The organism is Nostoc sp. DSM 114160, from assembly GCF_053470305.1.
The window spans coordinates 2,277,001-2,334,671 of sequence record NZ_JBPFGO010000001.1 but is presented as its reverse complement, the minus strand read 5'-3'; the positions used below and the strand labels follow the sequence as shown (position 1 = coordinate 2,334,671).

The following is a 57,671-nucleotide window of genomic DNA, read 5'->3' as shown; positions in this document are numbered from 1 at the left end:
GTAATTTAGAAACAACAATACTCTGACGAGATCGCCGCTGAGGGGGAGGCGAAATACAAGGGTGCATCAATTAACGGTTATTGCGTTCTCCCCGGTTTTGAACTGCTTCTTGATTATGAGGTTGGGGACGTTGGGGAGTACGCTTTTTCTGATGTGGACGGGGTTTAGAATGTCTGATTTGTGGTTTTTTATCAGATATTTGCCGTTTGTTGGGCTGTTCTGAAATCTCAGCGTTCCGATGAGGTGGATTAGCGGCATTTGCCTGATTGGGTGCAACAAGACCGAATGTACCAATCAAAAAAGGAATCGCTGCTACGGCTAAGACTCGACGAATATTCATAAAAATCAACTTTCAAAAGCTGCGGTGTTCATATTTCTAATTGAGCCACCTCAAAATTACAGCTTTCCTATTTTCTAAATTACAGTTTTGTAATTTGAATAAAAAATAATGAATTTAGAATAGAAGAATATATGAATTAATAAATGCTGTGAACGTTCTGTTTGTTGAAGATGAAGCGAAAATTGCTAACTTTGTCCGGGCTGGATTAAAGGAGCAGGGATTTGTTGTAGACTACTGCGATAACGGTGATGACGGATATCTGCGGGCATTAGACAACGAATACGATGCGATCGTACTCGATATTATGATGCCGGGAAAAGATGGACTATCGATTCTAAAATTATTGCGGCGGCAAGGTCGGAATGCTCCGGTGATTTTGTTGACGGCTCGGAATGAACTAGACGATCGCTTGCAAGGGCTAAATTTAGGAGCAGATGACTATATCGCTAAACCGTTTTTTGTGGAAGAGTTAGCGGCTAGAATTCATGCAGTTGTGCGCCGGAGTGTAAGCGATGTCTCCGACGGGCTACGCCTACGCCAAAATCTACTTTGCGTTGGGCCGATCAAACTCGATCGCATTACTAGAGAAATCACTTGTAATCAACAGGCCATAGAACTCACCAGCCGCGAATTTAATCTTCTGGAATATCTCATGCGCTCTCCCGGACGGGTTTTCACTCGTACCCAAATTTTGGAACACGTTTGGGGCTACGACTTTAACCCCAACACCAATGTTGTGGATGTTTGTATCCAGCGAATTCGTAAAAAAATTGATCCCCTTGATGAAGCAGTCTGGATTGAAAGCATTCGAGGGGTTGGATATCGATTTCGCAAGCCGGATTCTCGATCGTGAAACTTCCTTCGTTTCGACTCCGCATTGCTCTGTTGTCTGCGGCTCTAGCTGGCAGCACATTAGTCGGATTTGGCGCGGTTTCCTGGTTTCAGATTTACAATGCTAAGATTAGCCGCCTGGATGCAGAACTATTAAATCACTTGATGCGGGCAACTCCGAACTTCCCTCCACCAGAGGAACCTCCCGCTGGCGCAGCCTTTCCTAAAAGAGAAAACTCACGCGATCGTCCCTCCCGATGGCAGTTTTACGAAGATTCCTTATCTTATGCTTTCGGAACCAATACAAAAACCCCTGTCGCCCTGGTGGTGCTGGACGCAAACAATAATATACTTTATCAATCCAACTCCCTATCTGCCGACCTTGAGGTAAATCGTCTGTTGCTGAAGCGTCTTGAGTTGACACCTCTACCACCGCCCCCGAACAGAGAACCACCACCTTTACCCTCTAATACAAATCCATCCTTCGAGCGGCCACCACTGATTCGTCCACGCCCACCTCAATTTGTCACAGAGCGGACAACAACAGCAGTCTGGCGGATTGGAGCAACTAAATTACCCAATGCTCAGGTTGCCATTGCCGTTAGCTTGCAAGCCGTGGATCGAGATATGGCTACCATTCGCAATATCTTCCTGGTTTCAATTCCGGGAGCGCTGCTGTTGGTTGCGGTGGGGGCATGGTTGGTTTCTGGCGGTGCTTTGCGTCCCATCCGGCAATTAACGAGCGTAATTCAACAGGTAACTGTCAAAGGACTAGATCAACGAATTCCCATTGGGACAACTGATGTTGAATTTGTCGAGCTGATTCAAGTGTTCAACCTGATGTTGTCACGCTTAGAACGTAGTTTTACCCAAGCTTCCCGCTTTAGTGGTGACGCGGCTCACGAACTGAAAACCCCACTGACTATTTTGCAAGGCGAACTAGAGCGAACACTCCAACAGGTCGATCCCGGTAGTGAAGTACAACAGCGCTTAAGCAATTTGTTAGATGAGGTGCGCCGCCTGAGTGGAATTATGCGAAAACTCTTGCTGCTATCTCTGGCAGATGCCGGAAAAATGAGCTTGTATCTGGTTGAAGTGGATATGTCTGAGTTGCTGATGGAGATGCTAGAAGATGTGGAAATGCTAGCTCCCCATTTGACTGTGGAAACTGACTTTACTGATGGGTTGCGGGTAAAAGGCGATCGCGATCTTTTAATTCAAGTTTTGCAAAACCTATTTAGTAATGCAATTAAATACAATCTCGCCAACGGCTGGATACAGATTCGCGCTCATCAAACTCCCATAACTCTTCACGTCACCATTGTCAATGCATCAAAAGATATTCCCCTAAGCGATCGCGATCGCATTTTTGATCGATTTTATCGCAGCGATCCCTCACGTAACCGCAAGGTAGAAGGAATCGGACTAGGACTGAGCCTAGCCCGAGAAATTGCCAGGGCACATCGTGGCGACCCTTACCCTTGATTTAACACCTTCTGGTCAAACAGCATTCACCCTTACCTTACCGATGAAGTAATCCCTCTTTTGTTACTACAGGAAGCCGGAAAAAGTAATACCAATTTGAAAAAAAAATGCGACAAATAGACCATTTGTAGAGACGCGATTCATCGCGTCTTTACCCAAGAATGTGTTGCAATCATTAATTGAATTGGTATAATTACTACACAAACCCTCTTGAAACGTTTTTCAGGAGGGTTTTTTTAATTTATTTAGAGCGATCGCGCAAGCTCATTGCATTGGTTAATTCAAAGCATCAGCGATCTTAATCCCAAGGTGCTGCAATGCTTTTTCTTTGACAAATTCAGCTGCACTACGAGCCGATTCCGCCAAAATAGTATCGGTGTTTGGAGTCAGCTTCAGCGCTCCTCCCAGATATCCCAAAGCTTTGCAATAATAATCATTCAAGTTGGTAGATGCCAGTCTCTTTACAGTTTGATGATCGCCACTCTGAAAAGCTGTTAACGCTTTGTGGTGTAAATCATTTTCTGGCTTTCCTAGTACTTCAAGAATTGCGCTCACAGCTTTATCGACTTTTTCTTGTGTAAGTTCTGTGAATACTGTTGCTTGCATATTTATCTCCTTTTGTTCATGAATTTGCAAGTTGTCGGTAGCGTTCTTGAACTTCCTGAATCGAAAACAAAGTTTCAAACTTCAACCCCGCTGACTGGTACAACTCACCTCCCCCTTGTTGTCGATCTACCAGTGAAATTACTTGATTTACGGTATAACCCGCATCCTTAAGACGCTCAACCGCTTTTAGAGCAGATTGCCCAGTTGTGACTACATCTTCCAAAACTACTACTTTTGCCCCTTCTGGTAAACTGGGGCCTTCTATATAAGCTCTTGTCCCATAACCCTTGGCTTCCTTGCGAATAATCAGCGCTGGTATTGGGCGGTTTTCATAAACAGAAACTATACTCACTGCTGTCACAATTGGATCGGCTCCCATTGTTAAACCACCTACAGCCTGTGTATCTACAGGTAATAAAGGAAATAGTAACCGTCCGACTGCTAAAGCGCCTTGAGGATGGAGTGTTACCTGTGTCTTATTGACGTAATAAGAACTACGTAGCCCAGAAGATAGGAGAAAATCACCCTCTTGATAAGCAAGTTGGCAAAATAAATCTAGTAGCTTGTGGCGTAAAGTGGTCAAATCAGAAGTGGTTGCCCAAATATCTGAGTGCGTAAGAGTTTCAGTAGGATACGTCATTACAAAACATTAAAAGTTGTGCTACACCAAAGGTTGAACTCATCAGAGTTCTGAACTTCAGCATAAATTAAGATTCGCCTAAAGCAAAAGTTGAGGAGTCAGAAACGTGCGTATAAAATTTAAAACCTTTGGTGGTTTACTGGTGCTACTTGCTGCTGGTATTGCTTTTCCCTCTATTGCATCTGCCCAAACGGCAACACCCAATTCTGAAACGATGAATGATGTATTTGAACGAGCTTATTTTCGTCACGATCGCAATTTCTACGAAAATAGTAGCAGCCTCAGGCGTCAGCTAGACTCATTTTTTGGATCTGGTTCTGGTTTCGGTGGTTCCTTCCCAGAAAATGAAATTGCCCGCGATGCTAATTTGGTTAATACTTTATATCATGATGCCCTGACTCAGCAAGTAGGCAACGATCCTTATATTCGTACTCCTGATTTACCAAATCCTTATGACACATCGTTGCTCGTGTCTCCTCGCTATAGCAACAAACTCAAAGTAGGAACTGAATTCAGGTTTGAAACATTACCATCTCGGTAAAATTGGGGATTGGGGAGTAGGGGGCAGGGGAGCAGGGTGCAGGGGGGCAGGGTGCAGGGGGGCAGGGGGGCAGGGAGATGAGGGAGACAAGGAGACAAGGGAGACAAGGAGATAAATAAAACTCCTAACTCCTAACTCAGCACTCCTAATGCCCTTCTATTACTAGTAGTTTTTGATGATTCAGTGCGCCCTGCTGGAATCGAACCAGCCTGAAGACGAATTATGAGTTCGTTGCCTCCCCAATCGGCCAAAGGCGCTTGTTTTTGGGTTGTGAGTTGCTACGAGAAAATTACTTTAACTCTTAGGTCAACCTTATTTGCTAATTTTAGAGCGAGCAAAATACCTCACGCACTGAGTTTAGCCAATTCTATGAATATAGCACAAATTTACCACGTGTGAATACTGGACAATAGTTTATTAGATTTTTATACTACATAATTTGATCATAGATATAGTGCAAACTAATATTGATTAAGTTCCTTTAAGGATTGAGGTCAAAAGCTTCACTATTCTTAAATAGACCAGCATTCTTATTGTGATAGCTTGTCAGCGATGAAAATAAATTCTACTGTACTTCTTACTTTGATTTTGTTAATTCTGATGATGGGAGCAGGTTCTGTGAGCGCGTTTTTGGGCTTTGAACTGGGGAGTTCAGCACTTAAAGGCGTGACTACACCAGATGGGCGTCCTACAACCAAATTTGCCAGCAATAAGGCAAATAGCTCTCAACAGGGAGGGCTAGTGCTATTAAAAGAGGAAGAAATTCTGAAAATAGTTAAGGCGCGAATTGAGGGTAAGACCAAAGCCGCTAAATCGGAAAAGCCCGAAGAAGATGATGAAGAAACCAATAGCAGCAAGCAGAAGCCAGAGGAAAAACCCCCAGAAGTAGTTGAAGAAAAGCCCCTACCAGGTTTTCCGGTTACTGCCCAAAGTCAGGGTGTAACAATGACTGTGCAATCTGCTCGCTACTCTGGTGGTGATTTACTACTGAAAGTGAAAATGCAGAACAAAGGTAAGGATTCTGTGCGCTTCTTGTATAGTTTTTTAGATGTTACCGATGACAAAGGACGAACCCTGAGTGCAAGTACAGAGGGTTTACCAACAGAATTGCCTGTAAATGGGCCAGCATTTTCAGGTACAGTGAGCATTCCTACAGCTTTACTTGATGATGTCAAGAAAATATCACTTGCTCTGACTGATTATCCCGCTCAACAATTGAAGCTAGAGGCATCGAATATTCCTGTAGAAAGGTAGAAGAGGCAATTTTAGATTTTAGATTTTAGATTTTAGATTGGAGATTTGGTACTAAGTAATTTAGCTAATCCCTAATACCCAAAACTTAATCCAAAATCCAAAATCCAAAATCCAAAATCCCTAAATGGAGGGCGTGAGTTTTACACGAGCTTTGGTGGTGAGTGGTTTTCCTAATTTAAGTTTGATAGAAGTGGCGCTGCGGTTGTTGTCAGTGTTACTACTGATTGCCATAAATGCCTTTTTTGTAACGGCGGAGTTTTCGATGGTGAGCGTGCGGCGATCGCGTATTCACCAGCTAGTTAAAGCTGGGGATATTCCCGCGATCGCTGTAGAAATGTTACAACGCAGTATTGACCGACTGCTATCTACCACCCAGTTAGGCATTACCCTCTCTAGTTTGGCACTGGGATGGATTGGCGAAAGTACGATTGTTGTGCTGGTGAATGCCTGGTTAAGATCCTGGCCTTTACCCAGTGGGATGACTAACTTCCTCGCCCATTCCCTATCAATTCCGATCGCCTTTTTCTTAATTGCCTATTTGCAAATTGTGATCGGAGAATTATGTCCCAAATCTTTAGCCATGCTGTACTCAGAACAGCTAGCGAGATTTTTGGGGCCATTGGTAAAAGCGATCGTGCGTTTTTTTGGCCCCTTCATCTGGATTCTTAACCAATCAACTCGTTTTTTATTACGGATTTTTGGTATCCAATACACAGGCCAAGGCTGGCGACCCGCCTGTAACTCCCGAAGAATTGCAACTGATCATCTCTACAGAATGGGGGTCTACTGGGTTACAGCGTGCAGAGCGAGAATTGCTCAATAATGTCTTCGAGTTTGGGGATGTCATGGCGCAAGATGTGATGATCCCGCGCACCAGTATTATCACACTGCCAAAAGATGCTAGCTTTCAGACATTACTCAGGGAAATGGCTTCTACTGGTTACTCTCGCTATCCGGTGATTGGTGAATCTTTAGACGATGTTCGCGGTATTGTTTATTTTAAAGATTTGGCACAACCTTTGGCAGTCGGAAACCTCAGTTTAGAGACACAGATCCAACCTTGGATGCGTCCCGCCCGGTTTGTTCCAGAACACACGCCCTTGAGTGAACTTTTGCCCATGATGCAGCAAGAGAAACCCGCTATGGTAATGGTAGTGAATGAATTTGGCTCTACTGTGGGACTAGTGACAATCAAAGATGTGATTGCCGAAATTATTGGCGATCCCAGCGAACCTGAGAGCAATGACGACTTGCTGATTCAGATGTTAGATGAGCATAAATTTTTAGTGCAAGCACAAATCAACCTTGAAGACCTCAATGAAGTTTTACATCTCAATTTGCCCCTGACCAGAGAATACCAAACACTAGGGGGCTTTTTGCTGTATGAGTTACAGAAAATTCCGGCCAAAGGCGAAATCTTTTCTTATCAAAATCTCGAATTCACTGTGATATCAATTGTTGGCCCACGCCTGCATCAAATTCAACTACGACGGTTAGAAGAAGAGGGGAGCAGGGGAGCATAAGAGCAGAGGGGCAGGGGAGCAGGGGATAATAACTAATGACAAATGACAAATGATAAATGACAAATGCCTCTACTGTGCATACGTTACTGGATCGACAAGTCCCAATTCGGCAAAAGCTGCTAGCCGTAAGCGACAAGAATCACACACACCACAGGCGACATTTCCACCTGTATAGCAAGACCAAGTTAGTTCCCAAGGAACTCCCAATTGATTCCCCAGTTGGATGATTTCGGTTTTTTTCAGGTTGATTAGGGGTGCAACAATCTTAATTGGTTGTCCCTCACGCCCTTGTTTGGTTCCCAGGCGAAAAACTTCTTGCATTGCTTGGATATAGTCGGGGCGACAATCAGGATATCCTGAGTAATCTAGGGCATTAACGCCGATATAGACGCGCTCTGCGGCGATCGCTTCGGCGTAACTAAGAGCAAAGCTTAAAAAGATGGTATTACGAGCTGGAACATAAGTGACAGGAATATTTTGAGACATTTCATGCAGCGATCGCTCCTGGGGTAAATCAATGGCATTATCGGTAAGGGCCGAACCGCCCCATTGTCGTAAGTCAAAGTTAACTACCTGATGTTTTGCGATCGCAGCTTTTTGAGCCACACTGAACGCTGACTGTAACTCTCGTCGATGTCGCTGCTGGTAATCAAAGGAAATAGCATGACATTCACAGCCATCAGCTTGAGCTTTGTACAGAATTGTGGAAGAGTCCAATCCCCCAGATAACAAAATTACAGCTTTCATCTCGGTTGTAAATTTTGGATTTCAAATCACTCCATCAAACCTTAACAAGACGCCAGAAAGCGATGCCAAGGAGAATTTATACTTAAGTCTTACTGAAACGTTTAAAGTTAATAAAAATACATATATTTTTGTAGAAAGTGCAAAATCCAAAGCAAACTCGAAATATCTATACAAAAGATATTTAGATTACGGGAACCGATCGCAAACTTTGAAATTCTTCATAAACATAGGCTCTATGTTACCATCTGGATGGTTTTAGACGGATCGTAACCGGCTTTCGAGTATAAACGCCAACGGCCGTAGCGTCTCTAAATTTGGTGGTTGAGGAGAGAATAATAGTGCAAAATAGCATGTCAGTGGCAGAACCGAATCCATATACACAGCGCAACCAGCCACGACCAATCCGCATAGGCGTGATTGGAGTGGGTAACATGGGACAACACCACGCTCGCGTGCTGAGTTCAATGAAAGATGTTGAACTAGTCGGAGTGGCAGATATTAACGTCGAGCGAGGATTAGAAACTGCCAGCAAGTACAAGGTGCGTTTTTTTGAAGATTACTGCGATCTGCTACCCCTTGTGGAAGCAGTTTGTGTAGCTGTTCCCACCCGTCTGCACTATGCCGTGGGCATTAACTGTCTGTTAGCGGGAATTCATGTTTTGATTGAAAAACCGATTGCAGCCAGTATTTCCGAGGCAGAGTCTTTAGTAAATGCCGCAGCTGAGTCTGGGTGTATCCTGCAAGTAGGTCATATTGAGCGTTTTAACCCAGCTTTTAAAGAACTGAGCCAAGTTCTAAAAACAGAGGAATTGCTGGCGCTAGAAGCCCACAGAATGAGTCCTTACTCAGATCGAGCAAACGATGTTTCAGTTGTGCTGGATTTAATGATCCATGACATCGACCTACTTTTGGAATTAGCTGCTTCCCCAGTCACAAAATTGACTGCTAGTGGTACTCGCTCCCTAGACTCTGGTTATTTAGATTACGTAACCGCCACCTTGGGGTTTGCCAATGGTATTGTTGCTACTCTGACTGCTAGTAAAGTTACTCACCGCAAAATTCGCCGAATTGTCGCCCATTGCAAAAATTCATTTACTGAGGCAGATTTTCTCAAGAATGAAATTTTGATTCACCGACAAACGGCTACCAATTCTCTCACCGACCACCGACAAGTACTTTACAGGCAAGATGGTGTAATTGAAAAAGTCTACACCAGCAATATTCAACCCCTAAGTGCAGAATTAGAACATTTTGTCAACTGCGTACACGGTGGCAATCAACCTTCAGTAGGTGGCGAACAAGCTCTCAAAGCCTTGAGACTTGCAAGTTTAATTGAGCAGATGGCGCTGGAAGATCGAGTTTGGAATCCCTTAGACTGGCAATCGGAACCAAGGGTACAATCTTTGACCCCCACAGTCTAGAAGAACAGGGGATGAGGGGGATGAGGGGGACAAGGTGAAATTTTCTCCCTTCTCTCTTTGTGCTACCCCACAGCCCCAACTTCAGCAGAAAACCTAGAATATGTTTTTAAATTTGCCATCAAATCTTTAGATCCTTCCTAGTCCCTTTAAAAAAGCAGGCTAAGGGGGATCTAAAAAATTAGAAAACAAAACCTAATGGTTTCAGATCCCCGACTTCTTAAAGAAGTCGGGGATCTGATCGCCCCGCAAGATTAATGAAACAAACCTTAGCTTCCACCTGTCTGACTCTATTTTTCAGTTACGATCCCAATTTTTAGTGCAACCAAATTCCCTTGACCCTGCGAATTTTAGATTTTAAATTTTGGATTTTGGATTGTTTTTGGTTCAAGCCCCGCCCCGCTTCAATTTTAGATTGAAGATTGAGGATTTTTTAATCCAAAATCGCTCGACTGAGCGACTTGTGCCGACTTGTGCCGAGCGAAGTCGAGGTAGCAAAGCCGAGGTAAGCGAAGTCCAAAATTTCTTGTCCCTTGTGGGCGGAATCAATCTAAAATCTAAAATCCAAAATCCAAAATCGGATTGACTCTAGCAAGCGGGAATAATTACCCTTTAAAAAAGCTAAAGCTGAATTTAGCACCAAGACTAGTCCAGCAATTTTAGGAATTGACTCAATGCTTGAATGGATAACTAATACTATCAACTATTTTGGCTATTGGGGAATCGCCTTACTAATGTTTTTAGAGAACCTTTTTCCCCCCATTCCTTCAGAATTGATTATGCCACTGGCTGGATTTACAGCAAGTCCATATCAACCAGGAGGGGCAAAGCTGAATATTATTGGTGTATTTTTCGCAGGACTTTTGGGTTCTGTATTAGGCGCACTTATTTGGTACTATCCAGGTAAGTTTTTGGGTGAAATCCGTTTGAAAGCTTGGGCTGACAAGTATGGGAAATGGCTAGCTATATCCAGTAAAGATATTACCAAGGCCAAAGAGTGGTTTGACCGACAAGGTAGAACAGCAGTATTAATTGGTCGTCTTGTGCCAGGAATCCGCACCTTGATTTCTGTTCCCGCAGGTATTAGCAATATGCCTTTGCTACCATTTTTGGTTTATACAACTTTGGGTAGCGCTGCTTGGGTGGGTTTGTTAACATACTCAGGATACATATTGGGTAGTCAGTATGAACTTGTGGACAAGTACCTTGCTCCTGTATCTAAAATCGTACTTGGCGGTTTGGTTCTAGCATTTGTTTTCTGGATATTCAAGCGCCAGTTAAGACGCACTAGACGCACTAGAAGATGAAACACGGACGCTTTTGGTTTGAAAGCAGTGAAAGCAGGGGTTACATCTGGCCAAAATTCGCCTACACTATGCCAAATAATACTAGATGTGCGTTGGCAGAGCTTACCAGAGGTATTGCCGGAATTAATTTTTGGCGTATTTCTAGCTACACTTGACGCAACCTAGAATTTCTGGTTGCTCGCATTTTTGTAAGATGAGCATGACAACTTTTTACAGTTAAGTTTGAACTAGGAGCTTTCATGACAGACCAACCTTCCGCCGCTACCCCGATCAATGCTGCTGCTATACCTATGAATAGGCAGCCGTTAGCATCGACTCCTCTCAACGCTGTTAATAATAATCCTCCTTCCACTAGCAAACCAGTCGGTGGTTCTGGGAAAACCATTCTCAGTGTTGATTTAGGTAGAACTTCCACAAAAACTTGTGTGAGTCGCGAACCTGGCAGTGTGGTGTTCGTACCTGCCAACGTCAAGCAGATGTCAATCGAACAAGTACGCGGTGGTGTTTTTGAAGCCAGGGCTACTGACCCCTTAATGGATTTGTGGCTGGAGTATCAAGGAAATGGATATGCTGTTGGTCAACTAGCAGCCGATTTTGGGGCAAATCTAGGAGTCGGACAATCTAAGGTAGAAGCTGCACTGGTAAAAGTTTTAGCAAGTGCTGGCTACTTCAAACTCAGAGACGATATCTCAGTTGTACTGGGTCTACCTTTTCTTTCCTTAGAGCAATTTGAAAAAGAAAAAGCACAGCTAATTAGCCAAGTCGGTGGGCCTCACGTGTTGAACTTCCGAGGCGAATCTGTATCGCTGAACGTCAGTAAGGTATGGGTAATGCCAGAAGGCTACGGTAGCCTGTTATGGTCTGAAGCTCAACCCAAGAAAAACCCTGGTAGTCCCGATTTTACAAAAATATCGGTGGCGATCGTCGATATTGGTCATCAAACCGTCGATCTTTTGATGGTAGATAACTTCCGTTTTGCCAGAGGTGCTTCTAAGAGTGAAGACTTCGGAATGAATAAGTTTTATGAATTGGTGTCTGCCGAAATCGAGGGAGCAGATAGTCAATCTCTAGCACTGATTTCCGCTGTCAACAAACCCAGAGGTGAACGCTTTTACCGTCCTAAAGGCGCTAGCAAGCCCACCAACCTAGATGATTTTCTTCCCAACCTCACAGAGATGTTTTCGCGCGAAATTTGCAGCCGTGTGCTAGCCTGGTTGCCAGAACGCGTCACCGATGTGATTCTTACTGGTGGGGGTGGTGAGTTTTTCTGGGACGACGTTCAACGTTTGCTCAAAGAAGCAAAGATTAATGCTCATTTAGCAGCACCTTCCCGTCAGGCGAATGCTTTGGGGCAGTATATTTATGGAGAGGCACAATTATCCTCCAATCGCGCTGCTAGGGCATAAAGCTGATGTTCCAATGGTCAAAAAAGGTAGTTAAATCCGTCACGTTCAACCCAGAGCTTGCTGATGAAAGCTTGTTAGCGCAAGTAGAAAGTTATTTGGAAAAACAACCAGACAAGACTTTCAGCGATCTCTGTAAAGAAGCCTTGTGGCAATCTTTATGTGTACCGGAAACTGTACAACCTGCTCCACAAACGGCAGTAAACACACCGATAGATCAACAAATCGGTGAACTGCAACGTCAAGTGGCTGGACTTGAGGAACGTTTTTTTGCCAAGGGATCTAATCGTTTGGAGGCGATGGAACATCATCTACTGCAACTTTCTCAACAAGTTGCACAACTGGCGCTCATAGTCAACGATCGCTCGTTTGTTCCGTCTCCAACTCAATTAGAAGTAGTAAATAATACTTCTTATACTGTTGCTACCCCTCCTCAAGAGGTTGACCCCGTAATCAGTCGCCTTAGTCAGTTTCTCGATGATTTTTAAAGAAAAATCAGGTTTGTGAGCAGTTTTTGCTCATGTTAACAATCCTTAATAGTGTTAACTATTAAGGATTATTAATGTTTATATATGGAAAGAGATTTGTGTAGATGGTGCGATCGCTCATAATAGTGAATCATCATAAAAATCTCAGTTTATCTGTTCTGGTATTCTTGTTATGTGATGCCAAAGCCTAATTTACAAACAAATTTTGGCTAACTCTTACTTAAATAACATTATGGCTAATTCTTACACTAATATTATTGTCAAAGGGCAAAATCAAGAAGTTTTACTTAATTATCTTGAGAGCTTAAGAATAAATGCTTATGTTTCTCCTTTTATTAAGGATATCGCAATTGTCTATGCTGAAATAGCAGAGAATGATTCTAAGGAACTTTTTAGTTTAGCTTCTCTAATATCAAGTCAGTTTAATAACTATACTTTAGCAGTATTAAATCATGATGAAACTGTTTTTCATTATGAGCTATATGAATGTGGTAAGTTAGTAGACCAATATATCTCTAATCCAAGATTTCACGATTTGGAAGCTGAAGATATTCCAAAAGGAGGAAATGCACAAAAACTTTGTAGCGCTTTCGAGGTAACAAAAGCTGTTAAGAAGGTTAAAGCAATTCTAGAAGAACATGGAGAAGGAATTTATCTATTTTCCTCAGAACGCCATAAGAAATTAATCAAGGCACTTAAAATTCCTTTTTTCTGGGCAACCGAGAGCGTAGGAGGATATATTTATATTCAGAAAGGCGCTATTACCCCCATGAGAGAGAAAGAGCCTACACCAGAATTTGCCCTCTCTATGTTGAAAAAAACTAAAAGTGTGAATAGTCAAAATATTTTTCAGATCGAAGCCAAATCTCCCTTAGAAACTCTCTTAAAAGGTAAACAATACAATTCCCCACTGCCCAAGCTTCACCAGTAGCTATAAATACGCAAATTTGCTCGCCTTTTTGTTGAATATTATTTAGTACATATTTTTACTAGATTCTTTTTTTACTCTGCACACTGTATAAATGCTAGAATCCTCAAGTAGACAGTTAGGATACCTAGATGCCAGTTGTAGCTAACTCAATCAAGTTTGGTACAGACGGCTGGCGGGGCGTTATTGGTGACGAGTTCACCTTTGAACGTCTAGCCCTGGTCGCGCCAGTTGCCGCAAAAGTATTATATGATACGTATTTTTCTACGGTAGGTAGCCGGACAATAATTGTCGGTTACGATCGCCGATTCATGGCCGAAGACTTTGCTCGTGCTGTCGCCGATTCTGTCACCGCTGTCGGCTTTGATGTGCTGTTGAGCGAAACTTATGCCCCAACCCCAGCTTTTAGTTGGGCAGCAAAACAACTCAACGCTTTAGGGGCGCTGGTAATTACAGCCAGTCATAACCCTGGTTCATATTTGGGTTTAAAAGTCAAGGGCTATTTTGGTGGATCGGTACCGCCAGAAGTCACCAAAGAAATAGAAGCGCAGTTGTCGGTTGGAGTACCACTAGCAGCAACTCCAGGCAAGCAAGAGAAATTCGATGCTTGGCCTAGTTATACCCAAGCCCTAGAAGGTAAAGTTGATATCGCCAAACTTCGAGAAGCGATCGCCTCTGGCAAATTGACGTTATTTGCCGATGTGATGCATGGCGCTGCGGCTGGCGGATTGGCGAGACTACTAGGCGATCGAGTCAAAGAAATCAACAGCGATCGCGATCCCCTATTTGGTGGCGGTGCGCCGGAACCATTGCCTAAATACCTTTCAAAGTTATTTGAAGTCATCAAGACTCACCGAGAAACCGATAAATCAGGTTTAACAGTGGGGTTGGTATTTGATGGAGACTGCGATCGCATTGCAGCAGTAGATGGAGAAGCTAACTTCCTAAGTTCCCAAGTATTAATCCCGATATTAATCGACCATTTAACCCTGCGGCGCGACTTTAAGGGTGAAATAGTTAAAACTGTTAGTGGTTCAGACTTGATGCCCCTTGTAGCAGCACTACATAACCTATCAGTCTTTGAGACAGCGGTTGGTTATAAATATATCGCTGACAGAATGTTAGTAGCAAAAGTGTTACTGGGTGGTGAAGAGTCAGGAGGAATTGGCTATGGCAGCCATATTCCCGAACGTGATGCCCTATTGTCAGCATTGTACGTATTAGAGGCGATTGTAGAATCTGGTTTGGATTTAGGTGAGTATTATCGCTACTTGCAAAAACAAACAGGGTTTACCTCAGCATACGATCGCATTGATTTACCCTTAGCAAATATGGAAGTGCGATCGCGTCTTTTGCAACAACTGCAAACCCAACCGTTAACGGAAATTGCAGGGAAAGCAGTGATTGATTGCCAAACAATTGACGGCTACAAGTATCGTTTAGCTGATAAAAGCTGGTTAATGATTCGTTTTAGCGGGACTGAGCCAGTTTTACGCTTATACTGCGAAGCCTCAACAATTGAGCAAGTGCATCAAACTCTTGCTTGGGCGAAACAGTGGGCAGAGTAAAATTAGTGAGGAGTTGAGAGTTAGGAGTTAAGAATTAATAACTCATAACTTATCACTCCTAACTCCTAACTGATAACTTTTTATGACATTACTTGTAGTAGCCACAGGAAATCCTGGTAAGTTGCGGGAAATGCAAGCTTACCTAGAAAATTCCGGTTGGGAATTAACCCTTAAACCTGAAGAGTTGGAAATTGAAGAGACGGGCGAAACTTTTGCCGCTAACGCTTGTCTAAAAGCGTCACAAATTGCTAAAGCTACAGGAAACTGGGCAATTGCTGATGATTCAGGCTTACAAGTAGATGCCTTAAATGGCGCACCAGGGGTGTATTCTGCACGTTACGCCAAAACGGACTCAGAACGGATTGCTAGGTTATTGAAAGAATTAGGCAATGAGGTAAATCGACAAGCTCAATTTGTTTGTGCAGTAGCGATCGCTCGTCCCGATGGTGGGATCGTATTAGAATCTGAAGGTGTTTGTCGCGGCGAAATTCTCCACGCACCTCGTGGTGATAGTGGTTTCGGCTACGATCCAATTTTTTATGTGCAAGAGTTGCAACTAACTTTTGCTGAAATGACACGGGAGTTGAAGAGGTCAATTAGCCATCGAGGCAAGGCTTTTACAGCTTTACTTCCGCAACTGGAGAGAATTAAGAGACGCGATTAATCGCGTCTGTACAAAAGTTAAGAGTAGAGACGCGATTAATCGCGTCTGTACAAGAGTTGGGAGTTATGAATTCTGCTAAATCTTCATTCATTAGTCCAGACTCACAACTCATAACTTTTAACTCTTAACTCATAACTTTTTAAACTGCTTCTGTGTTCTTTTCGCCAGTGCGAATCCGAATCACTTGCTCAACAGGCGAGATGAAAATTTTACCATCGCCGATTTCACCAGTTCGGGCAGCAGCAATAATTTTGTCTACCACCATATCAACCTGATTGTCGTCAACTACGATTTCCACTTTGAGTTTTTGGAGAAACTCAACGGTGTACTCAGAACCACGATACCGTTCAGTTTGACCTTTTTGCCGTCCGAACCCCCGGACTTCAGAAACAGTCATGCCAACAATACCAGCGTTAACTAAAGCAATTTTCACCTCATCTAGCTTAAATGGGCGGATAATAGCTTCTACTTTTTTCATCTTCTTGACTCCTGACTTCTACTAGCTTCGTTTATATATCTAACCAGATCCGCTGTCCGAAGCTGTAACTAGCAGTGCTTTTCCTAAAAAATATGTAATAATTACAACTTTTTTTAAGTGTAAGTGCTTTACTTGAGGGTTTATGACATAACAAGCGGCAAGGATTTATTAATTGGATAATCTTTGAGGTTCTAACATCAAGAAGTTGCTGTCAATTTAGCATTTTATGTAGCTTTTATAACCTAAAAATAGATTGTTTCCACCATTTAGCAGATTTGTTTGGATATTTAGAGAACGATCGCAGCCAAATTATTATACGCTAGCCCGAAAGCCTGCTACTGCTGCTGACTGTGGGAATGTCAACTAACGTTTCTGGTGTTCAAACAAGGGGCGCACAACGAAATATCCAGCACTAAAAGCAGTCAACATGATTAACAAGATGGTAATAATTAACCACCAGCCATTGAGTCCCTTGACATCTGGCTCAGTAGTGGAATAATAACTGACTTGTTGCTCTTCGATAAAAACTGGTTCTGATATCGGAAAATTCATTGCCATTACAGGTGCAGAAAAGTCTTGGCGGCTTTTTTTAGCTGGTTGTTTGGACACAACAGATGGACGCGAACGAGAAACCTGCTGAGGTGAACGCGCTTGTGTTACTGGCTGTTTGGCGGTACTTTTAACGTCACCAGAAGCTTGATTAGCTTGGGGATAATTAGCTGTAGTATGGGCGACAAAATTTTGCAAACGAGAAAATGACTCAACTACTTTGGTAATTTCTTGGCGTAATAGTTGATTTTCTTGTACTAGTTGCTGGTTTTGGGTAGTGAGTGCGTTTAGCCTCGCCTGTGCTGCTTGCAACTCTGTTGACAATTCCCTGTATACAGATAGTGGTACAGAGGGAGAATAGGCTTGAGTTGTCGGTGTTGGCGAATTTCTGTGAACAGAACCTATGGTTGTTCGCATCGGGGGCTTGGTATTAAAAATTAAAGTAATTAGATCGTACAGAGATGCTAACAGAGATAGTCACCCCTGAAACTATGCCCAAGAATAATAGAAAAATACCGAAAGGGCAAAGATTTTTTATTTGGGCATTGGAGATGAGGTACTGAGAAAACTTTTCTCTAGTCCCCATCCCCAATGCCCAGTCTTCAATCCCTAATCCCTAGTCTCTAGTCTCTAGTCCGCACAATGGGAAGAAGTGTCCCACAGGGCCTTGTCCTTCGCCAATATCTAGGGCGTAAGTGAGTGCGGTAGTCACATATTCTTTTGCCTGTTGCACTGCCTGCCACAAATCTTTTCCTTTAGCTAGATTAGCAGCGATCGCAGCCGATAGTGTACAACCAGTACCGTGGGTATTTTTTGTCTCTACTTGCTGGCAAGTCAAAACTTCCAACTTGTCCCCATCAAACCAGATATCAACGCCACGCAAATCCCCCTGCATACCTCCGCCTTTGACTAAAACAACCTTTGTCTTTAAAGTCTTGTAAATAATTTCAGCAGCAGCTTGCATATCCTCTAAAGAATTAATTTGTAAACCGCTCAAAATCTGAGCTTCATAGCGATTGGGCGTAATCATAACCGCTTTGGGAATCAAGGTATGGCATAAAGTCTTTACAGCATCATCATCAATCAATTGTGCTCCCGTGCGTGACACCATTACTGGATCGACTACTAAATTATTGATTTGTAAAGCTTCCACTTGCTGGGCAACAGCAAAGATAATTTCCTGATTGAGCAACATTCCAGTTTTGGCAGCTTGTACGCCAATATCCTCAACTACTGCCTGAATTTGCGCCACAACAGCCTCTGTTGGCATAGCATCAACCCTCTTCACTCCTAGAGTGTTTTGTGCCGTGACGCAGGTTATAGCACTAGTACCGTGGACACAGTGAAAAGCAAAGGTACGTAAATCAGCTTGAATTCCGGCACCGCCACCGCTATCTGAACCAGCAATGGTTAAAGCAACAGGTATTCTGGAGTTTATTTCAGCGTTCATATTATGAAGATTAAGTAAGTTGGTGTCATCACAAACTATCTCAAAGATTGATGAACTAGGCTAAAATCCTCTTTCTTCCTGTGCGATCGCCACCACAACCTAACTTGAGAGTTCTGAATTATTTAGAGAAACTTCATCAAATCCTTGCACAAAGCGCTTTTTATGCTTATATCATTCTGGAAATTAATGGAACTCTACCAGACATATCCATAATTTTTTTAATATTGTTGTAAAAAAATTTACTATATTACGGGCTTTCACTGATATCAAGTGCTATTTGTAAAGGTTAGTTTTAATTAAGTTCACAACGCTCAGTTACACCGCTTAAAACAGGTTCAACTAAGTTGTTACATTAGTCCCCTTAAGTTAAAGGGTCAACCTAACTAAAGTTTCAACCAATTTAACTTCGATCGCTTTAACTTTAAGTCCCCAGTTATCAGCTTAGGGTGAATTTTACCATGCAAATTTGGCAACCTTCTGACCTAAAACAACGCATAAAGTTCAGAGGAATTACTATGCCAAATACGATCGTTTTATTGAAAAAAACAGATGCTAAAGCTGGTTTACAAAGAGCAGCAATGTCTACGATGGGCTACGCCTACGCAGCTGCTAAAGATGAAGTCTGGAGTAGAAGTATCTACGCGCTAATCGTCCAATTAATCTCAACAAAACTCTGACGATTGACGGTATTGATATTCCTGATTTAACCGTTAACGGTTGACAGGAGAAAAGTTTTTCAGGTTTATAACAGCGTTTCTACAATCGACGCGATTTGAAGTCGCGATCGGATAACTGCGACTGTCCTTAACAGTGCAGATAGATGACTCATTCAAATCACTACTTAACAACTGAAGAAAGTTGCTGAGATTGTACTACCAATTTCCCTTACACATATTCGGAGTAAACAGATGGCTGGCAATACATATTATGTTTCTGCAACAGGCAGTGATAAAAATAATGGCTTAGACAAAGAATCTGCATTTCTTAGCTTGGGTAGAGCCGTGTATGAGATGAAAGCAGGCGACACTCTCTACGTCATGAATGGAAATTATCAAATGAAAGGGATTACGCTTTTTAACTTGAATGGCTCACCAGATAACTGGACAACAATAAAACCTTATCCAGGGGCTAAACCTACCATAACAACAACGGGAAGTGGCATTAATATATTCAGTTCATCCTACGTGCGGATTGAAGGACTTAATATAAAAGGCAATCGGGAAAACGTCACTCTCGAATATGCCTTGCAAGAGAAGGATAACCTGAATAACCCCTTGACCAATAGTAATGGTATTGCTGTTAATGCATGGAAAAACGCTGATGGTGTAGGTGGTACTAATCCCCATCATATTGTCATCACTGGTAACACAATCCGTAACTTTCCAGGTGGAGGCATAGCATTCAGTAATTCAGACTATATAACTGTTGAGAAAAACATTGTGTCTGGAAACGCTTGGTATTCACCTCACGGCAATCAGGGAATAACCTCTCTTAACAGTTTTAATTTTGATAACAATACCACTGACTACAGAATGATTTTTCGAGACAACATTGTCTACGATAACCAAAGTTTAATTCCGTGGAAAAATGGAGGCACTGACAAAATCACTGAGGGACATGGGATCATGCTTGATACTACCGATATCAGCAAAGATAATGTGGCCTATACAGGTAAGGCATTAATTGCAAATAACATCACTTACAACAATGGAGGTGCAGGTATTAATGTTTTCAAAGCTAACAATGTTGATGTAATCAATAACACAGCTTACAAAAATGCCCAAGTCCTTCCAGATTCTGGAGAGATTGGTGTTACTTACTCGGAAAATGTACGTGTCTACAACAACATTTTATATGCAAACGACAATCAATATGCTAACAGAATTAAGTATGACACAAATGTCACCTTCGATCGCAATCTTGTTTATAACTCGAACCTCTTCCAAGCTTCAGATAATTTAAACGCTACAGGGTTACAGAATCTTTTGGGTCAAGATCCTCAATTTGTTGATGCAGACAATGGGAATTTTGCACTCAAACCTGGAAGTGTTGCGATTGATGGTGGTTCTAATGCCTTCAATAGTATCACTAAGAGGACTCCTCAAGATGGTGATGGGAATGGCAGTACAGTCATTGATATTGGTGCATACGAAGCTCCCCGCAGCTCCACCAAAACCCCAGAAATTCAAGTTCTCAATGGCAATGTTGACATTATAGATGGCAACACCGCCATTAACTTTGGCGAGACTCTTGTTGGTGAACCGTTGATTAAAACCTTTACTATCAAGAATACCGGTATAGCTGCACTCAACCTAAGTAATCTTAAACTTCCCGACGGATTTAGTTTGGTTGGAACTCTGCCAACGAGTGTGGCTGTTAATGCTTCCACCACCATATCGGTGGCACTCAATCCCACTGCACCCGGCATCTATAGTGGCAGCCTCAGTTTAAACAACAACGACATTAATGAAAACCCCTTTGACTTTGCCATTAGTGGCACAGTTTATACCCCGGAAATTCAAGTTCTCAATGGCACTGTTGACATTACAGATGGTGACACCACCGCCATTAACTTTGGTGAAACGACTGTTGGTGACACCTTAACCAAAACCTTTACTATCAAGAACACCGGTACAGGCGCACTCAAGCTGAGTAAACTTGAACTTCCAGATGGATTTAGTTTGGTCGGAACTCTTCCAACAAGCGTGGCAGTTAATGCTTCTACTACCATATCGGTGGCACTCAATCCCACTACATCCGGTAGCTATAGTGGCAACTTCAGTTTAAAAAACAACGATATTGATGAAAGCTCCTTTGACTTTGCCATTAGTGGCACAGTCAGACCCGCTCCTGTCCAGGGAATTCAAGTTCTCAATGGCACTAACTCCAATGACACCTTTACTATCCGACGAGGCGATGGCAATTACAGCATCACCGACTTTGGCGGTGTAGGTACTAGTTCAAACCCTTCGGCTGCGGTAATTGCCAAAGTAGATACCCTGCAATTTATTGGGACTGAATTAACTGCAAGGAATCTGCAATTAACTCAAAATGGCAGCAATTTAGAAGTCAGCTTTGGAAATGTGGCTAATACTAAAGTCACTCTGCAAAACTTTAAGTTAGAAAACTTAGACAACTTAGCCGCATCGACAACAAAACCTGCCATTGGCAATATTATCTTTGACGGAGAAGACAGTGTTACCAAAAGCTTTGATGTAATTAATGCCAACTCCACTCAACCGTATATTTCTACAGCAAACACTGTTACTTTCCTCAATGACTTGGACAATAACATCAGCGGCTTTTACGCTTCCAACGATGTGATTAATGGTCAAGGGGGTAATGATACCATCAATGGCAGCGGTGGTGACGACCTACTGCGGGGTGGTACTGGCAACGATCTTCTCATTGGTGGACAAGGTAACGATACTCTTGTAGGTGGTATCGGTGCTGACTCTTTCCTCTACGATACCAATTCCATCTTTAATAGTGCGGTTGTGGGTATTGATACTATCGCTGACTTCAATCGCTCTCAAGGTGATAAGATTATCCTTGATAAGACTACCTTTACTGCTATTACTTCTGTTGTGGGAACGGGTTTTAGTAACGCCAGTGATTTTCAAATCACCAGTTCAGGGGCACTTAGCAATGCTGTAATTGTTTACGACCCTATGACTGGACAGTTATTTTACAATCAAAATGGTAGCGCTGCTGGTTTCGGCAGTGGTGGTCAATTTGCACAACTTACTGGTGCGCCCAATCTTACTGCCTCTGACTTTATCATTCAAGCATAGCTAGGTCGGGTCAACTGAGTAAAAGTGTAATCCAAATATGAATCGAGTTTTAAGGCGGCTTTCAATTAGATAGACCACAGCCATAGGGGCACAATAAACATAGGAGTGAAAAAGAATGTAGAGATGTAGCACGGCTACGTCTCTATAAGGATTTTGGATTACGTATATTGAATTTATGAAGATGTTTAATAAATGGTAGTCAAGTAAAAGCCATTCAAAAAAACATCTTTCCAATAAAAATGTCGTTGTCCATGAATAATATCACCACTAGCGATCTAACTTTTTGACCATAAATAGCCGTATTATTTGGAACTTATAGTTTTAATATAACTACTGCTATGGTTGCGATCGCAAGTCTTGTAATACTCCCTGCAAAAATTTCCCCCATTCTGCTGCCAAAGGAATTTCTGTAAACGGAACCCGCACTGAGTTAGTAGATTCAGAAAATAGAAATTCTAATTCTATAGAACGACCTTTCTCCGGCGGATTGTTTACATCTACTGGTTTTTCATCTACTAAAACCTGGATTTGTTTGATATCAAGCAAAGAGAATGTTTCTAGTTTAATAGGCCCTTGAGGCGTGGGTTTTCCCCAAGTTATATTGTTGTCTTTTTGACCTAATACAGCATAAATATCATACTTGGCTCGTTCAAATTGCTCTGCCCAAGTGCGATAGGCTTCGACTTTTTGATACTCCTTCGAGCCTTGCCAAGCCAACCAGAAAAACATTACTAACAGCGGCAACCACAAAAGACCACGTTCCATCGTTAAAAAAATCCTCAGTTTTGAGTGAAACTTGTAACTAAAAGTGCAAAATCTACCAACAAGGGGTGCAGATAAGTTATGGTATGAGCAAACTGGCAAAAAGCGGTGATGAGTTAATATGAGAAAACTTATATTATGGTGCTTGTTTGTCATTGGGCTGGGAGCTGCCATATTTGGTTTCCTGAATTTCCAGGGATTGGCAGCTAAAGGAGAGTTTGAGACGATTTTGCTTGATTTCCGCGAAGATATTCCATCACTTGTAGTGGAACAGGATTTGCAAGCGATCGCCAAACAATACAACGTTACACCCCAATTAGACAACAAGTTTTCCAAAAAAGATAATGTGTATATTATCAAGGGCGATCGCCAACGGCTCCAAGAACTGAAAAAATCTCAGTTTGCCCAAGCGACAGAATTCATTGAACCAAACTATATCTACAACAAGATTCCCCAACCAGGTAAAACCGCTTGGCTAGGTGAATTTTTAACACCCCAAGAAGATGAAGAAGCAAGTCCTTCATTAACTGGCCCTAATGACCAATATTACAGCAAGCAGTGGAACTTGCACAAAATCGGTATTGAAGGCGCATGGAGTCAAACCAAAGGCAGTGGCATCACAGTCGCAGTGATTGACACTGGAATTACCAAGGTTCGCGACTTGTATGAGACAAAATTTGTCAAGGGCTATGATTTTGTTAACGACCGAGAAGAAGCCACAGACGATAATGGTCACGGTACCCATGTTGCTGGAACTATTGCCCAAGCCACAAATAATAAATATGGCGTCGCTGGAATTGCCTACGAAGCCACTCTGATGCCCCTGAAGGTGCTTAGTTCTTATGGCGGTGGTACCGTTGCCGATATTGCCGAAGCGATTAAATTTGCTGCTGATAAAGGCGCAGATGTGATTAATATGAGCTTGGGTGGTGGCGGTGAAAGCCAGTTGATGAAACAAGCGATCGAGTATGCTCATAGAAAAGGTGTAGTTATCATCGCCGCAGCCGGGAATGAAAACGCCAATGGAGCAAGCTATCCAGCCCGTTATCCTTACGTCATCGGCGTTTCGGCAATTGGCCCAGATGGCGAAAGAGCGCCCTATTCTAACTTTGGTGCAGGGGTAGATATCTCTGCTCCTGGTGGGAGTGAAGCTGGTAAAATTCTCCAAGAAACCATCGATGAAAAGGGCGAAGGCGTATTTCTCGGTTTTCAGGGTACAAGCATGGCTGCTCCCCACGTTGCTGGTGTTGCGGCATTAATCAAAGCTGCTGGCATCAAAGAACCAGATGAAGTTTTAAAAGTCCTCAAGCAGTCTGCACGAGTTATTCAGGATGATGGTTTGAACTATTATGGCGCTGGACAACTCAATGCAGAAGCAGCAGTCAAACTAGCCTTTAGCGGACAAATTAGTTTCCCAGATTTCTTTCGGTGGTTACGGGATAGCGGCTATCTTAACCCCGGCTTTTGGATTGATGGTGGTGCGGTTGCACTGTTACCCAAGATTTTAATGGTAGTTGGTTCCTATCTGCTGGCTTGGTTTTTACGTGTTTACTTCCCCTTCACTTGGAGCTGGTCTTTATCGAGTGGACTAATTGCCGGTAGTTCTGGGTTATTCTTCCTCAAAGGAATCTATATTTTTGATCTTCCCCAATGGCCTTTCCGGGTTTTGGGCAGTTCAATTCCTGAGTTAGGCAATACTCTCCAGGGAACTGATGCATTAAATCCCTTATTTGCTAGCGTACTAATTCCCATTGCGTTAATGGCATTGCTGCTGGGGGGGGGGGACATCCTAGTTGGAAATGGTTTGCCATTGGTTCAACTTTAGGTGTAGCAGCGTGCTTAACTACAAGTGCGTTTTTCGAGCCGACAGTTTGGGGATTGGGAAGTGGTAACTTAGCACGTCTATTCCTCATTGCTAATGCCCTAGTCTGTTATGGTCTTGTTCGTTTAGCATTGAAAAACGAAGAGAAAATTGCGTAAACGAAAAGTGGGGAGTGGGAAAGAATTCTTAATAACTCCCTACTCCTAACTCTTGTACAGACGCGATTAATCGCGTCTCTACTCTTAACTCAGCACTCAGAAACTTTTATGAGCATTACACTTACAGGTACAGTCGAACGTCGTGATATTGGTACAGGCGCATGGGCGTTAGTTACAGAAGAGGGCGTTACTTACGAAATCCTCAGGGGGGCTGACAAAGACCTACTCAAAGCCGGACAAAAAGCAAAAGTTAAAGGACAGGTGCGTGAAGATATCATGACAACTGCCATGATTGGCCCTGCCTTAGAGGTCAAATCTTTTGAGGTAATTAGTTCTGATTAGCTGTGGAATCTAGAACTTCTTGCAGACGACTTCTAAACTCCCCTTTGGGATGACCTCCTTTCACTTCACCAACAATCTGAAATTCCCCCTCGGGAGAATTGCAGATAATGTAAGTAGGCCATCCCATTTCTGATTTATCGGGATATTGAGTCAACAAAATCTTGCGATACTTGCGGTAAGCAGTCGTATCTTGCATTTTTACATCGATAAATTCTAAACCCAGTTCTTCAGCCACCTTTTTGTCATAAAAAGACATTTTGTGGCAGATGCCGCACTCTTCTGAAGAGAACTTAATTACAGCTAAACTCATGGGTTGGCTACTCTTTGATTATAAACAAAGTTTTTGAGCATAATGCCATGAAAATATTACCATATAGCTGGTCATTAATGTCAATCTAAGGCTGAAACCCCGATCTAGTATTTTTTCCTTATCCAAATCTCGATAAAAATAAGGTGCGTTAGCTTTCTTTGTAACGCACCATCTATTAGCAATTGCAGATTAATAAATCCGCATTCTTTATTCTTCTGGCTCTAAATCGACTTCTTCCTCTTCATCTTCGTCACTGGCTTTAGCTACGGAGTTAGCAGAAACAACAGCGCCTTTATCTAGCTTTTCACGCACCAGTTTCTTAATTTCTTCAGCAAATTCAGGCTTTTCTTCTAGATACTTAATGGCGTTGTCTCGTCCTTGAGAGATATTATCGCCGTTGTAACTATACCAAGCTCCTTTGCGAACAATGATGCCAGTTTCTTCTGCTAAGTCAACAAGACAACCCAAGGTAGAAATGCCTTTACCAAAAATAATGTCAAATTCCGCTATTCTAAAAGGCGGCGCTACTTTATTTTTGGCGACTTTGACTTTAACGCGATTACCAAATTCATCAGTACCTTTTTTCAAGGTTTGAATTCGGCGAATATCCAAGCGCACCGAAGCGTAAAATTTCAATGCGTTACCGCCAGTAGTCGTTTCTGGGCTACCGTAAGTAACACCGATTTTTTGCCGTAACTGGTTGATGAAAATTACTGTACAACCAGATTTACCAATATTGCCAGTAATTTTACGTAGGGCTTGGCTCATTAACCGCGCTTGCAGACCAACGTGAGCATCGCCCATATCGCCTTCAATTTCAGCACGGGGAACCAGCGCTGCTACTGAGTCTATGACTACAATATCAACCGCAGCAGAGCGAACAAGTTGATCGACAATTTCTAAAGCTGATTCGCCAGTGTCAGGTTGGGAAATCAACAAATTGTCAATATCTACACCCAATGCAGCAGCATAAGTAGGGGTCTAGGGCGTGTTCAGCATCAACAAAGGCAGCAATACCGCCATTTCTTTGCACTTCGGCGAGCGCGTGTAGCGCTACTGTAGTTTTACCAGAACTTTCCGGCCCATAAATTTCAATTACCCGCCCCTTGGGTAAACCACCACCCAATGCTAAATCTAGGGTAAGCGCTCCACTGGAAATTGTTTCCACCCGCATCCGGGTAGCATCGCCCAAGCGCATGATTGCTCCTTTACCAAAGCTGCGCTCAATCTGGTTTAGCACCATAGTCAGTGCTTTTTGCTTGCCAGAAGTATCGGTGTTGATAGCCATTCCTGCCTCTAATGCCTCTTAATATATGGTTTTAAGGAGTGTTGGTGTCGGAGTTTGAGTAGAACAGATATACTATTTTAACCAGAAAATTCTGGAATAGGACTTCTCAAATCAAAAAAGGGGTGTGACAAGATCGTAACTCGATCGCTACCAAATTAGGGTAGCTCTGCACAATGATACCAACTTACATTCAGAGATAGCTTCTTTTTGGCTGGGTAAGCAAGGGTTTTCAAAGAAAAATTATTTAAGCAACACAGGCAATGGTATTCAGCATATCATCGATAGGATATAAGCATCATCGGGTAAGGGACTTCCAACTAAAAAAATACCCATCGCTTTGGTAAGCAGAGGAGGAAAAATCTAAGAGCTAATTTGTAAACTCAAGTAAAGTACTTGTCTTGCAAGGATTTCAGGAATTTGAGTCAAAAAAATACTTATTCGCTGAAACTCAGACCTAGTAACGACTTGAGTATCCTTCAGATTTTCTTTACGAATCAGCTCTAACGATCGTCTTCGCTCTTAAAAATTGAATAATTTAATTTCTGGAATTCCCTAAAAAGAAGATATAAATGGCTTCTAGGGTGGTGGCAACAAAGTCAAGTGAGAGTTAGTGATGAAGATTGTTCAAGAAGTTTCTTTAATTAGTGTTGGAAGTTTTGAAGAATCAAACGATTGGTGTATCATTCGCACTGAAATTCGTGATGCTATCTCTCTAATTGTCTATCCTCCCGGTACATCCAGCTTTACAATCAATCCAACAAGACATGGGAATGGTGTCAAGCCAATTAAAGAAGCTTGCATGATTGCGTTAAGAGATCGGTTTGGATGGAGTCTTGAAACTCGAATTAAATATGCAACTAAATCACCAGGAAAGGTTGATGCAACAAAGATCATTGACAATTATCTTTTCGCTCTTGAGTGGGAAACTGGTAATATTTCCTCAAGCCATCGAGCAGTCAATAAAATGATTCTCGGATTACTACGTGGTATTTTTCTAGGTGCTGCCTTAGTACTCCCTAGCAGAAAACTTTACCCTTACCTGACGGATCGAATTGGGAACTACGAAGAGTTAGAGCCATACTTTGATGTTTGGCGGGCAGTTCAAATCCAAGAGGGTTTTCTTGTAATCTTTGTAATTGAACACGATCGCTTAGATACCAATGTACCAACACTTACTAAAGGTACTGATGGTCGTGCCTTGGTCTAAAGTTTCCTGCATACATTCTACGTAGAATAAGGAATTGGAAGTTGTAACGCAGTTGTGTTGCTTTGTTTTAATTTCTTGCTTCCTCTTGCCGATTCCCATTGTTCTATGATGCCATTAGCTAGATCGGTTAATCGTTCTAGCGCTGGATGTGTATCCCCTATTTCTGAGCCAATCCAGTAACGTTGTAGTTTTTCTGCTGCGTAAAATGTAGTGCCAGAGCCTCCAAATGGATCAACCACAATTTGACTCGGATTAGATGCCATTGCAATAATTCGTTCTAGCATAATGGGGGCAAGTTCGTTGGGAACTCGTTTTTTGTGCCGACGATGCCGAACTGGTGGAATGTCAGTCCATATTTCCTCTGTCAATGTCCATAAAACCTCATTAAATTCGGTTTCAGAAGCATCTTTCCAAACGTCTTCTGGCGCATCCCAAACATCCATTAAGTTGATACCTTTCTCATTAAGTTTTTTGCGATGCCCACCATAGTCACGAATTTCTCCACCACAATGTCGGCAAACTTGAATGGGTGTGTAGACTTTGTTAAAGACTGCTGGTTCTCCTTTGGTGTAGTAAATTAGTCCGTAGTGAGCAGGAGACATCTTCTTACCTCTTGGAAAAGATTTTGGCATTCTACAAGCAATCCAATGCCGAAAACACATCCCTTGCCTATTGAGGTATGCACCATACTCTATGCACCATTTGGGTAAATTGAATATAAATAGACTTCCACCTGGTTTAAGGACTCGAATGCTCTCACTAAGCCACTGTTGCGACCATATTAAATATTTATCTGCCTCCATTTGATCGCTTACACCTTCACCATATTCTTTACCAAGGTTAAAAGGTGGGTCAGCAAATACCAGATCCACAGACTCATTAGGCAATGCTGAGAGGAGTTTAACACAATCTCCCTGATAAAGAATTCCATACTCACTTTTATAAATCTGTTGCAATCCTTGTTGAGTTGCAACATCAGTCGCAATCAGTTGAAAAGGGAGCATTGATTTTACCTTTAGTATTTTATTGTAGCTTGAGTTTACAAACTATATTGTCAATTGTCAATAGAGTTTTTCTGAGAGGTTGTACTACGGGGTTGATAGGGTTTTCCAGTAGGCTGATTCTTGTATCTCTCTACTTCAGCAACTTCTATGTAATAATAACGCCCTAGTTTGCAGGCTATAATCTGACCATTCTTAATTAAGTCGTGTACTCGTTGACGGGTTATACCAAGTAACTTGGCAGTTTCAGCTACAGAGACTAATTCAGAACTTTTGTTAGAAGCAGAGTCTGTCATACATGTTTTCTTGAGCAAGATTTACATTTTAGTCGGTAAGCGCAATGATGTTGACATCCTCACAGACAAGGGAGGCGCGGTGATTCTGAAGTAATAAGTAATGAGTAAATACCCATTTTTCATCCACTCATTACTTCAAAATCATTACTTGAAAGCATTACGTGAAGCACGGGGTTTCAAGCCCATTTTTCTGATGATGTCTACAAAAGATTGAAGCGTTTACTCGGTTAAACTTCGGGTTTCATTAAAAATGCTAGAATCGCTCCAGCACAAATGCTTTCAGGCATCTTTGATGACTCTCGACCTTCCCGACTCTCTGATTCTCGATACTGCGCTTTCGGTTTCTGGATTAACTGACTATATCCGTTTGCTGTTAGAGCAAGATGAACAATTGCGGCAAGTTTGGGTAACTGGCGAAGTTTCCAGTGCTAACAACCATCGCAGTGGGTTGTTTTTCACGCTGCAAGATCCCGATCGCACCGCCGGCATTAAGTGTGTAGTATGGAATAGCCAATTGCCAAAACTCTCCCAAATGCCTGTTCCTGGCGAACAGATAATCATTTTGGGCAGCATTCGCGTCTATCCGCAACGGGGAGAGTATCAGTTATCAGTTTGGCAAACTCTACCTGCTGGTGTTGGTTTACAGGCGCTGCGCTATCAACAACTCAAAAATCGCTTGCTGGCTGAAGGGTTATTCGACGCGCAAAGAAAGCGATCGCTCCCCACTCATCCCCAAACGATCGCTGTTGTCACTTCCCCAACGGCTGCTGCTTGGGGCGATATTCAAAAAACCCTGAAGCAAAGGTATCCAGGTTTACATGTTTTATTTTCTCCCGCGACCGTACAAGGCGACCAAGCTCCAGAATCTATCGTCAAAGCAATTGAGCGGGTGGAAAGAAATGGACGCGCCGAAGTGCTAATTTTATCGCGTGGTGGTGGCGCGGTTGAGGAGTTGGCTTGTTTTAATGATGAACGAGTAGTGCGATCGCTTGCTAATTGTTCTATTCCGGTAATTACTGGGATCGGCCATCAACGAGATGAATCTTTAGCAGATTTAGTCGCAGATGTCTGCGTGCATACACCAACTGCGGCAGCAGAAATGGTTGTACCAGCACTTTCAGAGTTGTATACTGAGCATCGGCAGCGAATTGTCGCTTTACATGAGGCGGTGCATGACTTTAGGGAAAATGCTGAAAATAAACTGCAAGTATTACGGAACCGTTTGCGACGTTTGCGGTTAGATCGGCAAGTGCAGCAGGAAGTGGAAAAGCTTGCTTGGAAGCGTCAGCATTTGGTACAAATTACCACGGGGCGATCGCAGCAAGCAACTCAGCATTTAGAGTTATTGCGGCAAAAGTTGGCTAGTCTTGACCCGAAAGCGGTGTTACAGCGTGGTTATGCGGTGGTGAGAAGGGAAGATGGGGCGATCGCTCGTTCGGCAGCAGAGTTGGCTGTGGGGCAAGAGTTAATCATTCAATTGGGGCAAGGTGGGGTTAAAGTGAAGGTTATGGAAGTGAACGAACCGCACAGACGCAGAGGACGCAGAGAGATTAATGGTTAAACGTAAAGGTGCTTCTAGTTCTGAGGAAGGTTGGAATTATGAGGCGAAGGTTGCTGAAATCGAGGGAATTATTACTCGCATTGAGGCGGGTGAATTGGAATTGGAAGCTGTGTTTGACCAATTTGCAACTGCTGTAGAGTATTTGCGTCAGTGCGAAGGTTTTTTGCAGCAGCGACAACAGCAGGTAGATTTGTTGATTGAAACATTAAGCCAAGAGTAGATGCCGGAGACTCTAGTTTGAGTCTAGGCTAGTAGTGTGAATATAGGAGTTCGCTTTTAAGTGAGGTACAAAATACAGGACTCAAAATCTCAAATATAACGCAAAACAGTTCAGAATGAGCAACAAAACACTTGTAGAGACGGCGATTTATCGCGTCTTTTAGAAACGGCGATTTATCGCGTCTTTTAGAGACGGCGATTTATCGCGTCTCGAAAACCCAAAATTGTTGCCAGTAGCCCTTAACTCAAGCGTATTGAGATATAAAGAGTTTTTGCCTCCTTGAAACCAGAGTTCTAATTAGGAGTTGCATAAACAGAGAATGACTGATGAGATCATTGATTTGACAAACTGCGATCGCGAACCGATCCACATTCCCAGTTTGATCCAGCCTCACGGGGTTTTATTGGTTTTGCAAGATCCCACGCTGGAAATCGTTCAGGTGAGCAGTAATACTCAGCAAGTTATTGGTCGTCAACCTAATGAATTGCTGGGCAAGTCGCTATCAGATTTACTCAATGTCAAACAAATTAAACTAATTCAACAATGTCTGTCAGAGGATTTTGAGAGCGTTAATCCCCTAAATATAATCATCAAACATCAAAATAAATCAATTCATTTTGATGGCATTGTCCATCGTTTAAATACTATTATTATTCTGGAATTGGAGTCGAAAAAAGCGAAGGAAAAAACAGGTTTTTTTGACTTTTATCAACAGGTAAGAGGAACCATTACCCGCATTCAGAAAGCACCAACATTGCTGGAAATGTGCCAGATTGTGGTGACAGAAGTTCGGCGAATCACTGGCTTCGATCGCGTTATGGTCTATCGATTCGATCGCGAAGGAGCAGGCAGGGTCATCGCTGAAGATACCAATCAGGAAACGCCCTATTTGGATTTACACTATCCGCCCTCTGACATTCCCAAGCAAGCCCGACACCTATACACCTTGAACTGGCTGCGGCTAATTCCAGATGCTAGCTACCAGCCTGTCACCTTAATTCCAGCGAACAATCCTTTGACAAATCAACCGCTCGATTTGAGTTTATCTATGTTGCGGAGTGTTTCTCCAATTCATCTAGAGTACCTGCAAAATATGGGCGTGACTGCCTCTATGTCTATTTCTCTGATGCACGAGCAAAAACTTTGGGGATTGATTGCCTGTCACCATTCGTCACCCAAATATATTTCTTACAATATCCGCACCATCTGCGAATTCATTGGACAAGTGATGTCTGTGGAACTGGCAAATAAAGAAGCAAGTGAAGATATTGATTACAAAAGTCAATTAAAGTTATTACAAACTCAATTTGTCGAAGGCTTGTCTCAGGCTGAGTATTTCCTGGATGGGATGGTGCAAATGAAATCTCAATTACTCAATCTGGTCAGCGCCACAGGAGCGGTGATATGTAATGGCGACCAGTATATTCAAGTGGGTAAAACGCCATCACAGTCAGAGGTTCGCGCCTTACTTGATTGGATTAAACCTCAACTGCATCATAACTTGTTTGAGACGCGATCGCTTACGAAAAATTACCCTGCTGCCTCCTTCTTTAAAGCGATCGCTAGTAGCGTGTTAGCTCTGGAAATTTCCAAAGTTCATCACAATTATATTCTCTGGTTTCGTCCAGAGGTGATTCAAACGGTGAATTGGGGCGGCAACCCCAACAAGCCTGTGGAAGTTTTCTCAGATGGCAGTTTAAGAATGTCTCCTCGCAAATCCTTTGAATTATGGCAAGAAACGGTGCAAGGAGCTGCCCTACCCTGGAAACCCTGTGAAATTGAGGTGGTTACTGAACTGCGAAGCCTGATTGTGGGCGTTGTGTTACGGCAGGCAGACAAACTGGCATCGATGAATTTTGAATTACAACGGAGTAACGAAGAACTTGATTCTTTTGCCTACGTTGCCTCCCATGACCTCAAAGAACCGCTGCGGGGCATTCACAACTACGCTAACTTCTTAATGGAAGACTATGCAGATGTACTAGATAATGATGGAATTGCTAAACTGCAAACCTTGGTGCGGCTGACGCAGCGAATGGAAGACCTGATTAATTCTCTCCTCCATTTCTCGCGGTTGGGACGCGCCGAACTGATCAGGCAATCAGTGAATCTGAATGAGTTAGTGCCCCAGGTAATCACCATTTTGACCATTTCCCGACCGCAGAGCGAAGTTGAGTTTCGCATTCCTCAACCCCTTAAGAGCGTTCAAGGCGATCGCGCTCAGATCAATGAACTGTTTAGCAACCTGATTAGCAACGCGATTAAGTACAATGATAAACCTGAGAAATGGGTCGAAATAGGTTTTATTGAAGGCGATGGCGAAAGCAAAGTTGCTTCTAATTCTGTAACTTTCTACGTTCGTGATAACGGTATTGGCATCCCCCAAGAACATCTCGACAAAATCTTTCAAATCTTCCGCCGCTTACATGGACGGGATGACTTTGGCGGGGGGACTGGCGTAGGGTTAACCATTGCCCGCAAAATTGTGGAACGTCATGGTGGTAGAATTTGGGTGGAATCTACACCTACTGAAGGTAGTATGTTTTACTTTACCCTGTCGGCGGAGGCAAATACATGACTCAAATTTCAGCCTCCCCGATCCTGGAAAAGCCACTACTTTTAATTGTCGAAGATAGCAATGAAGACTTTGAGGCACTGCAAAGATTTCTAGGGTGTTCTACCATTGCGATCGCTATTCAGAGGTGTGTGAATGGAGAAGAAGCCTTGGCGTTTCTTTATCGCACTGGTAGCTATGTGGAGCGCAAAAGTGCCCTCCGTCCCGGTTTGATTGTGCTTGACTTGAACCTACCCGGAACCGATGGACGAGAAGTCTTACGCCGGATTAAACAGGATGACAACTTGAAAATGATTCCGGTGGTGGTGTTTACTACTTCTAACAATCCCAAAGATATTGAAGTATGCTATCAATATGGTGTCAACAGCTATATCGTTAAACCAATCAATTTTGCTCAACTGAAACGAGATATTCAGATGCTTGTGGAATATTGGTTTGAAGTGACGACACTGCCTGATTATCCCAAGGATTAGTCATGAGTCAGAGATCGTGCATTGTTTTAATTGTTGATGATTGCCAGAAGATTGAGAACTCTATCTACGGTATTTACTGCGCGACCAGGAGTATTCCCATAGCATTTTAGCTTGACTTTATCCACGATTAAGAACTCGGTTTTCTGTATCCGGCAAAAACCCTAGCTTTTTAGCAAATATTTTTTCCACATTACAGATTATCGATGAAGTTAAAAAGTAAAACTACTGTCCCATAAAGGTTGCATTCAAAAATACAGCATTTTGCGATCGCACTTGCAGAATGTGGATTATATCTTATATATAGGAATCATATTTGATTTTTGAACAAGACTCAGTACGGTATCCCTTCTTTCCTATTCCCTGCCCAAGCAAGTAAATTTAAGAATCAAACCGGATTGCTATATATATTACTTATTGAGTATATTTGCAATTGTAATAATGGCGATCGCATTCAGTTTATAACCGAATTTAAACACAAGAATATTAGAAGATTCAAATCCCCTAATTATCAGCTTTACAGCGATTTTATTTCTGCCAAATGATTGAGGATTGCTATTACGATCTTCATAGAAAATTTGTATTATTGAATCAATATTTATAGATGATTCTCTGGCAAAAATGATATAAATTTTATAAGTAAGTTAAGAATTAAATTATACATTAGAGCGAGCGAATAAGTTAACGCAAAGCAGATGTAAAGAGCGAACCAATAAATTTATCAAATATGCTAAAATCCTGGGATAATCAGGGTTTTAGCATTTCTTTAAAAATGTCAATTTTCTATGCCAACCTACAGAATGTGGGTTAACATCTACTCGATCAATTAATTCACAATGTCTCAGCAACAGCGCGCTCTCTTAATTGTCGATGATTCCCCAGAAGATCGAGAACTCTATCGGCGGTATTTACTGCGCGATCGCGAATATTCGTACACTATCCTAGAAGCAACGCTGGGACAACAAGGGTTAGAACTTTGGCAGCAACATCAGCCCGATGTAGTGTTGCTTGATTATCGATTGCCCGACCTAGACGGACTGGAATTTCTGGCACAATTGCAACCCTCGACCCAACAGCCTTGCCTACCCGTGATTGTCGTCACTGGGCAAGGTAATGAGGCGATCGCAGTTAAGGCAATTAAAGCGGGCGCACAAGATTATCTTGTCAAAGAGCAAATTACCCCAGAAGGGCTGCAAATAGCAGTAAATGGGGCAATTGAAACAGTGCAGCTACGCACCCAACTACAACAGCGTATTGAACGAGAGCGCGTAGTCTCACTTATTACCCAAAAAATTCACCAATCGCTAAATCTGGATGAAATTCTTCAGACAACTGTAACCGAAGTGCGAGAATTTCTGCACACCGATCGCGTCTTGGTTTTTCAGTTAAAACCTGATGGGAATGGGACAGTAGTAGCAGAATCGGTTGGGGAAAAGTGGCGATCGCTGCTTGACTCTACTATGTACGATCCCTGCCTCGCCGAGAACTACCTTGCATGGAATCGACCAGGAATAAGCTACGATACCGCCATTGTCGAGAATTATATCCAACGCTATCGTCAGGGTTACGTAACGGCAATATTTGATATTCAGGATAGCAGTATTGATGCCTGCCACGTTGAATTGTTGGCTCAGTTTCAAGTGAAAGCTAATCTGGTCGTGCCGATTATTTACGATGACCACTTTTGGGGGTTGCTAATTGCTCATAACTGTGCAGTTCCTCGAAGGTGGCAACCCTTAGAGATCGACTTGCTCAAAGAACTGGCGATTCAAGTTGGCATTGCAATTCGGCAGGCGGAACTCTATCAGCAGGCGCAGAATGAACTGACCGATCGCAGACGAGTAGAAGCAGAACTACGGGAGAGCGAAGAATGGCTGCGATTGGCACTGTCAGCTTCTCGGATGGGAACGTGGAACTGGAACATCCAAACCGGAAAAATTTCCTGGTCGGATAACCTGGAAGGCTTATTTGGACTGGAGCCAGGAGAATTTGACGGTTCATTCGAGATGTTTACCGCGCGAGTCCATCCTCAAGATCGCGATCGGATGCTGACAGCCGTCGAGCTTGCGATCGCCACCGGAGAAGACTATGACATTGAATTTCGGGTAGTATATCCCAACGGTACAATTCGCTGGGCACTAAGCCAGGGTAAGGTATTTTACGACCAACAGGGGCAACCAATTCAGATGGCTGGTATCGATCTAGATATCACCGAACGCAAACAGTCAGCCGAAATTCTGCGCGAGAGTGAGGAACGTTTTCGGCAGCTTGCAGAAAATATTGATGCGGTGTTCTGGATCAAAGAAGTGTCGGAAAATCGAGTCAGCTATGTTAGTCCTGCATATAAACGACTGTGGGGATTGAACCCGCAAGAATTGTATCAAGAACAACAAGCATGGATCGATCGCATCCATCCAGAGGATCGAGAATCTACAGACAGAGCGTTTCATGAAAAAGCTGTCGCAGGTAAATTTGATGAGGAATATCGGATTATTTTACCCAATGGTAATATTCGCTGGGTTCACGATCGCTGCTTTCCCCTGCGAGATGAAACAGGAGAGATTTATCGGTTTGCTGGGATTGCCGAAGACATCAGCGATCGCAAACAGGTAGAGCAAGCCCTGCGAGACAGTGAAGAACGCTTCCGCACCTCAGTTGAAAATATGCTGGACTGCTTTGGAGTATACCGTGCTGTACGGAATGAGCAGGGACAGATTGTCGATTTTGTGACTGAATATGTCAATAGTGCGGCTTGTTTCAACAATCAAATGACTTATGAGCAGCAGATTGGACGGGGATTGTGTGAATTACTACCAGGGCATCATGAAAGTGGATTGTTTAATGAATACTGCCAGGTAGTAGAAACAGGACAGCCGCTCATCAAAGACAGCTTAGTTTATGAGGATGTGTACGGAAAACAACGCTTAGTTAGAGCCTTTGATATCCGCGTGGCTAAATGTGGAGATGGATTTGTTGCCACTTGGCGAGATATCACCACTCGCCAACAAACCGAAGAAGCCCTGCGCCAGAGTGAAGAATTTAAAAACCGCATTTTAGACAGCAGTTCTGATTGCATCAAGGTATTAAGCCTCGACGGGCGGCTGCTGTACATGAATACAGGTGGACTGTGTTTGATGGAAATTGATGACTTAAATTCCTATCTCAATACTCAATGGCTCTGTTTCTGGGAAGGCAGTTATCGGCAACAGGTAGAGTCGGCACTTGCTGCCACTAAAACAGGCGAAGTCAGCATTTTTCGCGGATACTGCCCAACTGCAAAAGGCACTCCAAAATGGTGGGAAGTGGTCGTTAGCCCGATCTTGGATGGCTCTGGGCAACTGGAACGAATCTTGTTGATTTCACGAGACATTACCGATCGCAAAAAGATAGAACTCCTCTTGCAGGAGAGCGAAGCCCGGTTGAAATTGGCGTACAAAGCTACACAATCGGGATTATGGGACTGGGACATTACCCGCAACAGAGCTCATGTATCTGAAGAATATATCAATCTGTTTGGGCTTGACCCAAGCACAAAGGAAATCACCTATGAACTGTGGTTAAGCCTTTTGCACCCAGACGATTGCGCCTCAGCTGATGAAACGGTGACTCGCACCATTCAGCAACAACAAGACCATTATGAAGATGATTTCCGGATTATACATCCTGATGGCATTCGCTGGTTAGCGGCTAGAGGTCAGGTTTTCTATGATACTGCGGGCAATGCAATCCGGATGGTAGGCAACGTCCAGGATATCACCGATCGCAAACAAGCTGAAATCGAACGCGATCGCCTATTTCAACTAGAACAAGCAGCCAGAGCCGAAGCCGAACGCGCCAATCGGATCAAAGATGAGTTTCTGGCTATTCTCTCCCATGAATTGCGATCGCCTCTCAATCCAATTCTCGGCTGGACAAGACTGCTGCAAACTCGCAAATTTAGTGAAAAGAAAACGGCTGAAGCTTTAGCTACCATCGAACGCAACGCCAAACTACAAACTCAACTGATTGATGACTTGCTCGATGTAGCCAAAATTCTGCGGGGCAAACTCAGCATCGAAGCGGCTCCGGTGAATTTGGCATTTGTGATTGAATCTGCGCTCGACACAGTAAATACAGCAGCCCTTTCCAAATCAATCGTGTTGCATTCAGTACTGCCGAATGTTGGGCAAGTCTCTGGAGATTCCAACCGCCTTCAACAGATCGTTTGGAATTTACTTTCCAACGCGATCAAGTTTACTCCCAAAGGCGGACGGGTAGAAACCAGATTAGAGCGAGTTGACGATTGGGTAAAGATTATTGTCAGTGACACAGGTAAAGGCATTAACCCAGATTTTCTCCCGTATATTTTTGAATCATTCCGTCAAGAAGATGTCTCAATTACTCGCAAGTATGGCGGGTTGGGATTGGGGTTAGCGATCGTCCGGCAGTTGGTTGAGGCGCACGGTGGCACCATCACGGCTGATAGTCCAGGTGAGGGCTTGGGAGCCACCTTTACAGTCCAGTTGCCACTGCTGAATGTGGAACCGGAAATCAAGCAGACAGATGAGTTGCCACAACCAGCACTCGAACTCACCGGGATTCGAGTCCTCACAGTTGATGATGACCCCGATGCCCGTCAGCTATTAACAGTATTGCTTGCTGAATACGGCGCGCAAGTTCTGACTGTTGCTTCTGGGGCAGAAGTTTTAGCAAACCTAGAATCCTTTCAACCCGATGTCTTAGTCAGTGATATTGGGATGCCGGAAGTCGATGGTTATTCCCTGATTCAACAGATTCGCGCTTTAACTCCCGAAAAAGGGGGAAAGATTCCCGCGATCGCTTTGACTGCTTATGCTAGAGTTGAGGATTCCCAACTAGCGATCGGCAATGGCTACCAACTGCACGTTACCAAGCCCCTCGATCCAGAAGAGTTAGTTGAAGCTGTGGTGGCACTTGCACGCGGTAAACTAAACCATCCCATTCCTGAAAATGATTCGGTTTAACCTTCAATCAACATCTGTGTTTGGATTGACCTTCAAAAGTACTTCTCGAATAATGGCGGAGGACTCCTTGGCAGAGTGTTCCTCCTCTTTGAATCGTGCCGCCAAGGTTTGATTGCGAACCTCCATCCTTGAAGCCATACGATGTGATAAAGAAGCTTTCTCTTCCAATGCCCTCAAAGCGATCCATAGTGCATCCTCTACCTTCTCAGACTGCGTAGCCAGCAAAGTTTCTGCTGAATAAGCATGACCCGTGCGGCAACGGAAGCGCAACAAATTTCCCTCTTCGAGTTCCCAGAGAATACCGCCGCAGTCAGGACAGGCAAAGTTTGATGGTTTACCAGGTCGATCGCTTTCGTTTTCTACTGCTTCCAAATCCAATTGTACTATTTTAGATTCAAACTCCATCTCGCTAGGTATGGAGTTTTCCGGTTGTACTTCCATTGGCGTATTAACTAGAGCTACTAAAGTAGAAGGAATATCTGAAAGTGGCAGAATATGGTCAATATCCTCTACGTTCTCGATCGCATTACGTGGCATATCAGGATACAAAGCATCGTCAGGATTTTGGACAATTGCTACACCACGCCGCATTTTTACAGCCATTAGTCCTGCCGTGCCGTCGTCAAGTAGACCTGTTAACAGCACAGCAATCACTTGCTGCCCATAAGTTCGCGCTGCACTGCGAAATAATGGATCGATAGCAGGACGACAACGGTTTTCTTTTGCACCCCGCGTCAAACGCAAATATCCTTTTTCTACCAGTAAATGGTAGTCAGGCAAAGCAACATAAATCGAACCAGGAACAATAGCTTCGCCGTTCTGAGCGTGAGACACTGGTAACTTGCCAGCACGACTTAATATTTCTGGTAGAAAACTCTTGCTGTAACTTGATACATGAAGGACTATAATTACAGCAGCATTGAGATCGGGCGGCAAATGTTTGACTAGATAAGTCAGCGCCTCAACCCCACCTGCTGATGTTCCAACGACGATAATATTGTGTTTAAGCATTAATGTAACGATCTCACTAACATGGCAGAGTGGGCAGCAAAAGCACATATACCGCCAGTCTTAACATTAACGCAACCAAAGAATTTGCTCACCTAGCTTTGAAAGGATTATATTCCAATACAGTTCAGTTAAGAAAAATTGTAGGTTGGGTTGCGCTTTGCTTAACTCAACAAAGTCCTGCTCAGAGAGTTTTTGCGTAAGTCTTAAGGGTTTTAAAATCACGCAAAATTATTTTCCGCGATTGAAAAAATATAAACTGCGGAAAACCATTTCCACAGAAATATATTCTAAGGGTCGTAGCAATGCTACTTCTATACATTGTTTTTCGGTGCTACGTCTTTGTAGACATCGCTCAAATTTAAACATTAGTTGCCAAAATTCGAGCGTTTGCAACTAATGTTCTTCCATGTATAAGAAAGGTTTAAGTATTTCCAGCAAATATATAATTAATTGTTGCAAAGTATTAAGCCTTTGCAACACATGCTCTTCCATGTATAAGAAAGGTTTAAGTATTTCCAGCAAATATATAATTAATTGTTGCAAAGGCTTAATACTTTGCAACAAATGCTCTTCCATGTATAAGAAAGGTTTAAGCATTTGCAGCAATCATTGTAATGAACTTATGAATCTATTTGTTACTGAAAAAATCGGTTTAAAGCTTGAGACTCAATATCTTGACTGGAGGTGGAGCCTCTAATAAGCCATTCCTATGCAGAGCATGGGAACGAGATAAATCGGAAATCAAAAGGCTATATTTTAGGAGATCAAAAACATTAGCTTAATCTTGTAATAATTAATATGGGAATGATAGGACACTATAGACGTATCTCACCCAATCGACTTACTGAATTACAAAATAATCCAGAGTCTATTGTTACTTTTTTATTTCCTGGTGACGAGGCGGACGAGATATCTGAATCAGATGGGCGCTATCTCAATATTGACAAGACATGGCATGGTCTTCATTTTTTACTTACTGGATCGGCACTCCCAAACGATCCGCCTTTAACAAATGTTGTCATGGGCGGTACTCCACTAGGCGATCCAGAAAACCCAGATTTTGATTTTGGCCCAGCCCGCTTCCTCTCACCTCAAGAAGTACAAGAAGTAGCGAAAGAATTAAGCAAGATTTCCAAGACCGATCTGGAAGCCCGCTTCGATCCTTCAGCACTTTTGACAGCAGATGTTTATCCATATGTATGGCAAGAAGGGAAGGAAGCACTAGAGTACATAACCGATTACTATATCTACGTGGTAGAGTTCTTTCAAGAAGCAGCTAAGTGTGGTGATGTAGTGTTGTTATACATATCCTGAGCTTTACATAGAATACAGTTCAGTTAAGCATTAATCTTTGAATTTAGTGTCTGATACGATATTTTCTTTTCAACAAAGAAATCTCTTGCAAAAGTCCCTTCACGCGGTAGAATAACGAAATTTTGCAAGAGGTCTTAATCATGAAACCATTTCTTTTTGTAACCGATTTAGATGACACCCTCGTGTATCGGACTGTAGGCGATGACAGCGCTTTACCAGAACTAAATCAACTGCTGAGTCAACATCGCCAAGAATACGGTACGAAAATCGTTTATTCTACTGGGCGATCGCCTGTACTTTACAAAGAACTCCAAGCTCAAAAAAATCTTTTGCAACCCGATGCCCTCGTCCTATCTGTGGGTACAGAAATTTACCTTGATGGTACTGATACTCCCGACTCAGATTGGTCAGAAATCCTCTCTCCAGGATGGGAACGGGAAACTGTATTATCTATTACGAAAAAATATCCGGAGTTAGTTCGGCAACCAGATTCCGAACAGCGTCCCTTCAAAGTGAGTTGTTTTTTAGAACAAGAAGTATCTGCGAATGTTCTACCACAACTTGAAGCTGAGTTACAAAAATCTAAATTAAATGTAAAGTTAATCTACAGTAGCGGAATAGACCTTGACATTGTACCCCTGACCAGCGATAAAGGTCAAGCAATGCAGTTTTTGCGCCAGAAGTGGAAATTTGCAGTAGAACAAACAGTTGTCTGTGGTGATTCGGGTAATGATATTGCTTTATTTGCTGTAGGCAACGAACGGGGAATCATTGTGGGGAATGCCCGAAAAGAGTTACTCCAATGGCACAATGAGCATCCCGCAGACTATCACTACCTGGCAAGAAGTTTTTGTGCAGGTGGAATTATCGAAGGCTTAAATTATTTTGGTCTCTTGTAATGATTAGTTATTTAAAAGGTATAGTCGCTGGTATCCAAACAATTGGCGCGAATCGCGTGATTCTGACTCTGGAAGTGAATGGCTTGGGGTATGATTTGCAAGTTCCCCAACGCCTAGCAAACCAGTTACCAGAGTCGGGAGGAGTAACGCAAATTTTTACTCATTTGCAAATTCGTGAAGAAGTGCCCTTTCTTTATGGCTTTGCTTCCCCAGCCGAACGCGATTTATTTCGCCACTTGCTGACTGTCACAGGTATTGGTGCGGCCTTAGCGATCGCCCTCTTGGACACTCTGGAACTACCAGATTTAGTCCAAGCAATTATCGCTGGCAATACACAAATCTTAATTCAGGCTCCCGGTGTTGGTAAAAAAATCGCCGAACGCATCTGTTTGGAACTGAAAAGCAAATTAGTCGAGTGGCGCAAATCAGCCGGGTTCTTCGTCGCCACAGGCGGGCCAGCCCCAGGAATTCTCGAAGAAGTGCAAATGACCCTCTTCGCCTTGGGATATACTGCCCATGAGGTCAGTCACGCCCTCCACGTGGTCAGCGAAGACATCGGACTACCCAAAGATGCCTATGTCGAAGACTGGATTAAACAAGCGATCGCTCATCTCAGTAGCGAACAAGTTTAATTGTCATTTGTCATTTGTCATTAGTCCTTAGTCATTAAGTCCTTAGTCACTTGTACTGAGCGAAGCCGAAGTATTTGTCCTTAGTCATTAGTCATTAGTTATTTGTCATTAGTTATTCTCCCCCTGCCCCCTGCCCCCTGCCCCCTGTCCCCCAATGACCGACCCTTATGCCTGGCTAGAACAGTCCTTAGCAACAATTCATCGGGCGGACTGGTATCGTTCGGTACAACCGATCGGTGGTCGTTCGGGTGCAACGGTGGTTTTAGCTGGGCAAGAGGTAATTAATTTTGCCAGTAATGACTATTTGGGATTGGCTGGAGATGAGCGGTTGATGGCGGCGGCGACTGCTGCGATCGCTGAATTTGGGACAGGTAGTACTGGTTCGAGATTACTCAGTGGGCATCGGGAGTTACACAGGGAGTTAGAGTCGGCGATCGCATCTACCAAACAAACAGAAGATGCCTTGGTATTTAGTTCCGGGTATTTAGCAAATTTGGGTGCAATTACCGCCCTTGTGGGCAAACGCGATCTAATATTTTCTGACCAGTACAATCATTCCAGTCTGAAAAATGGGGCGATTCTTAGCGGTGCAGCAGTGGTGGAATACCCACACTGCGATCTGGCAGTATTAAAAACTCAGTTGAGTCAACAGCGGCAAAATTACCGACGCTGTTTGATTCTTACTGATAGCGTTTTCAGCATGGATGGCGATTTGTGTCCGTTGCCTGCACTGTTGGCGATCGCTGATGAATTTAGCTGTATGCTGCTAGTGGATGAAGCTCATGCTACTGGGGTACTAGGAAAAACTGGCGCTGGGTGTGTCGAACATTTTGGATGTACGGGAAAGCCGTTAATTCAAGTTGGCACTTTGAGTAAAGCTTTAGGTAGTTTAGGCGGGTATGTAGCAGGAAGTAACGCCCTAATTGATTTCTTACGGAACCGCGCACCCAGTTGGATTTATACCACTGGGCTTTCACCTGCTGATACAGCCGCAGCCTTAGCAGCAATCAAAATAGTGCAACAAGAACCGCAACGCCGTGCCAAATTGTTGCAAAATATACATCACTTAAAAAATTTACTGCAACAGTTACCTAACCTGAAATTGCTGCCTTCTGAATCACCTATATTATGTTTTCAATTGCCCAGTGCAACAGATGCACTCAAAGCTGGAAAACAGCTAAGAGATGCTGGCATTTTTGCCTTAGCAATTCGCCCTCCCACAGTACCCACAAGTCGAATCAGAATATCTTTAATGGCAACTCATGAAGCAGCACATATTGAAAAATTGGTAGCAGTGCTGAAGGATTGCAATATAATTCGTAATTCGTAATACTCATCAAGGCATGAGAAGCAAGCTACGTAATCAATACTACTCGCTTTGTGCATTTTGAACTCAGAATTTGGTTTGGGGAAAAGGTTACTGGGGTTGGGTTAAAGGTTTTTTCTTTCCCTTTTCCCCTTCCCCTTTTCCCTTTCACCGACAAGTATTGGCTACGTAATTCGTAATTACATACTTATTGATAAAGTCTTAAAACCTCCGATAATGAAAATAGCGCATACCACAATAGGACACTTATGAATCCAGATACCCATGAAGGCGGTACTCAGAAAACCTTGATTTATCAGCACCTACAAAACTTGCAAGAACAACATCAAGACGAGTTAGAAAATATAGTTCGGTTATTGGCAAGCATCACCATCTAAATCAGTTTTAATTCCCCAGACACTTAGTTAAGGTATCAAGATGTCAATAGAGCAAGCAGCCATTCGTCGGTGACGTTGACGGACAGCTTTAATCAAGCCGATCGAACGATTTACTAGTTCTTTACCCCTGATTTACTCTAAAAAATAAGTTCCTAACTCTTTTATTCTCTCTACCCAACCTTTCATCTCATCAGCCACTTTATACTTCCATTGAAGTTGAAGTACTTCTCTAGTATGAGAATCATCAAATATAACTTTGTCTTTGTTTTCAAAGACTGGGGGAATAAATTCTACCTGAGCAGCCTGGGCAAACATTTTTGACACTTGGCTAATACTAAAATTTTCAGGCGCAGCAAGGTAGTGTCCTCCTTTGGAGCCAAATCGCGCTACTGCAATGTAGCAGTATGCTAAATCTTCAACATGAATCCACGCCGTCATAAAATCTGGTGGAAATGGTTGATAGCCTTGGTGTGGTTTCCCTGTAATGAACTGCTGAATGGCAAAATCCCAGAAACTGCCACGAGTTGGTGCTGAACCATACACTGATGAAGGATAGACAATCGAGGCGTTACCTCCATTACTGATATATTCTTCTACTAGCACATCTTTCAACACATTTACACCCGATAGTAAGTCAAAACATACTAAATATTCGGGCCGTGTATAATCTTTTGGCGGAGGTATTTCTGTTATTCGTCCTCCATTGGCGGTAATCAAAGAGAAATTCCCACTGGTTGTAATTACATGAATATCTGGCGAAACTGCACTAGTACCGTATAAAGCGGCTTCTAATGCTATACGGTCTAAAGCGAATTGAGCTTCTTGGGTTGATTCTGGAGGCATGTGCCACGCTACATTAATTACTGTTGTAATATCATGCTTGCGAATTGCTTGTGCAACATCATTGCTGGAAATTTCTACCTCTTGAGAGCGGATTATTTCCTTGCAAAAAGGCTTTATACCCTCAATATCAGTATTCGGACGCACAAGTGCCAATACGGCAAAATCTTGTGTCTGAGAAAACTTTTGGCACAGCGCTCCGCCAATATACCCGGCTGCACCTATAATCAAGACATTTTTAACGGAAGAGCTTTTTTCGGATGAAAAGTCTTTGTTATTTGACATATTTGAAAGTTGTAGCTAATTAAGGTTTTTTATATTTTTAAAAAAGCGCTTAAGATAAATTAAATATCCGTAGTCTAGATAATAAAGTAAAAAATGATACCAGTAGCAAATAAATGCGTAAAGATTTTTATGTGTGTAACTAACTTACAATCTTTAGGTTGGCGATCGCAAGGCAGATAAATGCGAAATATTAACTTTTACCTTTGCTTTAACCCTTGAAGTTCCTACTGTCACACTGTTTACAATTGCTCATTCCTTACTTGCCCTGAAGGTAGGAAGCGTCCGTTTAGTGAAATCTATGTTTCTGTAGAGGTTTTATGAGTCTGATTCTTCCCAAACGTACCCTATCCCGTCGTCGGTTACTGCAAGTATCTGGACTTTCAGGGGTAGGCTTTCTTCTTGGTGGCTGTGGAACAGATTTGTTCTCAGATAATTTGCGGCAAATCTCTGAGCCACTAAACCAAAGTCTTGAAGCACTTCTGCTAACTCAAAAACCTATACCTGAATTTCCTGTCAGTGCTATAGAAGCAGATAAATTGCTGGTTAATACTTTTGATTTTACCCCGCAAATCGATCCGGCGCAGTTTCGCTTAATAATTGATGGTGAGGTGAATAATGCGATGCAATTGAGCATGGCAGATATTCAAAAACTACCCTTGACTTCAATGGTAATTCGCCATGTTTGTGTTGAAGGCTGGGCTGCGATCGTTCAATGGGGAGGTGTGCGATTACGAGATTTAGTAGCGCTGGTACAGCCGAAATCAAACGTCCGTTATGTCTACTTCAAATCTGCTGATGGCTACTATGAAAGCTGGGATCTTGCTTCTGTTGTACATCCCCAAACTCTCATGGCTTATCAAAAGAATGGACAACCCTTATCAGTTGATAATGGTGCGCCTATGCGCCTAGCATCCCCAATTAAACTGGGCTACAAGCAAAGCAAGTGGGTAACTCAAATTACATTCGTCAGCAATTTATTACCTACTAAAGGCTATTGGGAAGATCGTGGCTATGAGTGGTTTGCAGGGTTATGAGGCAGGCAAAAAGCTAATCTAAATCGGGTTCAACGCCTAGCGATGTCTAGCGACAAGCCACTTCGTGTCTACGCAATTGTGCAATCAACCGTGCTTGGATAATTTGGTGGACGAAAGGTTTCGTCTAACAGACGAGGTTGCAATAAATGAAACCGATCGGGCAAACCAGGCTCCTCTGGATCTTCGCTAGGAAGATCGTACATGGTTGGCAATACATCTTTAGGCGATCGCTCGCGGCGGGTCGGTTTGATACATCATAAAGCAATCCTGATGATGAAACTCTCAGTTCTATTATGATTTAATTGTTTTTAAGTAACTCAACACCTTGCAGAACGGGGTAGCATAAATTTCTCGCCTTCTGCTGCAAATTTACCACGAACCATCAGCACAGTTTCATCAAATGTATGGGTGAATGCTTGCACATCTTTGACATCCAGAAGTTCTGGACTAAAGTAAATCACTACTTCTTCAATGGATTGAGGTATCTTACTAAGAATATTCTTCAAAGAGCATATCTGCGTTGTCACTAAATCGAAAAGATGAAGTCGGTTATCTTCTATTTCCATACAGGCGATTAAATCTAAATCTTCTGCATAATATAAGGGACGACTTCCTTCATTGACACAGAACACAGGTTTTTCGTTGACTACGCCAACTATATTAGAGACAGGAATGCGTGTTTCCAAAAGTCTGTGTAGCAATGTGTAATCTTTAATATTTGCAAAATCCAGTATTCTGAAGCTATCAGTGCCACCTGTGGAGTTACACTTAACTTTAAAGATGTGTTCTTCGACAACACGAAAGCCAAAAGGTAAGTAAAACTCTGGTTGTGGTGTCGTCAGTATCAGGGTTTCGTAAAGGCGATCGCGATCGCAATACCCTAGCACTTCCTCCATCACTTCACGGTAATACCCTCTCCTGCGAAATTTTAGACGGGTAGCTACTCCATGAATTCCTCCGACAGTCAGCCTTTGTCCCATAATTTGCATGGGAATTTCTAACACTCCCACATGGGTAATAGCGATATCATCATGAAAGCGAATAAAGGGAGTTGAAGCTGTTTCCCAGGATGCACCAAGTTTTCTGGCACATTCTGCTAAACTGCTGATTCCGGGAAATGTGACTTCCATTAAGTCAAAAAGTTTATCACTTATGCTGAGATCGTCAGAGAATGACTGTTTAAAACGATACTTGCTCATAGTCAAGTATTACTATCAATTACACAATTTACTACAAAATAAATTCTAGCAAATCCAGAAGAAGGAAAATATAAATAGATAGTAGGGTGTAAGTGTTGCGCCTCCAACGTTTACCCCAATATTTCTCAAGCCTGAGTCTCTTCAAATAGCACTAAGCCATACTTCTCGTCAGTAGGCAAAAAGCCAATTTGTTGATAAACGGCTTGTGCTGCTTGGTTATTATCATTTGTAAATAGGATGGCACATTTTACTAAGAGCGATCGCGTTGCGAAAAAAAATGGATAAAGTCGAGCTAACAACGAGCCTGCTATCACACTTTAATCCTTAACTGAAAAATATTAGATGCAAACTTATACTTTTGAGTTTTTCAGAGTTTCCACTACTGCATAAGTTGAAAAATCACCCAAGAACAACTGACGCATAATTGAATAATTGATGATAATTTTGTAGATAATATATGAAATCAATAATGCACCTATCACTCTAATTCCTTCAGATGCCAATATTGGGTAATTTTTCATAGTTATTTGTATTGGCTGATGCAAATACATAATGAGCATAGAAGCACTACCAAGTTCACGTAGGGCATTTCCTATATAAGATTTATTATGAAGTAATACCGCCAATTGCTGTGTAATAATAATACCAGACAAAGCTATGACTACATTAAAAATTAATACACCATAAGTGGTATTTTTCATATTAAAATTAAAATACAGTATAGACCCAGTATCTAGTAAAAAGGCAGCCAAAAATATTATTATTCCTAATATCAATGTCCTCCAATTAATTAATAATGATTTAGCTGCTATGTGTCCTAACCAGTAAAATGGAAGTGCCATTGCCACTACATTAATATTCCAAGGAAAAATAATATTTTTAAAGAAGTAATAATTAATCATTGCTAAACAATAACAGCCAAGAATGATTTTTATCATCAGCCAATTATTAGAGCCAAACTTTATATAGAGCAGGTTATATAACTGCTGCGTAAAAAATAAACAAGTTACAAACCAAAATACACCAAACCAAAGCACCAGATTCGCTCCACCATACAATTGTTTCCAAATTATTATCAATATAGGTATTATAAGTTTATCTATCGCCAATAATTTTTTTTGCTGCAAGCTGTCCATTATCAATGGTAAATACTGAAGCAAAGTAAATAAAAAAAGAAATGAAAAATAGGGTACTAAAAGATGAAATGTTTTTTTCTTAAAAAAAGCAGAGTAGTCAGTTTTTTCTCTATAAAGATATCCACTGATAAAGAAAAAAAGCGGCATATGGAACCAGTAAATATATTTCGATACTGGGTTGACTATATGTCCTACAACAACTGTAATTATGGCAAGACCTTTCCAACAATCAATCCATTCAATTCTTGGTATTATTCTTTCTTTTGTTATACGATCGACTATTTCTGGTTTTACCATTTTAATTATTTATGATGACAAAATTAAGGCGATCGCCATAGATTTTTTGATATAAAAATCAATTTTGTCTCACAGATATTATTTTCTAATTAATCTGGACAAAATTGTTATAAATTGTAAATCATAAGGCTAACAGTATTATGATAAAAATTAATTACTAAAAACATACACTAAGATTATTTCTTCCCTTAGATATACTTATTTAGATTATGATAAACTACTGACGACTTAGCGAAGTAAAAATTTCTATACAATTGCAAAAATCGCTTTGATTGCAAGGAGACTTAATAAATAAGTATTTAGTATTAAAAAAACATCTCTCTATTGGCATAAATTTAAGTCTCTTCACAACTTTTCAAACACCCTCTTAGAGGTTGAATGAACAAGTATTTAGCTGTGACTTTAGGCACTTTTAGATCCCCCCTAGCCTTAAAAAGAGGGGAACCAAAATCAAAATCTCCCTTTTTAAGGGAGATTTTGAGGGATCTAAAACTTTTGATACGGATAAGCTGGAGATACTAATTGCTAATGTGGCTTCAAGACTGACGATAGCAGGCAAACTCCATTGAAAAAGTAGCCATCCCAGAAGTAAGCGATCGCAATTCTGTAGAATACCCAAACATTCGCGCCAGCGCTACTTCTGCCCGAATCACCGTGTATCCCTGCATTGTCTCAGAACCCAACAACAAACCGCGACGCGAGGATAAGTCACCTTGAACCCTTCCCATAAACTCGTTGGGTGTTTCCACCTCTACAAGCATAATGGGTTCGAGGATGTAGGGTTTGGCTTTGGCGATCGCACCTTCAATTGCTTGATGGGAAGCTGACCGAAAAGCCAGTTCTGAAGAGTCAATTGGGTGATAAGAACCACCATCCAAAACGACTTTCACCCCAGTTACCGGATAGCCTTCCAGCTGTCCTGATTGCATCGCCTCACGGAAACCTTTCTCGCACGCAGGGATATATTCTTTAGGAATCGCACCCCCAACCACCCGATTCTCGAAGACAAACGGCTGATCTGTGGGTTCAATCCACCCAGTAATATGGGCGTACTGACCAGGGCCGCCTGACTGTTTCTTGAATCGGTAGTCAAAAGTAGCTTGTTGCCTAATGGTTTCTCGGTACGCCACGGCAGGATTACCAACGTAAACCTCGGCATTATATTCCCGTTGAATGCGTTCGAGATAGATTTCTAAGTGGAGTTCGCCCATCCCAGAAATCAGAGTTGCGCCTGATTCAGGATCTATACTTAAGCGGAAAGTGGGATCTTCCCTTTGAAAGCGATTGAGTGCCTTGGAAAGGCGATCGCTATCTTCCTGTTTCTTGGGCGTAATCGCCAGCGTAATCACTGGTTCCGGTACAAACATCTTCTCTAGAGATACCAGTGGTTCCTTAGAACAGAATGTATCACCAGAAGCACAATCCACACCCAACAGAGCCACAATATCCCCTGCTACCGCAACTTTTACCTCTTCTCGCTTATTGGCGTGCATTCTCACCAAGCGACCGATTTGCACTCGTTGTTCAGTCCGCGAATTGTAGACGGTATCGCCTGGTTTGAGCGTCCCAGAGTAAATCCGCGTATAGGGTCAACTGCCCAAAGGATTCAACGGTGAGTTTAAATGCCAATGCCACCAAGGAAGCATCAGGGTTAGGGTAGACACTCACCGAATTTGCGGTTTTGACCACTTCTCTATCTATGGGAGATGGTAGATAGAGTACAACTGCATCCAATAAGTTTTGCACTCCTTTATTTTTGAATGCCGAACCCAGCAGTACAGGTGTGAATTCTAGACTCAAGGTTGCTTGTCGAATGGTTTCCCAAATTAATGCTTTGGGAATCTCCTCACCCGCCAGTAACATCTCTGTCATTGGTTCTGAGAACAACGACAAAGCATCTAGTAGTTTCTCCCGTGCCTGTTGTGCCTCATCTTTAAGAGCTTCGGGAATTGACTTTTTGATATGGTTTTCGCCGTTTTCACCCTCAAAGTAGTCAGCAGTCATTTCTACCAGGTCAATCGCTCCCTGGAATTGGTCTTCACTGCCGATAGGATACTGGAGCAACATTGCATTTAGTTGCAAGCGATCGCGTATTCCCTGTACTACACGGAATGGATCTGCCCCCGTCCGATCCATTTTGTTGATGAACGCCAAACGCGGCACACGGTAGCGCTTCATTTGCCGATCCACCGTAATGGACTGGGACTGTACACCCGCCACAGCACACAGCACCATCACCGCCCCATCCAACACCCGCAGGGCGCGTTCCACTTCTATTGTGAAATCTACGTGTCCAGGTGTATCAATCAGGTTAATTTGAGTATCGTGCCACTGGCAGGTTGTAGCAGCAGAAGTGATGGTTATACCATGCAGCTTTTCTTCTGGCATAAAATCCATCGTTGCACCCTTACCGCCTCCCCGCACTTCCTCAATAGCGTGGATTCTGCCCGTGTAGAAGAGAATTCGCTCTGACAGCGTAGTTTTACCAGAGTCGATGTGGGCAGAGATACCAATATTTCGGATGCGTGTTCGGGGAATCATAAAATTTCCTTTTGTTCAAGCGACAAACAGCCACCAGTTATGTGGTGCTATATTTTGTATTATATATGTAGTATATTTAAAAGACAAGGCTGATAATACACAAAAACCGTTGATTGTTGCCCTAGCTGACGTTTAAAATAGGTATTCAAGCGGAGGAAATAAAAGCTTGAAATTGATATTGGTAGCTCCTGACTCTTTGTTGTGTGCAGCCTTTCAACAGAATTTTAATTACTTACCCAATGTAGAAATAGTGAATGACTATTTCGAGTGGTTGCCAGATTTTGATTGTATGGTCAGCCCTGCTAACTCTTTCGGCATGATGGATGGTGGAATAGATGCGGCAATTATCCGTTTTTTCGGCCCTCCCTTAATGGCAAGAGTCCAGCAGCGCATTCTTGAGGATTATTTGGGCGAACAGCCTGTGGGAACATCAATGATTGTGGAAACAGGTCATCACAAGCATCCTTTTTTGGCTCATACACCTACGATGCGAGTTCCCATGATTATTGCTGGGACAGATATTCCTTATATTGCAATGTGGGCAATGTTGCTGACAGTTCGCCAGCATAACCAACACGCTAGCCAAAAAATTAACACCATTGCCTGTCCTGGATTGGGTACAGGAATAGGACGAGTGCCATATACTGAAGCTGCTAGACAAATGGCATTAGCTTACGATCATTTCCTCTATCCACCCAAGTATCTCAATTGCATAGTTGCGGCTGAAAGACAACTTCAGATATGGGAAGGAGGAGATTTTAGGTAAAGCAGGACTTACGCATTTAAAATCTGAAACTTGGTGTGCTTCGCACATTCCCTCTTAATTTACGCCAACTGCTCCACTTACAGTATCCCCACATGGAGCAAGTGGCTTCCTTTAAATTTATAAGAAAAAAATGACTGGTCAAATTAGCGATCAATTAATTTATAAAAGTCAAATATTCTGTATTGCAGGTGTTGATGGCGTGGGATTATTTGAGCCAACGCAACACGGTTTTTCTCCTCAATGTGGTACAACAGCTTGTTGGCGAGGCTATTGTTGTACTTATAAGGTAATAGAAGAGACCCTTTACTTAAAAGAATTAATTATCTCTCTCAGCCTCAAAGAAAAACTTATGATAAAACACGGTAGAGGTAGAGGTAGAGATTTTATAGGTGTCTTCCCTTCTCTTCGACATACACATGTAGGCCATCCTAGTGCTATTTATGACGATCTCAATCATCTGGTGGAATTTACAGGAAGCTTATTAGCAGGTAATAATTTTATTAATAACCTATATGTTCATCTTGGCTTTCAATCTGCTTATAAATATGAGGAAGTTCATGAACTTATCTTTGAGAATGGTTATCTGATGCAAAGTATTGACCGCTCCGAAGAAATGGCAGAAATTCGCCAAAAGATTATTCCACCGTTTTATTTATATGACCAATGGCATCTGACATGGAGAGGTAAAAACGGTTCGTAGATAAGATAATCCAAAATCTAAAATTTAATGCCAAATCAACGCTTTTATCACATTGGCTTTGGACAAGACGATTTAGGTTCATCGCCTCCTAGCATTGCTTTATTATCTGGCGATCCAGAGCGATCGCATCTAATTGCCCAAACTTATTTCCAAGATGTCCGTCTATTGTCAGAAAATCGCGGACTCAGTAGTTACATGGGATACTTACCTAATGGTCGCAGCATCTTATCAGCTACTAGTGGTATGGGCGCACCTTCATTAAGTATTGTGGTGAATGAGTTAATCCAAGTAGGAATCCGGCAAATTATTCGCATTGGAACTTGCGGATCGATCCAACCTTATATACCAGTCGGTAGTGTTGTTATTAGCAGTGCAGCATTATGTCGCCAAGGTGCAGCGAATGACATTGCACCTGTGGAATATCCAGCCGCAGCCGATCCGTTTCTGACAGTCGCTTTAGTTAAAGCCGCACGAGAATTAAAGGTTGAACATTACATCGGAATTACGGCATCAGTTGATACTTTTTACGAAGGACAAGAACGCACTGATTCAGCTAATCCAAATTTAATGCGATCGCTGCATGGCATTACAGAAGAATATCAGCGCTTGAATATCTTGAATTATGAGATGGAATGCGGCACGCTATTTAAAATGGCAGGTGTGTATAATTTTGCGGCTGCTGCTGTTTGCGGTGTAGTTGCTTCGCGTACTGATAGTGAAAATATCATCTTAGAACAAAAAGATATTGCTGTTAAAAATGCGATTGCAACTGCTGTAAATGCAGTAGCAACCTTTGAGTAAGTTAACAAATTTATCTTATCCAACTTCTTAGTATGTCAGATTTAATCTGCTCTAAATATTTTTATCATGTCTTTACCTAATCTTTAATTTACCAATCAGTAATTATATGTAAGATGTATTGAGTAAGATGCAATTTCATATTTTTGATATATAGAACTAGTATTTTATTTTTGAAATTACTCGTAGAGGCAGGGAACAGGCAATAGGCAATAGTGAAGAAGAGGATTATAAGTGTACGGATTTTTTTCAGAAATCAAACCGGATTCCTATACATATATAAAAAATTAATTAATTTAAAACTAAAAAAGTTGTTATAAATGTCTATTTAAACCGATATAATTTGAATCTTTATCTGAAAAACTTGTTATTTAACACCATGTTTTACAGGCGCCATGATGAGTTTAGCTATTAAGAGTAATCACAAAAATTGGAGCGCAGTATAACATGAAGAATGCTTGGAGGCGTTGGATTACAACCGTTAATCTAGCTGCAATTGCACTAATGCCGACGCTGATATTTTTAGCATTCTCTCATCGGGCAACAGCAGACGATCCAGGAGCGTGTTACATGATAACTTCTTCTGGTAAAACCGTTGGATTGGGAAGAATTTGTGGCAATATCATAGCCACACCTTCAGACAATAAAGTTTTTCGAGTCTCAATTAAACGCCGTTTTGGTGGAACTCCTGTGATTGATGTCACCTTCAACGACAAAAAAACCTTTGAAATGATTGTAGATACAGGTGCTAGTGGAACCATTATCACTCAAGATATGGCGAATACACTGCAACTACAGGCTACAGGTACAATGCAAGCCCAAATTGCTGATGGTAGTGAAGTAAAATTTTCAACCAGTAAGGTAAAATCTATTGCAGTAGGTGGAGTTACAGCCAATAATCTTCAAGTAGCGATCGCACCAAAAGCAAGCATCGGCTTACTAGGTCACGATTTCTTTGGCAACTATGATATTAGGATTCTGGAAACAGAAGTTGAATTTCATCACCGCTAAGTTATAACACCATCCAGATATTTGCGACTTGTAAAGATTTTACTTGCTGCATAGAAGATTTGCGAAAACAGCCGATATGACATTGTAGCTAGCCAAGTATTTTTACATACAAGGACAGACAACATATGTCAGTTGAAGGTATTGACGTTTCTGATTACAGCGAGAATATCGATTGGGAAAAAGTGAAAAGTCAGGGTATTCACTTTGCTTATGCCAAAGTGAACTACGGAACCTATAAGCAAGATACTCGGTTTGCTTCTTACTGGCCTGCCATAAAGAAAGCTGGTATTATTCGTGGGGCATATCTCTTCTTTCGTCCTTCCGAGGAGGTTGACCCGCAGGTAAAAATGTTTGCTCAAGCCCTAGAGATAGAACCAGGCGATCTCCCCCCAGTCGTAGATATTGAACAAGACTATTACAATCATGGACAGAACGATCATTGGGATGACTTGAGTTCCACAGAAAAGCTTAACAAAATTACCAACGTCTTAACTGCGGTGGAAGTTGCTACAGGTTATAAACCGATCATCTATACTGGGCCTAGCTTTTGGGACGATAAGATCAAAACCTCACGTTTTGCTGACTATGACCTATGGATTGCACATTTTGATACAAACACTCCTACTATTCCAGGTGGGTGGGAATTTCAAACTTTCCACCAATACAAAGGCGACCCAGACAGGTTTTCCTGGGATAGCAGGTGATCTAGATCGGAATAGATTCAATGGTGCTTTGGATCGTCTCCAGGCTTTAACCGTTCCTGCTGTTTCACTTCAGGAAGGTCGCATCGGTCCGAAAGTCAAGAAGTTGCAGCAGGCTTTAAAAAAAGTTGCCCAAGACTCAACTCACCCAGAATTCGATCCAGGAGCGCCAGATGGTATTTTTGGCCCAGCTACTAAAAAGGCTGTTATCGCTTATCAGCAAGCTAACAGTCTCACAGCTAATGGCATTGTTGCCCCTGGAGACAAATTAGCGATCGCCTAAGTTAAGCTTGATTGTGAAAAAAATCTTGATGGCTTGCACAAACGCGATTAATCATGTATCTAAGTTACGTTTAATGTAAATTAAGCTTTGAAACCCTTGTAATTTCATAGGTAATCCCAAAACCGAGAAACCCCTACGGAATCAGCAGCGTTTCTAATTCACATCAAACGTAAGTCATACAAACCCAAAAAAAGCATTTTTGACAACTAAATACTACTATTAAGTAACCGTCAATTAAATTATGGGAATGGTTTGTGGTTGCATTTCTACAAACCCTCCCCCAAATCAATCTTGACAGTCTACTTTTCTCGGTTCGCATACCCTAATTATCAGCAAGAGATTTCTTTGGCAACGATGACATCAAGATTCTGGAGAAAGAGGGCAAATTTGATCGCCGCTAATGCTTGTAGTTTGTCAATTTTTTAGATTTGTATATTGAAATTATTTCAACCTGCCCGTTTCTTTCAAGAGTTACTCAGCACTCCTGAAGCCGGTTAAGAGCGTTATAGAATAGAAATAAACCTGACATACATTACGCTGATTCAGCAGAATTGCCCATGACCACTTCTAAACGCCAATATCACATTACTACTTTCGGTTGTCAGATGAATAAAGCTGACTCAGAGCGCATGGCTGGCGTTTTGGAAGACATGGGCTTTGAGTGGTGTGAAGATCCGAATCATGCAGATGTGATTCTCTACAATACCTGCACCATTCGGGATAATGCTGAACAAAAGGTATATTCCTATCTTGGCAGACAAGCAAAGCGTAAACATGAGCAGCCTGATTTAACTCTTATCGTTGCTGGTTGTGTTGCCCAGCAAGAAGGAGAAGCGCTGTTGCGGCGAGTGCCAGAATTAGATTTGGTAATGGGGCCACAACACGCCAACCGTCTGAAAGACTTATTGGAGTCAGTATTTGAAGGCAACCAAGTTGTCGCAACCGAAGCAGTTCACATTATTGAAGATATCACTCAGCCGCGACGAGATAGTACAGTGACCGCTTGGGTGAATGTGATTTACGGCTGTAACGAACGCTGCACCTATTGCGTGGTTCCCAATGTGCGCGGTGTCGAACAATCTCGCACGCCGTTAGCTATCCGGGCGGAAATGTCAGAATTAGGACGGCAAGGTTACAAAGAAATTACTCTACTCGGTCAAAATATTGATGCTTACGGCAGAGATTTACCTGGAGTCACACCAGAAGGTAGGCATCTGCACAACTTTACAGATTTGCTTTATTACGTGCATGATGTACCGGGAATTGAAAGGCTAAGATTTGCTACTAGCCATCCCCGTTATTTTACTGAAAGATTAATTCAGGCTTGTGCTGAGTTACCCAAGGTGTGCGAACACTTCCACATTCCCTTTCAATCTGGGGATAACGAACTTTTAAAGGCGATGTCGCGGGGTTATACCCATGAGAAATATCGCCGGATTATCGATACCATTCGGCGGTATATGCCAGATGCCTCGATTAGTGCCGATGTAATTGTCGGTTTTCCTGGGGAAA

The 57,671-nt window shown here is 42.4% G+C and carries 51 protein-coding genes, 1 tRNA gene and 5 pseudogenes (1 of these 57 running past the window's edge); 36 read left to right on the top strand and 21 right to left on the bottom strand.

Annotated elements, in window-relative coordinates:
- Positions 1–70: 70 nt before the first annotated feature.
- Positions 71–340: a hypothetical protein gene (locus NSTCB13_RS10600; protein ID WP_448272296.1), complete on the bottom strand. Its 270-nt coding sequence runs from the start codon at positions 338–340 to the stop codon at positions 71–73.
- 148 nt (positions 341–488) lie between these two features.
- Here NSTCB13_RS10600 and NSTCB13_RS10595 point away from each other — a divergent pair, with 148 nt between their 5' ends.
- Both NSTCB13_RS10595 and NSTCB13_RS10590 read left to right on the top strand, forming a co-directional pair.
- Positions 489–1,193 (top strand): response regulator transcription factor, encoded by a 705-nt coding sequence (locus NSTCB13_RS10595; RefSeq protein ID WP_448272294.1) that lies wholly within the window; start codon positions 489–491, stop codon positions 1,191–1,193.
- Positions 1,190–2,708 (top strand): annotated as a pseudogene (locus NSTCB13_RS10590) (ATP-binding protein). Before NSTCB13_RS10595 ends, NSTCB13_RS10590 begins: the two are co-directional and overlap by 4 nt.
- A 224-nt stretch (positions 2,709–2,932) precedes the next feature.
- On the opposite strand, the gene NSTCB13_RS10585 reads toward NSTCB13_RS10590, so the two are convergent.
- Together NSTCB13_RS10585 and pyrE are read right to left on the bottom strand one after the other, a co-directional pair.
- A complete protein-coding gene (locus tag NSTCB13_RS10585) occupies positions 2,933–3,262 on the bottom strand; it encodes a hypothetical protein (protein WP_448272293.1) in 330 nt (109 codons plus the stop codon).
- A 16-nt stretch (positions 3,263–3,278) separates the two neighbouring features.
- The gene (gene pyrE, locus NSTCB13_RS10580; RefSeq protein ID WP_094347288.1) at positions 3,279–3,902 is read right to left on the bottom strand and encodes an orotate phosphoribosyltransferase; all 624 of its coding nucleotides are present in this window, start codon (positions 3,900–3,902) and stop codon (positions 3,279–3,281) included.
- A 106-nt stretch (positions 3,903–4,008) separates the two neighbouring features.
- Here pyrE and NSTCB13_RS10575 point away from each other — a divergent pair, with 106 nt between their 5' ends.
- Entirely contained in the window at positions 4,009–4,443 is a 435-nt protein-coding gene (locus tag NSTCB13_RS10575; RefSeq protein WP_448272291.1) for a hypothetical protein, read from the top strand.
- Between the two features lie 184 nt (positions 4,444–4,627).
- Here NSTCB13_RS10575 and NSTCB13_RS10570 read toward each other — a convergent pair.
- Positions 4,628–4,700: transfer RNA gene (locus tag NSTCB13_RS10570), tRNA-Ile, on the bottom strand.
- A gap of 295 nt (positions 4,701–4,995) precedes the next feature.
- On the opposite strand from NSTCB13_RS10570, the gene NSTCB13_RS10565 reads away from it, so the two are divergent.
- Positions 4,996–5,697 carry a hypothetical protein gene (locus NSTCB13_RS10565; protein ID WP_322692395.1) on the top strand — a complete coding sequence of 234 codons (702 nt, stop codon included), beginning with the start codon at positions 4,996–4,998 and terminating at the stop codon, positions 5,695–5,697.
- A gap of 124 nt (positions 5,698–5,821) precedes the next feature.
- A pseudogene (locus NSTCB13_RS10560) lies at positions 5,822–7,220 on the top strand (hemolysin family protein).
- Positions 7,221–7,289: 69 nt separating this feature from the next.
- Here NSTCB13_RS10560 and queC read toward each other — a convergent pair.
- Positions 7,290–7,967 (bottom strand): 7-cyano-7-deazaguanine synthase QueC, encoded by a 678-nt coding sequence (gene queC / locus NSTCB13_RS10555; RefSeq protein WP_445629513.1) that lies wholly within the window; start codon positions 7,965–7,967, stop codon positions 7,290–7,292.
- A 338-nt stretch (positions 7,968–8,305) separates the two neighbouring features.
- Between queC and NSTCB13_RS10550 the strand changes: the two genes are divergently transcribed.
- The 8 genes from NSTCB13_RS10550 (at position 8,306) to rdgB (ending at position 15,743) form a co-directional block, all read left to right on the top strand.
- A complete protein-coding gene (locus tag NSTCB13_RS10550; protein ID WP_445629512.1) occupies positions 8,306–9,388 on the top strand; it encodes a Gfo/Idh/MocA family oxidoreductase in 1,083 nt (360 codons plus the stop codon).
- A 671-nt stretch (positions 9,389–10,059) separates the two neighbouring features.
- Entirely contained in the window at positions 10,060–10,692 is a 633-nt protein-coding gene (locus tag NSTCB13_RS10545) for a DedA family protein (protein WP_448272290.1), read from the top strand.
- An 18-nt stretch (positions 10,693–10,710) separates the two neighbouring features.
- Positions 10,711–10,857, top strand: a complete 147-nt coding sequence (locus tag NSTCB13_RS10540; protein ID WP_448272289.1) for a hypothetical protein — start codon at positions 10,711–10,713, stop codon at positions 10,855–10,857.
- A 74-nt stretch (positions 10,858–10,931) separates the two neighbouring features.
- Positions 10,932–12,098 (top strand): ParM/StbA family protein, encoded by a 1,167-nt coding sequence (locus NSTCB13_RS10535; RefSeq protein ID WP_445629511.1) that lies wholly within the window; start codon positions 10,932–10,934, stop codon positions 12,096–12,098.
- Between the two features lie 5 nt (positions 12,099–12,103).
- Entirely contained in the window at positions 12,104–12,583 is a 480-nt protein-coding gene (locus tag NSTCB13_RS10530) for a plasmid segregation centromere-binding protein ParR (protein ID WP_448272288.1), read from the top strand.
- A 232-nt stretch (positions 12,584–12,815) separates the two neighbouring features.
- A complete protein-coding gene (locus NSTCB13_RS10525; RefSeq protein ID WP_448272286.1) occupies positions 12,816–13,514 on the top strand; it encodes a hypothetical protein in 699 nt (232 codons plus the stop codon).
- A gap of 128 nt (positions 13,515–13,642) precedes the next feature.
- The gene (locus NSTCB13_RS10520; RefSeq protein ID WP_448272284.1) at positions 13,643–15,079 is read left to right on the top strand and encodes a phosphoglucomutase/phosphomannomutase family protein; all 1,437 of its coding nucleotides are present in this window, start codon (positions 13,643–13,645) and stop codon (positions 15,077–15,079) included.
- 82 nt (positions 15,080–15,161) lie between these two features.
- Positions 15,162–15,743: an RdgB/HAM1 family non-canonical purine NTP pyrophosphatase gene (gene rdgB / locus NSTCB13_RS10515; protein WP_445629504.1), complete on the top strand. Its 582-nt coding sequence runs from the start codon at positions 15,162–15,164 to the stop codon at positions 15,741–15,743.
- On the opposite strand, the gene NSTCB13_RS10510 is transcribed toward rdgB, so the two are convergent.
- The 4 genes from NSTCB13_RS10510 to thiD form a co-directional block, all read right to left on the bottom strand.
- A complete protein-coding gene (locus tag NSTCB13_RS10510) occupies positions 15,727–15,855 on the bottom strand; it encodes a hypothetical protein (protein ID WP_445629503.1) in 129 nt (42 codons plus the stop codon). The genes rdgB and NSTCB13_RS10510 overlap by 17 nt on opposite strands.
- Positions 15,856–15,882: 27 nt before the next feature.
- Positions 15,883–16,221 carry a P-II family nitrogen regulator gene (locus NSTCB13_RS10505; protein WP_012410794.1) on the bottom strand — a complete coding sequence of 113 codons (339 nt, stop codon included), beginning with the start codon at positions 16,219–16,221 and terminating at the stop codon, positions 15,883–15,885.
- A gap of 363 nt (positions 16,222–16,584) precedes the next feature.
- Entirely contained in the window at positions 16,585–17,187 is a 603-nt protein-coding gene (locus NSTCB13_RS10500) for a hypothetical protein (RefSeq protein WP_445629502.1), read from the bottom strand.
- 199 nt (positions 17,188–17,386) lie between these two features.
- A complete protein-coding gene (gene thiD, locus NSTCB13_RS10495; RefSeq protein WP_445629501.1) occupies positions 17,387–18,220 on the bottom strand; it encodes a bifunctional hydroxymethylpyrimidine kinase/phosphomethylpyrimidine kinase in 834 nt (277 codons plus the stop codon).
- A 515-nt stretch (positions 18,221–18,735) separates the two neighbouring features.
- On the opposite strand from thiD, the gene NSTCB13_RS10490 reads away from it, so the two are divergent.
- On the top strand, positions 18,736–18,897 hold the full coding sequence (locus NSTCB13_RS10490; RefSeq protein ID WP_445629500.1) for a hypothetical protein: 162 nt from the start codon (positions 18,736–18,738) through the stop codon (positions 18,895–18,897).
- A 231-nt stretch (positions 18,898–19,128) separates the two neighbouring features.
- Positions 19,129–22,014, top strand: coding sequence for a choice-of-anchor D domain-containing protein (locus NSTCB13_RS10485; protein WP_448272282.1), 2,886 nt, complete (start codon positions 19,129–19,131; stop codon positions 22,012–22,014).
- Between the two features lie 336 nt (positions 22,015–22,350).
- On the opposite strand, the gene NSTCB13_RS10480 is transcribed toward NSTCB13_RS10485, so the two are convergent.
- Entirely contained in the window at positions 22,351–22,779 is a 429-nt protein-coding gene (locus NSTCB13_RS10480; protein WP_445629498.1) for a hypothetical protein, read from the bottom strand.
- Positions 22,780–22,897: 118 nt separating this feature from the next.
- Between NSTCB13_RS10480 and NSTCB13_RS10475 the strand changes: the two are divergent.
- Together NSTCB13_RS10475 and NSTCB13_RS10470 are read left to right on the top strand one after the other, a co-directional pair.
- Positions 22,898–24,756: pseudogene (locus NSTCB13_RS10475) on the top strand (S8 family peptidase).
- A 108-nt stretch (positions 24,757–24,864) separates the two neighbouring features.
- Positions 24,865–25,098: a hypothetical protein gene (locus NSTCB13_RS10470; protein ID WP_289796246.1), complete on the top strand. Its 234-nt coding sequence runs from the start codon at positions 24,865–24,867 to the stop codon at positions 25,096–25,098.
- Here NSTCB13_RS10470 and NSTCB13_RS10465 read toward each other — a convergent pair.
- Both NSTCB13_RS10465 and recA read right to left on the bottom strand, forming a co-directional pair.
- Complete coding sequence (locus NSTCB13_RS10465) at positions 25,085–25,408, bottom strand: thioredoxin family protein (RefSeq protein WP_185580382.1); 324 nt, start codon at positions 25,406–25,408, stop codon at positions 25,085–25,087. The genes NSTCB13_RS10470 and NSTCB13_RS10465 overlap by 14 nt on opposite strands.
- A 207-nt stretch (positions 25,409–25,615) precedes the next feature.
- A pseudogene (recA, locus tag NSTCB13_RS10460) lies at positions 25,616–26,696 on the bottom strand (recombinase RecA).
- A 613-nt stretch (positions 26,697–27,309) separates the two neighbouring features.
- On the opposite strand from recA, the gene NSTCB13_RS10455 reads away from it, so the two are divergent.
- A complete protein-coding gene (locus NSTCB13_RS10455; protein WP_445629495.1) occupies positions 27,310–27,903 on the top strand; it encodes a restriction endonuclease in 594 nt (197 codons plus the stop codon).
- A 17-nt stretch (positions 27,904–27,920) separates the two neighbouring features.
- Here NSTCB13_RS10455 and NSTCB13_RS10450 read toward each other — a convergent pair whose 3' ends face one another.
- The gene (locus NSTCB13_RS10450) at positions 27,921–28,907 is read right to left on the bottom strand and encodes a DNA-methyltransferase (RefSeq protein ID WP_445629494.1); all 987 of its coding nucleotides are present in this window, start codon (positions 28,905–28,907) and stop codon (positions 27,921–27,923) included.
- A 50-nt stretch (positions 28,908–28,957) separates the two neighbouring features.
- Positions 28,958–29,200, bottom strand: coding sequence for a helix-turn-helix domain-containing protein (locus NSTCB13_RS10445; RefSeq protein WP_445629493.1), 243 nt, complete (start codon positions 29,198–29,200; stop codon positions 28,958–28,960).
- 292 nt (positions 29,201–29,492) lie between these two features.
- Here NSTCB13_RS10445 and xseA point away from each other — a divergent pair, with 292 nt between their 5' ends.
- From xseA to NSTCB13_RS10420, 5 genes are all read left to right on the top strand, one after another.
- Positions 29,493–30,761 carry an exodeoxyribonuclease VII large subunit gene (gene xseA / locus NSTCB13_RS10440; RefSeq protein ID WP_448273173.1) on the top strand — a complete coding sequence of 423 codons (1,269 nt, stop codon included), beginning with the start codon at positions 29,493–29,495 and terminating at the stop codon, positions 30,759–30,761.
- Entirely contained in the window at positions 30,754–30,981 is a 228-nt protein-coding gene (gene xseB / locus NSTCB13_RS10435; RefSeq protein WP_099102361.1) for an exodeoxyribonuclease VII small subunit, read from the top strand. The genes xseA and xseB overlap by 8 nt, the downstream gene beginning before the upstream one ends.
- Before the next feature lie 319 nt (positions 30,982–31,300).
- Positions 31,301–33,559, top strand: a complete 2,259-nt coding sequence (locus NSTCB13_RS10430) for an ATP-binding protein (protein ID WP_448272280.1) — start codon at positions 31,301–31,303, stop codon at positions 33,557–33,559.
- On the top strand, positions 33,556–34,029 hold the full coding sequence (locus NSTCB13_RS10425) for a response regulator (protein WP_448272278.1): 474 nt from the start codon (positions 33,556–33,558) through the stop codon (positions 34,027–34,029). The genes NSTCB13_RS10430 and NSTCB13_RS10425 overlap by 4 nt, the downstream gene beginning before the upstream one ends.
- Positions 34,030–34,862: 833 nt before the next feature.
- Entirely contained in the window at positions 34,863–39,008 is a 4,146-nt protein-coding gene (locus NSTCB13_RS10420; RefSeq protein WP_448272276.1) for a PAS domain-containing protein, read from the top strand.
- A gap of 3 nt (positions 39,009–39,011) precedes the next feature.
- On the opposite strand, the gene NSTCB13_RS10415 is transcribed toward NSTCB13_RS10420, so the two are convergent.
- Complete coding sequence (locus tag NSTCB13_RS10415; RefSeq protein WP_448272275.1) at positions 39,012–40,019, bottom strand: chemotaxis protein CheB; 1,008 nt, start codon at positions 40,017–40,019, stop codon at positions 39,012–39,014.
- 804 nt (positions 40,020–40,823) lie between these two features.
- Here NSTCB13_RS10415 and NSTCB13_RS10410 point away from each other — a divergent pair.
- From NSTCB13_RS10410 to NSTCB13_RS10390, 5 genes are all read left to right on the top strand, one after another.
- Positions 40,824–41,333 carry a YfbM family protein gene (locus NSTCB13_RS10410; protein ID WP_448272273.1) on the top strand — a complete coding sequence of 170 codons (510 nt, stop codon included), beginning with the start codon at positions 40,824–40,826 and terminating at the stop codon, positions 41,331–41,333.
- A gap of 140 nt (positions 41,334–41,473) precedes the next feature.
- A complete protein-coding gene (locus NSTCB13_RS10405) occupies positions 41,474–42,232 on the top strand; it encodes a sucrose-phosphate phosphatase (protein ID WP_448272271.1) in 759 nt (252 codons plus the stop codon).
- On the top strand, positions 42,232–42,864 hold the full coding sequence (gene ruvA / locus NSTCB13_RS10400) for a Holliday junction branch migration protein RuvA (protein ID WP_099101282.1): 633 nt from the start codon (positions 42,232–42,234) through the stop codon (positions 42,862–42,864). The genes NSTCB13_RS10405 and ruvA overlap by 1 nt, the downstream gene beginning before the upstream one ends.
- Before the next feature lie 154 nt (positions 42,865–43,018).
- Positions 43,019–44,194 (top strand): 8-amino-7-oxononanoate synthase, encoded by a 1,176-nt coding sequence (gene bioF / locus NSTCB13_RS10395; protein WP_448272269.1) that lies wholly within the window; start codon positions 43,019–43,021, stop codon positions 44,192–44,194.
- A 245-nt stretch (positions 44,195–44,439) separates the two neighbouring features.
- A complete protein-coding gene (locus NSTCB13_RS10390; protein ID WP_445629485.1) occupies positions 44,440–44,568 on the top strand; it encodes a hypothetical protein in 129 nt (42 codons plus the stop codon).
- A 132-nt stretch (positions 44,569–44,700) separates the two neighbouring features.
- Here NSTCB13_RS10390 and NSTCB13_RS10385 read toward each other — a convergent pair whose 3' ends face one another.
- Positions 44,701–45,693 carry an NAD-dependent epimerase/dehydratase family protein gene (locus NSTCB13_RS10385; RefSeq protein WP_445629484.1) on the bottom strand — a complete coding sequence of 331 codons (993 nt, stop codon included), beginning with the start codon at positions 45,691–45,693 and terminating at the stop codon, positions 44,701–44,703.
- Positions 45,694–46,010: 317 nt separating this feature from the next.
- Between NSTCB13_RS10385 and NSTCB13_RS10380 the strand changes: the two genes are divergently transcribed.
- Entirely contained in the window at positions 46,011–46,727 is a 717-nt protein-coding gene (locus NSTCB13_RS10380; RefSeq protein ID WP_448272266.1) for a molybdopterin-dependent oxidoreductase, read from the top strand.
- A 68-nt stretch (positions 46,728–46,795) separates the two neighbouring features.
- Here NSTCB13_RS10380 and NSTCB13_RS10375 read toward each other — a convergent pair whose 3' ends face one another.
- From NSTCB13_RS10375 to fusA, 5 genes and pseudogenes are all read right to left on the bottom strand, one after another.
- Positions 46,796–46,930: a hypothetical protein gene (locus tag NSTCB13_RS10375; RefSeq protein ID WP_448273245.1), complete on the bottom strand. Its 135-nt coding sequence runs from the start codon at positions 46,928–46,930 to the stop codon at positions 46,796–46,798.
- A 114-nt stretch (positions 46,931–47,044) separates the two neighbouring features.
- On the bottom strand, positions 47,045–47,926 hold the full coding sequence (locus NSTCB13_RS10370; RefSeq protein ID WP_448272264.1) for a GNAT family N-acetyltransferase: 882 nt from the start codon (positions 47,924–47,926) through the stop codon (positions 47,045–47,047).
- A 125-nt stretch (positions 47,927–48,051) separates the two neighbouring features.
- Positions 48,052–48,240: a GNAT family N-acetyltransferase gene (locus NSTCB13_RS10365; RefSeq protein ID WP_448272263.1), complete on the bottom strand. Its 189-nt coding sequence runs from the start codon at positions 48,238–48,240 to the stop codon at positions 48,052–48,054.
- 36 nt (positions 48,241–48,276) lie between these two features.
- Positions 48,277–49,359 (bottom strand): acyltransferase family protein, encoded by a 1,083-nt coding sequence (locus NSTCB13_RS10360; protein WP_448272261.1) that lies wholly within the window; start codon positions 49,357–49,359, stop codon positions 48,277–48,279.
- Positions 49,360–49,895: 536 nt separating this feature from the next.
- Positions 49,896–51,900, bottom strand: a pseudogene (gene fusA, locus NSTCB13_RS10355) (elongation factor G).
- 166 nt (positions 51,901–52,066) lie between these two features.
- On the opposite strand from fusA, the gene NSTCB13_RS10350 reads away from it, so the two are divergent.
- From NSTCB13_RS10350 to miaB, 7 genes are all read left to right on the top strand, one after another.
- Complete coding sequence (locus tag NSTCB13_RS10350) at positions 52,067–52,666, top strand: macro domain-containing protein (protein ID WP_448269670.1); 600 nt, start codon at positions 52,067–52,069, stop codon at positions 52,664–52,666.
- Between the two features lie 130 nt (positions 52,667–52,796).
- Positions 52,797–53,366, top strand: a complete 570-nt coding sequence (locus tag NSTCB13_RS10345; RefSeq protein ID WP_448272260.1) for a hypothetical protein — start codon at positions 52,797–52,799, stop codon at positions 53,364–53,366.
- A 27-nt stretch (positions 53,367–53,393) separates the two neighbouring features.
- Entirely contained in the window at positions 53,394–54,167 is a 774-nt protein-coding gene (locus tag NSTCB13_RS10340; protein WP_448272259.1) for a nucleoside phosphorylase, read from the top strand.
- A 444-nt stretch (positions 54,168–54,611) separates the two neighbouring features.
- On the top strand, positions 54,612–55,175 hold the full coding sequence (locus tag NSTCB13_RS10335; protein WP_448272258.1) for a retropepsin-like aspartic protease family protein: 564 nt from the start codon (positions 54,612–54,614) through the stop codon (positions 55,173–55,175).
- Positions 55,176–55,300: 125 nt separating this feature from the next.
- Complete coding sequence (locus tag NSTCB13_RS10330; protein ID WP_448272256.1) at positions 55,301–55,879, top strand: glycoside hydrolase family 25 protein; 579 nt, start codon at positions 55,301–55,303, stop codon at positions 55,877–55,879.
- A gap of 28 nt (positions 55,880–55,907) precedes the next feature.
- Positions 55,908–56,159, top strand: a complete 252-nt coding sequence (locus NSTCB13_RS10325; RefSeq protein ID WP_448272255.1) for a peptidoglycan-binding domain-containing protein — start codon at positions 55,908–55,910, stop codon at positions 56,157–56,159.
- 557 nt (positions 56,160–56,716) lie between these two features.
- On the top strand, positions 56,717–57,671 hold the 5' portion of the coding sequence (gene miaB / locus NSTCB13_RS10320; RefSeq protein WP_448272253.1) for a tRNA (N6-isopentenyl adenosine(37)-C2)-methylthiotransferase MiaB. Its footprint extends 410 nt past the window's final position; only the first 955 of its 1,365 coding nucleotides appear in the window; its start codon is at positions 56,717–56,719; the stop codon falls past the right edge of the window.

Coding starts and splice junctions, on each gene's coding strand:
- NSTCB13_RS10600 (WP_448272296.1), bottom strand. CDS start 340: ATGAATATTCGTCGAGTCTTAGCCGTAGCAGCGATTCCTTTTTTGATT.
- NSTCB13_RS10585 (WP_448272293.1), bottom strand. CDS start 3,262: ATGCAAGCAACAGTATTCACAGAACTTACACAAGAAAAAGTCGATAAA.
- pyrE (WP_094347288.1), bottom strand. CDS start 3,902: ATGACGTATCCTACTGAAACTCTTACGCACTCAGATATTTGGGCAACC.
- NSTCB13_RS10565 (WP_322692395.1), top strand. CDS start 4,996: ATGAAAATAAATTCTACTGTACTTCTTACTTTGATTTTGTTAATTCTG.
- queC (WP_445629513.1), bottom strand. CDS start 7,967: ATGAAAGCTGTAATTTTGTTATCTGGGGGATTGGACTCTTCCACAATT.
- NSTCB13_RS10545 (WP_448272290.1), top strand. CDS start 10,060: ATGCTTGAATGGATAACTAATACTATCAACTATTTTGGCTATTGGGGA.
- NSTCB13_RS10535 (WP_445629511.1), top strand. CDS start 10,932: ATGACAGACCAACCTTCCGCCGCTACCCCGATCAATGCTGCTGCTATA.
- NSTCB13_RS10530 (WP_448272288.1), top strand. CDS start 12,104: ATGTTCCAATGGTCAAAAAAGGTAGTTAAATCCGTCACGTTCAACCCA.
- NSTCB13_RS10525 (WP_448272286.1), top strand. CDS start 12,816: ATGGCTAATTCTTACACTAATATTATTGTCAAAGGGCAAAATCAAGAA.
- NSTCB13_RS10520 (WP_448272284.1), top strand. CDS start 13,643: ATGCCAGTTGTAGCTAACTCAATCAAGTTTGGTACAGACGGCTGGCGG.
- rdgB (WP_445629504.1), top strand. CDS start 15,162: ATGACATTACTTGTAGTAGCCACAGGAAATCCTGGTAAGTTGCGGGAA.
- NSTCB13_RS10510 (WP_445629503.1), bottom strand. CDS start 15,855: ATGAGTTGTGAGTCTGGACTAATGAATGAAGATTTAGCAGAATTCATA.
- NSTCB13_RS10505 (WP_012410794.1), bottom strand. CDS start 16,221: ATGAAAAAAGTAGAAGCTATTATCCGCCCATTTAAGCTAGATGAGGTG.
- NSTCB13_RS10500 (WP_445629502.1), bottom strand. CDS start 17,187: ATGCGAACAACCATAGGTTCTGTTCACAGAAATTCGCCAACACCGACA.
- thiD (WP_445629501.1), bottom strand. CDS start 18,220: ATGAACGCTGAAATAAACTCCAGAATACCTGTTGCTTTAACCATTGCT.
- NSTCB13_RS10490 (WP_445629500.1), top strand. CDS start 18,736: ATGCCAAATACGATCGTTTTATTGAAAAAAACAGATGCTAAAGCTGGT.
- NSTCB13_RS10485 (WP_448272282.1), top strand. CDS start 19,129: ATGGCTGGCAATACATATTATGTTTCTGCAACAGGCAGTGATAAAAAT.
- NSTCB13_RS10480 (WP_445629498.1), bottom strand. CDS start 22,779: ATGGAACGTGGTCTTTTGTGGTTGCCGCTGTTAGTAATGTTTTTCTGG.
- NSTCB13_RS10470 (WP_289796246.1), top strand. CDS start 24,865: ATGAGCATTACACTTACAGGTACAGTCGAACGTCGTGATATTGGTACA.
- NSTCB13_RS10465 (WP_185580382.1), bottom strand. CDS start 25,408: ATGAGTTTAGCTGTAATTAAGTTCTCTTCAGAAGAGTGCGGCATCTGC.
- NSTCB13_RS10455 (WP_445629495.1), top strand. CDS start 27,310: ATGAAGATTGTTCAAGAAGTTTCTTTAATTAGTGTTGGAAGTTTTGAA.
- NSTCB13_RS10450 (WP_445629494.1), bottom strand. CDS start 28,907: ATGCTCCCTTTTCAACTGATTGCGACTGATGTTGCAACTCAACAAGGA.
- NSTCB13_RS10445 (WP_445629493.1), bottom strand. CDS start 29,200: ATGACAGACTCTGCTTCTAACAAAAGTTCTGAATTAGTCTCTGTAGCT.
- xseA (WP_448273173.1), top strand. CDS start 29,493: ATGACTCTCGACCTTCCCGACTCTCTGATTCTCGATACTGCGCTTTCG.
- xseB (WP_099102361.1), top strand. CDS start 30,754: ATGGTTAAACGTAAAGGTGCTTCTAGTTCTGAGGAAGGTTGGAATTAT.
- NSTCB13_RS10430 (WP_448272280.1), top strand. CDS start 31,301: ATGACTGATGAGATCATTGATTTGACAAACTGCGATCGCGAACCGATC.
- NSTCB13_RS10425 (WP_448272278.1), top strand. CDS start 33,556: ATGACTCAAATTTCAGCCTCCCCGATCCTGGAAAAGCCACTACTTTTA.
- NSTCB13_RS10420 (WP_448272276.1), top strand. CDS start 34,863: ATGTCTCAGCAACAGCGCGCTCTCTTAATTGTCGATGATTCCCCAGAA.
- NSTCB13_RS10415 (WP_448272275.1), bottom strand. CDS start 40,019: ATGCTTAAACACAATATTATCGTCGTTGGAACATCAGCAGGTGGGGTT.
- NSTCB13_RS10410 (WP_448272273.1), top strand. CDS start 40,824: ATGATAGGACACTATAGACGTATCTCACCCAATCGACTTACTGAATTA.
- NSTCB13_RS10405 (WP_448272271.1), top strand. CDS start 41,474: ATGAAACCATTTCTTTTTGTAACCGATTTAGATGACACCCTCGTGTAT.
- ruvA (WP_099101282.1), top strand. CDS start 42,232: ATGATTAGTTATTTAAAAGGTATAGTCGCTGGTATCCAAACAATTGGC.
- bioF (WP_448272269.1), top strand. CDS start 43,019: ATGACCGACCCTTATGCCTGGCTAGAACAGTCCTTAGCAACAATTCAT.
- NSTCB13_RS10390 (WP_445629485.1), top strand. CDS start 44,440: ATGAATCCAGATACCCATGAAGGCGGTACTCAGAAAACCTTGATTTAT.
- NSTCB13_RS10385 (WP_445629484.1), bottom strand. CDS start 45,693: ATGTCAAATAACAAAGACTTTTCATCCGAAAAAAGCTCTTCCGTTAAA.
- NSTCB13_RS10380 (WP_448272266.1), top strand. CDS start 46,011: ATGAGTCTGATTCTTCCCAAACGTACCCTATCCCGTCGTCGGTTACTG.
- NSTCB13_RS10375 (WP_448273245.1), bottom strand. CDS start 46,930: ATGTACGATCTTCCTAGCGAAGATCCAGAGGAGCCTGGTTTGCCCGAT.
- NSTCB13_RS10370 (WP_448272264.1), bottom strand. CDS start 47,926: ATGAGCAAGTATCGTTTTAAACAGTCATTCTCTGACGATCTCAGCATA.
- NSTCB13_RS10360 (WP_448272261.1), bottom strand. CDS start 49,359: ATGGTAAAACCAGAAATAGTCGATCGTATAACAAAAGAAAGAATAATA.
- NSTCB13_RS10345 (WP_448272260.1), top strand. CDS start 52,797: ATGACTGGTCAAATTAGCGATCAATTAATTTATAAAAGTCAAATATTC.
- NSTCB13_RS10340 (WP_448272259.1), top strand. CDS start 53,394: ATGCCAAATCAACGCTTTTATCACATTGGCTTTGGACAAGACGATTTA.
- NSTCB13_RS10335 (WP_448272258.1), top strand. CDS start 54,612: ATGAAGAATGCTTGGAGGCGTTGGATTACAACCGTTAATCTAGCTGCA.
- NSTCB13_RS10330 (WP_448272256.1), top strand. CDS start 55,301: ATGTCAGTTGAAGGTATTGACGTTTCTGATTACAGCGAGAATATCGAT.